At 61.5% G+C, this 57,671-nt stretch carries 46 protein-coding genes (2 of these 46 only partly in view); 17 read left to right on the top strand and 29 right to left on the bottom strand.

The features are described 5' to 3' along the window. A protein-coding gene (gene virB11 / locus AACH73_RS05910; protein ID WP_272740083.1) for a P-type DNA transfer ATPase VirB11 crosses the window boundary here: on the top strand, positions 1-882 show its 3' portion. Its footprint begins 105 nt before the window's first position; only the last 882 of its 987 coding nucleotides appear in the window; its start codon lies off the left edge, out of view; it ends in the stop codon at positions 880-882. A 138-nt stretch (positions 883-1,020) separates the two neighbouring features. On the opposite strand, the gene AACH73_RS05905 is transcribed toward virB11, so the two are convergent. Beyond that, positions 1,021-1,332: a hypothetical protein gene (locus AACH73_RS05905; protein ID WP_338734261.1), complete on the bottom strand. Its 312-nt coding sequence runs from the start codon at positions 1,330-1,332 to the stop codon at positions 1,021-1,023. 25 nt (positions 1,333-1,357) lie between these two features. Here AACH73_RS05905 and AACH73_RS05900 point away from each other — a divergent pair, with 25 nt between their 5' ends. Then, positions 1,358-1,894: an intradiol ring-cleavage dioxygenase gene (locus tag AACH73_RS05900; protein ID WP_338734260.1), complete on the top strand. Its 537-nt coding sequence runs from the start codon at positions 1,358-1,360 to the stop codon at positions 1,892-1,894. A 2-nt stretch (positions 1,895-1,896) separates the two neighbouring features. Here AACH73_RS05900 and AACH73_RS05895 read toward each other — a convergent pair whose 3' ends face one another. Both AACH73_RS05895 and AACH73_RS05890 read right to left on the bottom strand, forming a co-directional pair. Then, entirely contained in the window at positions 1,897-2,961 is a 1,065-nt protein-coding gene (locus AACH73_RS05895; protein ID WP_338734259.1) for a PLP-dependent cysteine synthase family protein, read from the bottom strand. A gap of 62 nt (positions 2,962-3,023) precedes the next feature. Further along, positions 3,024-4,343: an amidohydrolase gene (locus AACH73_RS05890; protein WP_338734258.1), complete on the bottom strand. Its 1,320-nt coding sequence runs from the start codon at positions 4,341-4,343 to the stop codon at positions 3,024-3,026. A 121-nt stretch (positions 4,344-4,464) separates the two neighbouring features. Here AACH73_RS05890 and AACH73_RS05885 point away from each other — a divergent pair, with 121 nt between their 5' ends. After that, complete coding sequence (locus AACH73_RS05885; RefSeq protein ID WP_338734257.1) at positions 4,465-5,340, top strand: aldo/keto reductase; 876 nt, start codon at positions 4,465-4,467, stop codon at positions 5,338-5,340. 107 nt (positions 5,341-5,447) lie between these two features. Here AACH73_RS05885 and AACH73_RS05880 read toward each other — a convergent pair whose 3' ends face one another. The 4 genes from AACH73_RS05880 to AACH73_RS05865 all read right to left on the bottom strand — a co-directional run bounded on the left by AACH73_RS05880 (position 5,448) and on the right by AACH73_RS05865 (position 10,049). Continuing rightward, on the bottom strand, positions 5,448-6,521 hold the full coding sequence (locus tag AACH73_RS05880) for an ABC transporter substrate-binding protein (protein ID WP_272740089.1): 1,074 nt from the start codon (positions 6,519-6,521) through the stop codon (positions 5,448-5,450). Between the two features lie 340 nt (positions 6,522-6,861). Next, entirely contained in the window at positions 6,862-7,941 is a 1,080-nt protein-coding gene (rhaT, locus tag AACH73_RS05875) for an L-rhamnose/proton symporter RhaT (protein WP_272740090.1), read from the bottom strand. A gap of 171 nt (positions 7,942-8,112) precedes the next feature. Beyond that, the gene (locus AACH73_RS05870; protein WP_272740091.1) at positions 8,113-9,090 is read right to left on the bottom strand and encodes a nucleoside hydrolase; all 978 of its coding nucleotides are present in this window, start codon (positions 9,088-9,090) and stop codon (positions 8,113-8,115) included. Positions 9,091-9,095: 5 nt separating this feature from the next. Next, positions 9,096-10,049, bottom strand: coding sequence for a DUF2608 domain-containing protein (locus AACH73_RS05865; RefSeq protein WP_338734256.1), 954 nt, complete (start codon positions 10,047-10,049; stop codon positions 9,096-9,098). A 169-nt stretch (positions 10,050-10,218) separates the two neighbouring features. Between AACH73_RS05865 and AACH73_RS05860 the strand changes: the two genes are divergently transcribed. Further along, positions 10,219-11,139 carry a ribokinase gene (locus AACH73_RS05860; protein ID WP_338734255.1) on the top strand — a complete coding sequence of 307 codons (921 nt, stop codon included), beginning with the start codon at positions 10,219-10,221 and terminating at the stop codon, positions 11,137-11,139. Positions 11,140-11,142: 3 nt separating this feature from the next. Here AACH73_RS05860 and AACH73_RS05855 read toward each other — a convergent pair whose 3' ends face one another. Then, positions 11,143-12,396: a pectate lyase gene (locus AACH73_RS05855; RefSeq protein WP_338734254.1), complete on the bottom strand. Its 1,254-nt coding sequence runs from the start codon at positions 12,394-12,396 to the stop codon at positions 11,143-11,145. 219 nt (positions 12,397-12,615) lie between these two features. Between AACH73_RS05855 and AACH73_RS05850 the strand changes: the two genes are divergently transcribed. Continuing rightward, positions 12,616-16,008: a glycosyltransferase gene (locus tag AACH73_RS05850; protein ID WP_338734253.1), complete on the top strand. Its 3,393-nt coding sequence runs from the start codon at positions 12,616-12,618 to the stop codon at positions 16,006-16,008. Between the two features lie 3 nt (positions 16,009-16,011). Here AACH73_RS05850 and AACH73_RS05845 read toward each other — a convergent pair whose 3' ends face one another. From AACH73_RS05845 to pelA, 3 genes are all read right to left on the bottom strand, one after another. Beyond that, complete coding sequence (locus tag AACH73_RS05845; protein WP_338734252.1) at positions 16,012-16,509, bottom strand: hypothetical protein; 498 nt, start codon at positions 16,507-16,509, stop codon at positions 16,012-16,014. A gap of 190 nt (positions 16,510-16,699) precedes the next feature. Further along, positions 16,700-17,152, bottom strand: a complete 453-nt coding sequence (locus AACH73_RS05840; protein ID WP_272740097.1) for a response regulator — start codon at positions 17,150-17,152, stop codon at positions 16,700-16,702. A gap of 179 nt (positions 17,153-17,331) precedes the next feature. Then, positions 17,332-18,627, bottom strand: a complete 1,296-nt coding sequence (gene pelA, locus AACH73_RS05835; RefSeq protein WP_272740098.1) for a pectate lyase — start codon at positions 18,625-18,627, stop codon at positions 17,332-17,334. A gap of 207 nt (positions 18,628-18,834) precedes the next feature. Between pelA and AACH73_RS05830 the strand changes: the two genes are divergently transcribed. The 3 genes from AACH73_RS05830 (at position 18,835) to AACH73_RS05820 (ending at position 21,962) form a co-directional block, all read left to right on the top strand. Further along, complete coding sequence (locus AACH73_RS05830) at positions 18,835-21,114, top strand: glycoside hydrolase family 127 protein (RefSeq protein WP_338734251.1); 2,280 nt, start codon at positions 18,835-18,837, stop codon at positions 21,112-21,114. Between the two features lie 80 nt (positions 21,115-21,194). Continuing rightward, a complete protein-coding gene (locus AACH73_RS05825; protein WP_338734250.1) occupies positions 21,195-21,644 on the top strand; it encodes a hypothetical protein in 450 nt (149 codons plus the stop codon). A 3-nt stretch (positions 21,645-21,647) separates the two neighbouring features. Then, positions 21,648-21,962 (top strand): BlaI/MecI/CopY family transcriptional regulator, encoded by a 315-nt coding sequence (locus tag AACH73_RS05820; RefSeq protein WP_338734249.1) that lies wholly within the window; start codon positions 21,648-21,650, stop codon positions 21,960-21,962. 99 nt (positions 21,963-22,061) lie between these two features. On the opposite strand, the gene AACH73_RS05815 is transcribed toward AACH73_RS05820, so the two are convergent. Further along, entirely contained in the window at positions 22,062-24,368 is a 2,307-nt protein-coding gene (locus AACH73_RS05815; RefSeq protein WP_338734248.1) for a glycosyltransferase 36, read from the bottom strand. Between the two features lie 47 nt (positions 24,369-24,415). Continuing rightward, on the bottom strand, positions 24,416-24,895 hold the full coding sequence (locus AACH73_RS05810) for an Lrp/AsnC ligand binding domain-containing protein (RefSeq protein WP_338734247.1): 480 nt from the start codon (positions 24,893-24,895) through the stop codon (positions 24,416-24,418). A gap of 131 nt (positions 24,896-25,026) precedes the next feature. Here AACH73_RS05810 and putA point away from each other — a divergent pair, with 131 nt between their 5' ends. From putA to AACH73_RS05795, 3 genes are all read left to right on the top strand, one after another. Continuing rightward, on the top strand, positions 25,027-28,098 hold the full coding sequence (gene putA, locus AACH73_RS05805) for a bifunctional proline dehydrogenase/L-glutamate gamma-semialdehyde dehydrogenase PutA (RefSeq protein ID WP_338734246.1): 3,072 nt from the start codon (positions 25,027-25,029) through the stop codon (positions 28,096-28,098). A gap of 195 nt (positions 28,099-28,293) precedes the next feature. After that, on the top strand, positions 28,294-28,584 hold the full coding sequence (locus AACH73_RS05800) for a hypothetical protein (RefSeq protein WP_272740103.1): 291 nt from the start codon (positions 28,294-28,296) through the stop codon (positions 28,582-28,584). A 50-nt stretch (positions 28,585-28,634) separates the two neighbouring features. Next, entirely contained in the window at positions 28,635-29,195 is a 561-nt protein-coding gene (locus AACH73_RS05795) for a demethoxyubiquinone hydroxylase family protein (protein ID WP_338734245.1), read from the top strand. Between the two features lie 2 nt (positions 29,196-29,197). On the opposite strand, the gene AACH73_RS05790 is transcribed toward AACH73_RS05795, so the two are convergent. Continuing rightward, complete coding sequence (locus AACH73_RS05790) at positions 29,198-30,202, bottom strand: alpha/beta hydrolase (RefSeq protein WP_338734244.1); 1,005 nt, start codon at positions 30,200-30,202, stop codon at positions 29,198-29,200. A gap of 86 nt (positions 30,203-30,288) precedes the next feature. Between AACH73_RS05790 and AACH73_RS05785 the strand changes: the two genes are divergently transcribed. Together AACH73_RS05785 and AACH73_RS05780 are read left to right on the top strand one after the other, a co-directional pair. Next, positions 30,289-30,561: a glycoside hydrolase family 97 C-terminal domain-containing protein gene (locus AACH73_RS05785; RefSeq protein ID WP_338734242.1), complete on the top strand. Its 273-nt coding sequence runs from the start codon at positions 30,289-30,291 to the stop codon at positions 30,559-30,561. A 223-nt stretch (positions 30,562-30,784) separates the two neighbouring features. Further along, positions 30,785-31,801 (top strand): alpha/beta hydrolase, encoded by a 1,017-nt coding sequence (locus tag AACH73_RS05780; RefSeq protein ID WP_338734241.1) that lies wholly within the window; start codon positions 30,785-30,787, stop codon positions 31,799-31,801. Between the two features lie 167 nt (positions 31,802-31,968). Here AACH73_RS05780 and AACH73_RS05775 read toward each other — a convergent pair whose 3' ends face one another. The 14 genes from AACH73_RS05775 to AACH73_RS05710 form a co-directional block, all read right to left on the bottom strand. Further along, positions 31,969-33,468: a CoA-acylating methylmalonate-semialdehyde dehydrogenase gene (locus AACH73_RS05775; protein ID WP_338734240.1), complete on the bottom strand. Its 1,500-nt coding sequence runs from the start codon at positions 33,466-33,468 to the stop codon at positions 31,969-31,971. 111 nt (positions 33,469-33,579) lie between these two features. Then, positions 33,580-34,755, bottom strand: coding sequence for an aminotransferase (locus tag AACH73_RS05770; RefSeq protein ID WP_338734239.1), 1,176 nt, complete (start codon positions 34,753-34,755; stop codon positions 33,580-33,582). A 14-nt stretch (positions 34,756-34,769) separates the two neighbouring features. Continuing rightward, on the bottom strand, positions 34,770-34,922 hold the full coding sequence (locus AACH73_RS05765) for a DUF2256 domain-containing protein (RefSeq protein ID WP_272740109.1): 153 nt from the start codon (positions 34,920-34,922) through the stop codon (positions 34,770-34,772). Beyond that, positions 34,922-36,442: a cryptochrome/photolyase family protein gene (locus AACH73_RS05760; protein ID WP_338735712.1), complete on the bottom strand. Its 1,521-nt coding sequence runs from the start codon at positions 36,440-36,442 to the stop codon at positions 34,922-34,924. The genes AACH73_RS05765 and AACH73_RS05760 overlap by 1 nt, the downstream gene beginning before the upstream one ends. A gap of 31 nt (positions 36,443-36,473) precedes the next feature. Then, positions 36,474-36,863, bottom strand: a complete 390-nt coding sequence (locus AACH73_RS05755) for a hypothetical protein (protein WP_338735711.1) — start codon at positions 36,861-36,863, stop codon at positions 36,474-36,476. A 283-nt stretch (positions 36,864-37,146) separates the two neighbouring features. Then, complete coding sequence (locus tag AACH73_RS05750; RefSeq protein ID WP_338735710.1) at positions 37,147-38,460, bottom strand: NADPH cytochrome P450 oxidoreductase family protein; 1,314 nt, start codon at positions 38,458-38,460, stop codon at positions 37,147-37,149. Then, complete coding sequence (locus AACH73_RS05745; RefSeq protein WP_338735709.1) at positions 38,457-39,458, bottom strand: FAD:protein FMN transferase; 1,002 nt, start codon at positions 39,456-39,458, stop codon at positions 38,457-38,459. Before AACH73_RS05745 ends, AACH73_RS05750 begins: the two co-directional genes overlap by 4 nt. A gap of 142 nt (positions 39,459-39,600) precedes the next feature. Continuing rightward, positions 39,601-40,107, bottom strand: coding sequence for a DUF2271 domain-containing protein (locus AACH73_RS05740; protein ID WP_272740114.1), 507 nt, complete (start codon positions 40,105-40,107; stop codon positions 39,601-39,603). A gap of 8 nt (positions 40,108-40,115) precedes the next feature. Then, complete coding sequence (locus AACH73_RS05735) at positions 40,116-40,736, bottom strand: PepSY-associated TM helix domain-containing protein (RefSeq protein ID WP_272740115.1); 621 nt, start codon at positions 40,734-40,736, stop codon at positions 40,116-40,118. A 199-nt stretch (positions 40,737-40,935) separates the two neighbouring features. Next, the gene (locus AACH73_RS05730) at positions 40,936-42,033 is read right to left on the bottom strand and encodes an alpha-hydroxy acid oxidase (protein ID WP_338735708.1); all 1,098 of its coding nucleotides are present in this window, start codon (positions 42,031-42,033) and stop codon (positions 40,936-40,938) included. Further along, entirely contained in the window at positions 42,033-42,713 is a 681-nt protein-coding gene (locus tag AACH73_RS05725) for a Fe2+-dependent dioxygenase (RefSeq protein ID WP_290795727.1), read from the bottom strand. The genes AACH73_RS05730 and AACH73_RS05725 overlap by 1 nt, the downstream gene beginning before the upstream one ends. Before the next feature lie 115 nt (positions 42,714-42,828). Continuing rightward, on the bottom strand, positions 42,829-45,066 hold the full coding sequence (locus AACH73_RS05720) for a TonB-dependent siderophore receptor (RefSeq protein WP_338735706.1): 2,238 nt from the start codon (positions 45,064-45,066) through the stop codon (positions 42,829-42,831). Between the two features lie 416 nt (positions 45,067-45,482). Beyond that, the gene (locus tag AACH73_RS05715; RefSeq protein ID WP_338735705.1) at positions 45,483-46,394 is read right to left on the bottom strand and encodes a DUF4198 domain-containing protein; all 912 of its coding nucleotides are present in this window, start codon (positions 46,392-46,394) and stop codon (positions 45,483-45,485) included. A 35-nt stretch (positions 46,395-46,429) separates the two neighbouring features. Further along, complete coding sequence (locus AACH73_RS05710; protein ID WP_338735704.1) at positions 46,430-47,134, bottom strand: energy transducer TonB; 705 nt, start codon at positions 47,132-47,134, stop codon at positions 46,430-46,432. A 262-nt stretch (positions 47,135-47,396) separates the two neighbouring features. On the opposite strand from AACH73_RS05710, the gene AACH73_RS05705 reads away from it, so the two are divergent. Both AACH73_RS05705 and typA read left to right on the top strand, forming a co-directional pair. Further along, positions 47,397-49,868 (top strand): prolyl oligopeptidase family serine peptidase, encoded by a 2,472-nt coding sequence (locus AACH73_RS05705; RefSeq protein ID WP_338735703.1) that lies wholly within the window; start codon positions 47,397-47,399, stop codon positions 49,866-49,868. A gap of 292 nt (positions 49,869-50,160) precedes the next feature. Continuing rightward, entirely contained in the window at positions 50,161-51,996 is a 1,836-nt protein-coding gene (gene typA, locus AACH73_RS05700) for a translational GTPase TypA (RefSeq protein ID WP_126420263.1), read from the top strand. An 80-nt stretch (positions 51,997-52,076) separates the two neighbouring features. On the opposite strand, the gene AACH73_RS05695 is transcribed toward typA, so the two are convergent. After that, a complete protein-coding gene (locus tag AACH73_RS05695) occupies positions 52,077-53,672 on the bottom strand; it encodes an FMN-binding glutamate synthase family protein (RefSeq protein WP_272740461.1) in 1,596 nt (531 codons plus the stop codon). A 273-nt stretch (positions 53,673-53,945) separates the two neighbouring features. Between AACH73_RS05695 and AACH73_RS05690 the strand changes: the two genes are divergently transcribed. Together AACH73_RS05690 and AACH73_RS05685 are read left to right on the top strand one after the other, a co-directional pair. Beyond that, a complete protein-coding gene (locus AACH73_RS05690) occupies positions 53,946-57,110 on the top strand; it encodes an autotransporter outer membrane beta-barrel domain-containing protein (protein WP_338735700.1) in 3,165 nt (1,054 codons plus the stop codon). Between the two features lie 234 nt (positions 57,111-57,344). After that, positions 57,345-57,671, top strand: partial view of an SMP-30/gluconolactonase/LRE family protein gene (locus tag AACH73_RS05685; protein WP_338735699.1) — the beginning only. The gene runs 621 nt beyond the window's last position; the window shows 327 of its 948 coding nt (coding positions 1-327); it begins with the start codon at positions 57,345-57,347; its stop codon lies off the right edge, out of view.

The following is a 57,671-nucleotide window of genomic DNA, read 5'->3' as shown; positions in this document are numbered from 1 at the left end:
CCCGGCGAGGTTTGGGTCGAAGTCAGCGGTCAGCCGCATATGCAGCGCTTCGACGCGCCCGACATCGACGACGGCCTGCTCAACCGGCTGGCGGCGCAGATCGCGCGCATCAGCCATCAGGGCATCAACCGCGAGAACCCTATGCTGGCCGCGACCCTGCCGTCGGGCGAGCGCGTGCAGATCGTCGGCCCGCCTGCCACACGCCGCCACTGGGCCATCGCCATTCGTCGGCACCTGATGGTGAACCGGCCGCTGGAAGCCTATGATCGTGGGCCTATCCGCGCTCCGGCCTATGGCAATCCGGCCGACGAACAGCGCGCCGCTCGCGCCAATCCGGTCGCTTTCCTCAAACAGGCGGTAACCGAGCGTAAGACCATCCTGATTTCGGGCGGCACCTCATCGGGCAAGACGACCTTCCTCAATGCGCTTTTGAGCGCTGTGCCCAATGAGGAGCGCGTTATTCTGGTTGAAGACACACCGGAAATCGCGGTCCACCAACCGAACGCGCTGGGTCTTGTGGCCGTCAAGGGTGAACTGGGCGAAGCCAAGGTGACTGTCAATGACCTGTTGCAGGCGTCGTTGCGCCTGCGCCCGGATCGCATCATCGTGGGCGAAATCCGTGGGGCCGAGGCCGTGACCTTCCTGCGCGCCATCAATACCGGCCACCCCGGCTCCTTCACTACGGTCCACGCCAACACACCGCAGGGCGCGCTGGAACAGATTGCCCTGATGGTGATGCAGACCGGCATGGCCCTATCGCGGCCCGAAACCATCGCCTATGCGTCAGGTTTGATCGACGTGGTGGTGCAGTTGTCGAAGGCAGGGGGCGAACGCGGCATTGCCGACATCATGCTGCCGCGCGCGCATCTGGCGTCCGTGTAACCGGCCGGAAATATTCAGATATCAAGATTCGCCGTAATCCACCGTCATTGATGAGATCAGTCTTCATCAATGTAAATGGAACAGCATGACACATTCCGACCGCCCCGAAGCGCCCTATCATAAGGACGAAGGCAGCCTTCAGGACCTTATCCAGTTTGTCTCCCGTCGCCGAACGCTGGGTATGTTGGGAACCCTTGCCTTTGGGTCCAGTTCTGTGGCGGCGTGCGGTGGAAGTGGCGACGGTGGCTCAACCTCCACAAGCGTAGCCACATCATCGTCTTCATCATCTTCGGCCAGTTCATCCTCCAGCAACAGTTCATCTTCGAGCAGTTCAACCTCCGCAAGCGGCACCTGCACAACCTTTTCAAATGAAACTGAGGGACCATATCCCGGCGACGGTTCCAACACCGTCTCTGGCAGCATCATCAACGCACTGGCCATCTCAGGCATCAATCGTTCAGATATACGCACTTCGGTGGGATCAGCCTCAGGTACGGCACCGGGCCTGCCCCTGACCCTGACCATATCGCTGGTCAACTCAGGCAACGGCTGTACGCCGCTTGCCGGTTATGTGGTTTACATCTGGCATTGCACGCGAGACGGGCTCTATTCGCTCTATTCCTCGACCCTAACCGCCCAGAACTATCTGCGCGGGATACAGGTCACGGACTCAAGCGGTAAGGTCACCTTCACCACCATCTTCCCCGGCTGTTATACCGGCCGCATGCCGCATATCCATGTTGAGGTCTATCCCAGCCTGGCCGCCGCGACCAGCTACGCCAACAAGATCAAGACAACGCAATTCGCGCTGGATCGGACGGTCTGTTCGACGGTTTACAGTACGGTCTCAGGATACAGTGCCTCGACCACGGCCCTGAACGGCATCACCTTTGCCACGGACAATGTCTTCAGTGACCTGTCGTCATCGCAACTGGCTGCGCAGACGATCAGTCTGAGCGGTGACACGACCAACGGTTATACCGGCCCCATCACGCTTGGGATCACGATCTGACCCTATCCCATAAGGGTTTTTAGGTCTGCATAGGGCGTGCTCCAGTCGATGGTGCGCGCCGACAGCCACGCATCGTCATAATAGGTGTCGCCGTAGCGCTCACCGCCATCGCAGAGGATGGTGACGATGGAGCCCGTCTCGCCCTTCTGCGCCATCTCCTGCATCAAACGCACACAGGCCCACAGGTTGGTGCCGGTCGAGCCGCCGACGCGCCGGCCCAGACGCTCCGATAACAGACGTACGGCGGCGATCGACTGCGCGTCCGTCACCACCTCCATGCGGTCGATCAGCGACGGGATGAAGCTCGGCTCGACGCGCGGGCGTCCTATCCCTTCGATGCAGGACCCACAACGGTCGATCGTCTGGACGCTGCGGTCGTGATAGTGGCGATGGAAGACCGAGCCTTCGGGGTCGGCCACACACAACCGCGTCGGCAAGCGGCGATAGCGGATGTATCGCCCCAGGGTCGCCGAGGTACCGCCCGTCCCGGCCCCGGTCACCAGCCAGCTTGGCACGGGGTGCGGCTCCGCCGTCATCTGGCTGAACAGGCTTTCGGCGATATTGTTATTGCCGCGCCAGTCGGTGGCGCGTTCGGCATAGGTGAACTGATCAAGGTAATGGCCGCAGGTTTCATCGGCCAGTCGTTGCGCCTCGGCATAGACGGCGTTGGGGTCATCGACGCCGTGCACCTCCCCGCCCTGAAAGCGGATGGCGTCGATCTTGGCCTGCGCCACCGACTTTGGCACCACAGCGATAAAGCGCAAGCCCAGCAGCCGCGCGAAATAGGCCTCGGAAACGGCGGTAGAACCCGACGACGATTCGATCAGGGTGGTCTGCGGCCCGATCCACTCATTGCACAGGGCATAGAGGATCAGGGAACGCGCCAGCCGGTGTTTCAGGCTGCCGGTCGGGTGCGAGGACTCGTCCTTGAAATAGAGGTGCACCCCCGGAAACGCCGCCACCTCATGATGGATCAGGTGGGTATCGGAGGAACGGTTGAAATCCGCCTCGATGCGGCGCACCGCCTCGATCAGCCAGTCGCGCGGCACCTGTGTCATCCTGCTCATCCTGTTACTCCTGAAACCGGCACAAAGCGCGTGCGGGGGCAGGAGTCAAGAGCCACCTCTCTTTACGGCTTGAGCAAGTCAAGCACCGCCGCTGTCATGGCCGAGGCCCCGGTGACGATCGTCGCTTCCGGGTCGATCTTGAACAGGGCCGAATGGTGCGAAGCGACGGCCGGGCCGCCGGCCTTTGCCGCATCGAACGCCGCCTGAGGCGTGCCGCCGACGGCGAAATAATAACCCGGCACCTTGAGGTCAGGTTGAACAAAGTAGGCGAAGTCCTCCGCCCCCATGCCCATCTGCTGGAACGGGATGACGGTGTCCGGCCCCAGAGCCGCGGCAATCGCCCCGTTCAGGCGTCGCGCCAGTTCAGCGTTATTGATGGTGGTCGGCGTGCCTTCAACGACATCAACCTCCGGCAGCTTGTCGTCGGGCAGGCCGTTGACGCGGCCCATATTGACCGCCACACGCTTAACGCCGTCCACCAGTTGCGCACGCGTCACTTCGTCATTGGCGCGCACCGTCACCTGAAGCTCGGCCGCATCGGAAATGATGTTGTGCTTGCTGCCCGCGTGGAAGGCCCCGACCGTGATAACGCCGGGGCTGAGCGGCGGGCGTTCGCGGCTGATCAGCCCTTGCAGGGCGATAACGATCTGGCTGCCGATATAGACCGGGTCCTTGCCTTGATGCGGAGACGCCCCATGCGCGCCCACCCCGTGCACATGGATGTTGATAGAGTCGGATGAGGAATACTGAATGTTTTCCGAGGCCGACACCTTGCCTGTCGGCATCTGCGAATTGACGTGGAAAGCCAGGGCGTAGTCGGGCTTGGGGAAACGGGTGTAGAGCCCGTCTTTGAGCATGGCCTTGGCACCCATCACGCGTTCTTCACCCGGCTGGATGACCACAACGACCGTACCCTTCCACTGCGACTTAAGGCGCTGAAGCTGACGCACCGTAGCCACCATGGCCGTGATGTGGGTATCGTGACCGCAGGCGTGCATGACGGGATATTCGACGCCATCCATGCCGACCTGCTTCGCGGTCGAAGCATTGGCAAGGCCCGACGCTTCCTTGACCGGCAGGCCGTCCATATCGGCGCGCAGCATGACGACCGGGCCGGGTCCATTGCGGATCACCGCCACGACACCCGTCCCTCCCACCTTTTCGGTGACTTCGGCCCCGGTGGCGCGCAGTTCCTTTGCCATGCGCGCGGCAGTCTTGGTTTCCAGCATCGACAGTTCGGGGTTACGGTGGAACCAGTCCCACAGCGCCCCGAGATCCTTCTGATAGTCGGCCCGGATAGCCGTCTGATAATCGGGCTCGGCCAGCGCGGGGGCGCAAAGCCCCAGCAGGGCGACAGTCACAACAGGCAGCAGGCAGCGCATATCCATTCCCCTCACAGCGATAGGTGAAATAGGCGATGCGCGCGCTGGCCTTGTCAATAGCCAAGCCTTGCGCCCCTGTCCCCGCCGCCCCACATGACCTGAAACGCTCAAGGAGTTGTCCATGTCCTACCCCCTACCCGACGCCCGCCTGTCCGGCACCTTTGCCATCGGAGGCGATCTCACCGTCAGTCGCCTTGGTTATGGCGCCATGCGCATCACCGGTAGCGGCGTATGGGGTGAACCCGCCGATCGCGACGAAGCCCTGCGCACCCTGAGGCGTCTCGGCGATCTGGGCGTCAATTTCATCGACACGGCCGATTCCTACGGGCCGGAAACCTCCGAAAAGCTGATCCGCGAAGCGCTCCATCCCTATGCGAACGACCTGATTATCGCTACCAAGGCCGGCCTGACCCGGTCAGGTCCCAATATCTGGACGCCGAACGGCCGTCCCGACTATCTGATCAGGCAGGCCCACCGCAGCCGCGAATTGCTGGGCGTTGAGCGCATCGACCTGTGGCAACTGCACCGCATCGACCCCGCCGTACCGCGCGACGAACAGTTCGCCGCCGTGAAACAGCTTCTGGACGAAGGCGTCATTCGCCACGCCGGTCTGTCCGAAGTATCGGTCGCCGATATCGAAGCGGCGCGAAAAATCTTCCCGGTTTCGACCGTGCAGAACCTCTATAACCTCGTTGAACGTCGCCACGAAGCCGTGCTCGACTACTGCACGGCGCACAGCATCGGCTTTATTCCGTGGTATCCTCTGGCCGCGGGGGATCTCGCCAAACCGGGCGGGGTTCTGGATCGTCTCACTGCGAAGTACGGTGCCACACCGTCGCAGATCGCTCTGGCCTGGGTACTGAAGCGCAGCCCGGTCATGCTGCCCATCCCCGGCACAGGAAAGGTCCGCCATCTCGACGAGAACGTCGCGGCGGCGCGGATTCACCTGAGTGATGAAGACTTCGCAGCCCTCGACCAAGCCGCCAGAGCACAATAAAGGGAAGAAAGGCCCGGGGCACCACTCCCGGGCCTTTTCCAGCGACGCGGCGGCGTCAGATCAACACCGCATCGCTCTGAAGCCATCGCTGATTCAAGGGGATAGGATCAGGCGACGGCGTTCAAGCGCTTTGACGTCTGGGGCGCTTCCTTGGCGATCAGCACATCGCTACGATTCCAGTCGGACAGGTCCAGCCGCTCCGTCACCGCCTGACGCTGTTTCAGCCAGTCAAGCAGGTCTTTTATGTCGGCAAGCCGCGCGTCTTCGGCCCCCAGCGCTGTGCTTTCCGGGATGAAGTCGCCATAGGCGTGCACCGCATCGTCGAGTTCGACTTTGCCCTCTTCGGCAATGTGCGAGAGGGCCTGTTTCGGAAAGCTGCGCGCCCAGTCGGCGGCCCCGGACAGGGCCTTGACTAGACGCGAGACGACCGCCTCATTGGCCTCCAGAAACGGATAGTCGATGGTCAGGGTGCGCAGTTCGACCAGCCCCTTGAGCCGGGCATCGCCGCGGATATCCGCCGCCTCAAACGCGTGGACGATCTTCAGGCCCGCCGTGCGCGCCAGCTCGATCCCCTTGGCCCCGAACAGCAGACCGGCATCGGCCTGACCGCCCAGAACCGCCTCGATTTCCCGCCGGGCGATGTCGCCAAACGGGGTGGACGGATGCCCGGCGACGATATTGTAGAAGGTGACGTCGGCAGGTTTGAGACCACTGACGTCCAGAATACTCTCCCAGGCGCGCAGCGAGCGCACCCGCGCCGGCGAAAAACTGCCCGCTTCGCGTGGAAGGGCCAGTGTGCGTCCCTTAAGGTCCTGAAGACCCGACACAGGGGACCGTGCCGGTGCCACCACCAGCACCGTATGCCAGGTATGCCCGACGGCCAGAAGCCGCGAACGCTCATTCAGGCCATAGGACCACAGGGCGGTGGCCGCATCGCCTTCGCGCACCAGATTGGCCAGAGAATGATCGAGATAGCCCTGCCGCACGGACGGCAGCGAGGTTTCGCGCACCGAGACGAAATTGACCGGATCGCGGCGAAATTCACGTTGCAGGACGCCGCGATGGGCCAAAAGGCCCATGGCCGTCAGGGTCGGGCAACGCGCATACCACACCAGTTGCGACGGCATCTGGGACGATGCCGAAGGCGAAACGGTCGGCGAGGCAGACGGCCTGACGGACATGGAAAGTCACCTTCGTTGAGAGGTACAGGGAAACTGCACCGCGGGAGGCAGGATACGCCAGAAGCGTCCGTTATTCCTACTCAAACAATTTTATTTTGTCCAAGCCGTTTTCGCGTTTTAAGTGTGATAATTTCTGAACCGAGAAATCAGAAAAGGTGATGAAGAGTGAAATCCATCCTCATAATCAACTCGATTGATTTCAATTCTGATCATCACGTTTAAACCACAGATTTCACAGACAGGCGTTACGCGCCTGTCCTGGCTACGCAGACACGGACAATCTGTGTCATCTGTGGTTTCTGGAGCGGAACGACTCCACTCAGAATCATTCCGCTCTGATTCAGTGTCCGGCCGCCTGCCCGGCCAGCATATTGCCGATGCCGATGATCACGGTCGAGCCGACCAGCAGCGCGATGCCGCCCCAGACCAGCGCCCGGGTTTTGGCAGAGGTCCCGGCCCATTCCTTGAGCGCGAAGCCCCACAGGGTCGAAAAGAGGATGATCGAGGCCATGTGCAGCGTCCACGACGAGAAGCCGTATTCGCCCATCTGGCTTTCACCCATGGTGTAGAAGAAGAACTGGAAATACCACAGTGTGCCGCCCAGCGCCGCCAGCAGATAGTTGACCAGCAGCGGAATCTTGCCCTTGTCTTCGGCAGCGGCGCGCGGCTTGCCCACCCATTCGGAGGCTGATTTATTCTTGAAGATCAGATAGCCGGACCAGACCAGATTGGTGGTCAAACCGCCCAGCAAAACCATGCAGAGGACAGGCAGGCCGACCCACAGGGGGCCCGTTCCGGCGGCGGCTGAGGCTTCGCGCACCGGCGCACCGGCGGCCAGACCAAAGGCAAAGCACGACGACATGATGCCGCAAAAAACGGCCACCAGCAGGCCCTTGGTGAGATTAAACTCTTTCAGGCTTTCAGAGACTTCGGTGACTTCCTTCTCCTTGGCGTGACCGGCGCGCGCCACCAGCACGATACCGCCCAGCACCACCAGCACCCCGAACAGAGTCACCTGCCCGCTAAGCGTCTGTATCAGTTGAATGATCTTGCCACTAAAGATGGGCTCCCCCAGCGTGCCTATGACGGTGGTCAGACCCAGCGCCACCGCCATGCCGAGGCTCAGGCCCAGATAGCGCATGGTCAGGCCGAAGGTCAGGCCGCCAAAGCCCCACAACAGCCCCCAGAAGACGCACCAGAACCACGTGGTCGGGGACGCCCCGCCCAGCACACCAAACAGGTCCGAGGTCTGAAAATAGGCGAATATCCACGGCGCGATCAGCCATGAAAAAATACCGCCGGTCAGCCAGAAGATCTCCCACGACCACAGTCGGATCTTCTTGTAGGGCACATAGAAGGAGGCCGAGGCGAGACCGCCCAGCCAGTGAAAAAAGACGCCGATGAGCGGGTTGGGAGTCATAAGAGGACGCTTCCTTATGATTGATTTTGTCCGCTTATGCTAACTTCATGTCCCGATATGCGCAATGCCGTTCTAAAATTTTCGCAACACGTGCGAATATCAACGGGCGAAGAGGCTGTCCGCCTCCATTTTAAAAGGCATATCCAGCGTCATTTTCAATGACCCCTGGTATCAGACAGCGGCTTTCAGGCCCCCGTAGTGAGCGCTCAATATCGTGTGATAATGCGCCAGTACGCCCTCGGCATCGACGTCACGACAGACGGCCTGCACGGGCAGGTTATCCCACGGCCCCGGCGGGAAGCTGCGGCCGTCCTCTTTCAGTATGGTCTGGCCGATGGCGATACCCTCGGTGACGGCGCGTAAGGTGCCGCGCGCATACCCGAAAAGCTGAGGTTCGAAGACGGCGATGGCGGCCGCCACATCGTGCATGGCGCAACCGGCAAAGCCGTCGCGTTCGGTATAGAGCTTCTCGTAGCCGCGCGAGATGTCGAACAGGAACTGCCCCGTTTCACCCGCTGTGCGGCCCAGCTCACGCGCCGCGGCTGTGGACAGGATACATTGGGTGGTGACATCGAGGCCAACGGCCCGGACAGGCCAGTTGGCCGTCAGGACCTTGTCCGCCGCGTGCGGGTCATTGATGATATTGGCTTCGGCCACGGGCGAGACATTGCCGCGACGCGGGCCCCAGCCGAAGGCCCCGCCCATGATCACCACCTCTTTAACGAGCCCGGTGATTTCCGGATCAAGGTCAAGCGCCAGAGCCAGATTGGTCAGCGGCCCCACCGCCAGAAGTGTCACTTCGCCCGGATATTCGCGGATCAGTTCGACGATGCGCTGAGGCGCAAAGGTCGCCTGCGGCGCGCCTTCAAACCCGTCCAGCGCGCCGATATCGCCCAGACCGTCATAGCCGTGCACATGCGGCGCAGGCGTTGGGGCGGGCAGAACCAGCGGCGTATGCGCGCCGCGATAGACCGGCACATGGATGCCGAAGCGCTGCGTCAGATAGAGGGCATTGCGTGTCGTGATATCTACGCCGCCATTGCCAAACACGGTCGTCAACGCCAGCAATTCGGCCTGCGGCTGCGCCCCCAGATAGGCCAGCGCCATGGCGTCGTCGATACCCGGATCGGTGTCAAAAATAATCTTCATCTTACTCATTTCGAAGGGTATGCGGTCGTATGGGTGTAGGTGCACAGGTCGGATTGTACCTGAAGGCACATGACGGTGCGGGTCGCATCTGACACCGCATCGGCAGCGCTGAGGCGCGCCTTGTCCTTATGCAGCGCCTCGACCTTAGGCAGGACGCCGGTATAACGATAAATATAGACAGGGGTTTTCGTGATTTTCGCCGCGCGCACCATGCTGTCGATATTGCGCTGACTGTCGTCGAGGAAATAGACGGCATCGTACTTGCCGAGGCTGCCCATCAGCAGCAGGAGCATGGTGCCCTTGTCCTGACCCGCGACCATCATGACGCCGTCCTGAACAGTCACATCCTTATAGGCGGCATTGCTCAGCGTAACCTTCAGCGCCGCGCCCGCCGCGCGGATTTCGCTGTCGCGCAGACGGCCGCGACGGGTACACAGGGGTTTGGCGCAATCGGGCGCTTTCGACAGGTCATAACCGGCCCTAGACAGGGCCCGTTCGGTCTGCCCGCGCAGGTTCGGGTCACGCGCCGTCAGGGCATAGACGGGAATCCCGGCCTCCTGAAGCCCGGCCAGCACCGCCGGACCGTCCGCCTGAGTGGGCACCATATTCGTCACCTGATACCACAGGGCCTGTTCGTAAAAGATCGGTTCGTAATCCGGGGTCTGACCCTCCGGGGTTCTGGCCTTGATGTCCGCCATGCGCTCCGAAAGCCAGGCTTCCGACCCCAGATCCTGCGGCATGGTCAGGATGGTGTCGTCGATATCGACCACGAACAGCACGCGCTTTTTGGCGGCCTGATCGGCCAGCGCCAGATCGGCAGCGCTACGCAGGTCAGAGGTCGTATAGAAGCCTTCTGCTGGAACGGGCGGATGCTCAGCCGCGGCAAGAGCCACCCCGGAACAGGACGTTGTGCTCAGGGCCATAGCGGTCAGCAGGACGGCAATGTGTGGGAAACGCATAGGATTTCCTGAAATTGAGTAGGCCAGATCGCCGCGCTTCGGCTTGGCAAAACGGGCGGATCAGGCTTAGATCAGAGCCCTGCCTGCTGCAAGGCAAAGTCAGTTATAAAACACAGTTGTGAAACGTTTCATCGTCTGCTTTTGGCGATGACGCATCGAAGGGATTTCCGTGCGCGCCTCTATTCTTGTCCTCGGTTCGATCAATGTGGACTTCTTCATCCGGGTCGATGCCCTGCCCAAACCCAATGAGACGATCATGGGCCACGACACGGCGGTTGCCATGGGCGGCAAGGGTCTCAATCAGGCGGTAGCGGCGGCGCAGGCCGGCGTCGAAACGCGAATGGTCGGGGCTGTGGGGGATGATAATTTCGGTGTCATGGCGCGCGATTTCCTCAAAAAACGCGGCGTGGATGAGACCTCGGTGGTGGCACTGGACGGCGTCGGCACTGGCATGGCCAATATCCTTGTCGCGCCCGATGGCCAGAACATGATCGTCGTCTCGTCGGCGGCCAATGCGCGCCTGACGCCCGCCCATGCCGAGGCCGCTAAGGCACTAATCGCCGCTTCCGGTGCGCTGGTCGTGCAGTTGGAAACGCCGCTCGATACCTTAAAAGCCGCGCTGGAAATCGCCACGGCGAACGGCGTCAAGACCGTCCTCAACCCCGCCCCCGTCGATCCCGGCGTATTCGACCTACTCCCCCTGTGCGAGGTGGTGACGCCGAATGAAACCGAACTGGCCAAACTCACCGGTATAGACGGTCAGGACGACGACTCGCTGATCCGCGCCATGCAGACCCTGCGCGCGCATGGGGCGGAAACCGTCATTACAACGCTGGGAGCCAATGGCTGCGCCGGTCTGATCGACGGTGAGCTGGTCCGCCTGCCCGCCTTCAGGGTTGAGGCCGTGGATGCGGTCGGCGCAGGCGACGTGTTCAATGGTGCACTGGCCGCGCGGCTGGTTCTGGGTGACGACTACGTTTCGGCCATGCGCTACGCCTCGGCGGCGTCGGCCATTTCGGTGACCCGCCGCTCGGCCGATGCCGCGCCGACGGCGTCCGAGGTAGAGGCGTTTCTGCGCGAGCGGGCCTGAGCCCTACTTTAAAAGATACGACTCATGAAACGCCCGACGGGTCGCGGCCCGTTGCGGATAGCCACCGACGTCGTTTTCACTGTCGATAATGCGCCCCCGACCCGCCTGCGCTTCAGCAATGATACGTGCGTCGATCGGATCGCGCGCCCACGGCCGTGCGCCGACGTGGCGACAGACATGGGCTTCGACCGCGTCCGCCGGTAGCAACCTCAAACCCTGCGGCCACAGGCTTTCCTTCGGCAAGGCGCGGATATAGGCCTTTGGTCGATAGGGGCCCTGATCTTCGTAACCATCCGCCCGCGCCTGATACCAGGTGACCATAGGGGCTGCGCTGCCGTCGGCATAGGTGGCGATATTGTCGGCGGCGTGCAGGTCCAGATCCCCTGCCCCGCCAAACTTCAGCAGGCCGAGATTGGGGCGCGTATTCACCCCGCCGCGCATGACATTGCCGCGCAACAGGAGCTTACCGGCTATGGGCTCCCGCCCCTTCCACTGGTCTTCGACCAGCGTATATTGCGCGCAGGCCGAGCCCGGATTGACAAAGACATTGTTGACGACGACCGCCTGCGCCCCGCCCTTGATCAGCGGATGACGCTCATTATTTTGGGCATAGAGATTACCCATCAACAGCGCCCCCGTCACATTGTCGTGAAACAAAGAGCCCATCGAATGTGGGCCTTTGGCGTGGCTGGCGTGATGAAGACTTTCGCCGATCAGATTGTTTCTGAACACAATAGTGTGCGAGGTGTTGCGCCGCCATGCGTCAGGCGTTGCCCCGTCGAACCGTGGTCCGGACGCGGACAGGGCCTCATCGACCGCCCAGGTAAAGCTGCACTGTTCGATCAGCACGTCATGCGCCGCCGTACAGGAAAGCCCGTCCGGCTCAAACCCTGAGCGCGGCGCCATACCCGCCGATCCCGGCCTTACGGCGATATGCCGGATAACCACATGGTGGGTCTGAACGCTGATCCCGCCTCTGATCAGGGTGATACCCGGTGAGGGTGCGGTTTCACCGGCCACAGTTAAAAAGGGCTCACGAAGGGTCAGGGTGGCTTTTTGCAGGTCGATCACGCCACCGACGTCAAACACCACAATGCGGGGGCCGGGCGTGTCGAGCGCCGCCTTCAATGATCCCGGGCCTTCCGGATCGAGCGTCGTCACGCGGATCAGAGCCGGTGACGGCGCGGCGAGGGCAGGAAAGGCGACGGCCCAGGCAAGGCCCGTAAGCATAGTGCGGCGGTGAAGGCGGTTGCGCATTGATTCTCCCCGGTTCGGTATTGGGTTAAGCGTCCCAGGCCGCTATTTGGTCCCTTTTACGAACAGGGTAACCGGTTTCCGTTGCCGATTATGTCCTGAATCTGTGCAGAGTTGCGGCAAGCGACCGCTTCTTCTAAAAAACGATTGCAGTTATCTCAATTTTGACACGATGCGCGGGCATTTCGCGCCGGTATCCCTTTCGGGCAGAGCGTTCCTAAGATGAAAACACCGGTCTTTTTCGATCCCTCGGGCAAGCGCAACAAGGCCACGCTGATGGGCGTGATTGCGCTGGCGGCGGCGGCGACCCTTCTGTTTCTGGGTCTGATTCTTTCCATCCTGTTCGTACCGGTGCCGCGCGATCTCGACCTGCATATGGAAGCGTCTCACGCCTCGCGGTGGAACTTCCGCACCCACGACGTCAATCACCCGCACCGTCTGCGCACATTGGGCCGGCACGCCGACAAGCCTCAAAAAATTATCGGTTTTTACGTCCCATGGGACGACGGCAGCCGCGCCGCCTTCGAGGCGCACGCCAGTGAAATGGACGTCGTCATCGGGGCCTTCGCGAGTGTTTCCGGCCCTCAGCACACCTATGTCTATCAGCCGGATGTGCGCTTCGAAAAGGCACGGGCCGCCGCCAAAAAGCCGCCCGTCCTTCTGACCATGGTGCAGAATATCGCACCCAAGGGCTTTGAGCGCGAAAACACCCGCCGCCTCCTGACGGATATTGCCGCCCGCAACCGCTTTCTGGGGCAGGTTGAAGACACCCTGCGTCAGGAAAAATCGGCGGGTGTCGTCTTCGACTTTGAAAATCTGGAACCCGCCGCGCTTAAGCCCTATCTCGCCTTCCTGAAAGAGGCCCGCACGCGTCTCGGTGTCAAGGGCTATTCGGTGACTGCCACCGTGCCGGTCGATGATCCGGAATGGAACCTGTCGGCCTTTGCCGCGGTGACGGACAAACTGTTCCTGATGATCTACGACCAGCACTCGATGGTCGATAAGGCCGGGCCCATCGCGGCGCAGGACTGGTTCGAAGGACGTCTGGCCATGGCCATGAAGGTCGTCCCGGCGGAAAAGGCCATCGTCTGTATCGGCAACTACGCCTACGACTGGTCCAAATTCGGCACGACCGTGCTGACCGTGGGTGATGCGTGGCTGATCGCGCACGATTCTGACGCGCCGGTGTCCTATGATCGGGCGACCGGCAATAGCGGCTTCGCCTATCAGGAAAACGGTGTCAATCACGAGGTGTGGCTGCTGGACGCGGTGAGCGCGTGGAATCAGCTTCTGGCCGTGCACGCTTCCGATGCCTATGGCGTGGCGCTCTGGCGTCTCGGCTCGGAAGACCCCGGCATCTGGCAGGACTTTGCGCATTTTCAGGGCCGGACCACGCCCGACCTGACGACGCTGAAACCGGCCGGCAATGTCGATGTCGAAGGGGCTGGCGAAGTGCTGCGCATCAGCGCCACCCCCACCTTCGGTCACCGCAAGGTCGAATTTGACGCCCAGCGCGTCGCCCAGAACCAGACCTATCAGACCCTGCCCACCCCCTATGTGGTGCGCCGCACCGGGTTCAAGCCCGGCTATATCGCCCTGACCTTCGATGATGGCCCCGACCCCAAATGGACGCCCAAGGTACTGGAGATTCTGAAGGCCGAACACGTCCCGGCCACCTTCTTTGTGATCGGTGAAAAGGCGCTGGGGCATCCGTTTCTGCTGAAGACCATGCTGGCGCAGGGGCATGAACTGGGCAATCACACCTACACCCACCCCAATATGGCGAATATACCCGCCGAATGGGCACGGGTAGAGCTGAACTCGACCCAGCGCGTGGTCGAAGCCTATACGGGACGCTCCCTGCGCTGGCTGCGGGCCCCCTATTTCGGGGACGCCGAACCGACGACCGAAAACGAACTGGCGCCGGTGCTGCTAGGGCAGCGGATGGGCTATACCAGCGTCGGCCTGCACGTCGATTCCGAAGACTGGCAAAAGCCGGGCGTTCAGGCGATCATAAACAATGTGCTCAAAGGCGTCGCCGACGGGGCCGCCAGCGCCGCGTCTGAGGCCTGTAAGGAAGACTTCAATAACTGCCGCTCGGGTCAGATCGTGTTGTTGCACGATTCCGGCGGTGACCGTCAGCAGACCATTGACGCCCTGCCGCAAATCATTCGCGCCCTCAAGGCGCAAGGCTATCAGTTTACGACCGTCAGCGGTCTGACCGACCTGCCCGCGGCTCAGGCCATGCCGACTCTTTCCGGCAATGATCTGGCGGCGGTGCGCTTCGATGTCGGCGTCTTTATGTTGCTGGCCTGGGGAGCTGTGGGCCTGCAATGGCTGTTTATTGCCGCCATCGTACTGGGCGTGACGCGAGCCATTACCCTGAGCGTCATGGCGATCTGGGCCGACTATAGTGGGCACATGGACCCGCCCGCCGAAACCGAAGACGGTACGATAGAAGCCTTCGTTCGGTCGCGCCGCGTCAGCGTCATTATCCCGGCCTATAACGAGGCCCGCGTCATCGAAGCCTCGGTGCGCCGCGTCCTGACCAGTGTCGATGTCGATCTTGAGGTCGTGGTGGTCGATGACGGATCGAAGGACGAGACCAGCGCCATCGTCGCCCGCGCTTTTGCCGATGATGCACGCGTCACCCTGATCACACAGGCCAATGCCGGTAAGGCCACTGCCGTTAATACCGGTATTGCCAGAGCCAGGGGCGAAATCATCATCGCGCTCGATGCCGATACGCAGTTCGAACCGGAAACCATTGCGCGCCTTGTGCGCTGGTTCATCAAGCCGGAAATCGGCGCGGTGGCGGGCAATGCCAAGGTGGGCAACCGCTTCAACTTCGTCACCCGCTGGCAGGGGGTGGAATATGTTACGGCGCAGAATCTGGAGCGGTCGGCTCTGGCCACCTTTGGCGCCATGATGGTGGTGCCCGGTGCCGTCGGCGCGTGGCGACGCGCGGCACTGGAAGAGGTCGGCGGCTATCCGCACGACACCCTGGCCGAGGATCAGGATCTAACCATCGCCATTCAGCGCCGGGGTTGGGCCGTGGCTTATGATCAGGACGCCGTGGCGTGGACCGAAGCGCCCGAAAGTTTTGCCGCCCTGATCAAGCAGCGCTATCGCTGGGCTTTTGGCACCCTTCAATGCCTGTGGAAGCACCGCCGCATCCTGCGTGAAGGCAAGCCGAAAGGACTGGCGCATATCGGCCTGCCGCAGGCGTGGATTTTCCAGATCGGATTCTCGGTGATTTCGCCCCTGATTGATCTGGCCCTGCTGATCAACGTGGTCGCCACAGTATGGACGATCAGCCAGCATGGACTGGATCAGACGGACGGCACGCTGGAACGGATGCTGCTCTACTGGGCCGTCTTTGTCGCCATCGACGCCCTGTGCGGCTGGATCGCCTACATGCTGGAGCCGAGAGAAAAACGCTATCCCGTTTTCTGGCTCCTGTCGCAACGCTTCGTCTATCGCCAGATCATGTACTATGTTGTGCTGAAGGCGCTGGCCTCTGCCGGACGTGGCCGTTCGGTGGGCTGGGGCAAGCTGGAACGCAGCGGACGGGTTGCCCCGGCGTCATCGACAGGCCAAAACCAACAACCGTAAAGCCTAAACCGCTTTCAGTTGCGGCCGGTTGCCGACGCAGGGCAAGGCGGTCGGCGGCTCACGCCCCATAGAGACGGACACCGGCAGCCCATGACCTCGGCGGTCCATCAGACTCATCAGGGCGCTGGCCGCCGAATAGAGCCCGGCGTCGGGCTCGCCGCCCATGATGAAGCGCCCCAGAGCGGTGAAGTGCGCCGCCTCACTCATCTGCGCCGCGGTCAGCAGGCTCAGCAGCAACGCCTCGTCACGGGTCAGTTCGATCAGGCCCGGACGTCCGATTTCCAGTCGCCGCCGACCTTTGGCCAGCGCCAGAAGCCAGCCGTGGAACGCTGTCAGTCCCTCCGCTGGGTCCGGCCCGAAGGCATGGACAAATTCGCGTTGCAGCAGACGGCAGCGCGGCGAACAGGCGACCGAGGTGCGCAACGCCCAGATCAGAAAGTGCTCGGCGTAGCGCAAATGCCGAAGGTCCCGCCCCCGACGGGCAATAGATGTGTCTGACATGAAAACCGACCTCCTGCGCCGATTAAACAATTGCGAATAATTCTCATTAGCATTATTGAGAACGAGTCGCAAAGTGAAAAATCCAGGGAGGATGAGCGGATGTCTTCTGACCTCGAAGACCTGTTGTCAGAGCCGATTGTGCAACGGCTGATGGCGCGCGATGGCGTGTCTGCGGACGCCGTGCGCCGTCTTATGCGGCGGGTCGCGGCACGCCGGTCAGGCGTGTCAGGCACGCCCGCAACTCCTCCGGCTTGAAAGGTTTAGAGAGGTAATCATCCATACCGGCCGCCAGACAGGCCTCACGGTCCCCGCTGAGCGCGTGCGCCGTCAGCGCCACTATGGGGACAGCATCGCGCCCCGTATCCCGCTCCATAGCCCGGATGCGGCGCGTGGCCTCGTATCCGTCCATCTCCGGCATCTGAAGGTCCATCAGCACAAGGCCGTAGTGACCCGCTGCGAACGATTCCAGCGCCTCGCGGCCATTTTCAGCGCGATCATGCTCATAGCCCATCTGTTCCAGAAACAGGCCAGCGACCAGCGCATTGGCGGGATTATCCTCCACCAGCAAAATGCGCACGGCACTGGCCGCTGAGGGCGACAGGGACGAAAGAGGCGAATGAGAGGCCGGGTGGGGTTTGGCCATGCAGATGACTTCGAGACGTTTTTTTCTGTTTGCACCCACAGCGATGCGCAGAAACGGCGTGAGCGGTTTTCTGCGAAAACATCGCTCCGGATATAGACTTAGAGCGGAACGACCGTCCTGTGGGAGGTCACTCCGCCCTAAGTGATCACGCCGATGATAAGTTTTCCATTGGGATCGGCTTAGCCGAATTTCGCCTTCCAGGCGACATAGGCCTTGAGCGCGCTTTGCGGACCGTTGCCGAACCACGAATAGCCGCGACGACGCTCCGGTTCGACATCGTCAATCGTGTCGTGAAGCGTTTTTGTGCGGTTACCAAAGATGGGTTTCAGCGTTTTCAGATCGTAATAGCGTGACCAGATGGGGCCCGCACCTGGCCTGTCCACCAGACGACGATCCTGACCATCAGGGGTACGTTCAAAGCCCTTGCCCATGATTTTCAGCGCTTCAAGGGTTTCGACACCCGCCACGATCGCCGCCTTCATCTCGACTGAAGGGTTGGGCTGCTGCATCAGATAGACCAGCAGAGAACCGCTTTCGGCCGAGCTGAGCGACGGCATCTCGTAATTGCGGGCCGAACAGGGGGTCAGGGTCAGGGCATCATACTGCTGCGCCCACAGGGTCAGTTTTCCGTCGATGACCACCTGCGCCTTCAGAAATATAGCCAGAGCGCGTTGTTCCGCCGCCAGACAACGCGCGCGCACCTCGGCGGGGACGAAGGCGAAAGCGGACTCTGCCCGCCCGACATCGCCCATCAGGCGCGACACCGAAATCATCGCATTGTCGTTGAGCGTCAGGGCGTCATGATAGCCCCCCATCAGCGGCCAGACCTGTGGCCAGCCGCCGTTAGGGAACTGCGCATTAAGCAGGTAGGTCAGGCCCCGTATCGCGCCATCGCGGTAACGCGCGTCCTGTGTGGCATTGAAGGCCAGCGCCAGAAACCGCGTTTCGGTCAGGGTGGCGTCATTGTCGATGGTCCCGACATAGCTCCAGTCCGGTAGGGTCGGTGCATCAAAATCGCCGGCGGGCTTGGTTTGCAGGCTGTTGCCCGCCACATAGTGCTGTCCCCGGACGCGCGGTTCGGTGTCGTGCGGCTGGTTCTTGCCCCAGCCCCCCGCCGGCGTCTGGAAGCTGACGATATTATCGGCGACCTTGCGGCCCTCTGCCGAGGCGTACCACGCTGCCGGTTTATCGAGCGGCATGGTCTTTTCGCCGTTGCCGCTCTTCGGTTCGGCCGGAATGACGCTCAGCCCCTTGCGTTCGGCCAGAAGTGCGGCCTGATCGGCAGCCAGTTGCGCCTGCGACCGCTTCAGATAATCGAGCCATGCCGCCTGCTCCGGTGCCGGGATCAGCGCGCGGATACGTTCCGGGCTCAAGGGCGGAAACGGCGTATTCACGCCGATCTGAGCGGCGCGGGCGGCTATGGGCGCTGTAAGTGGCAAGGCGGCAAGGCAGGTGAGTAAGGTGCGGCGGTGCATGGCATTTCCCCGGAAGACAGTGAGTGGCGTCTGTTATGGTTGGGTATATATGATACCGGTGTCAAACGTGTGGCAAGGCGAAATCCGTCGCTCTGTGCAAGTTTGATTTTACTCAGACAAATGAAAGGATATAGTACGAAAAACAAAGATTGGAGAAACGTTATGCAGGGCTGGACGCGACGGGGTGTGACGGCTGCGGGATTGGGAATGGCTGTGGGCGCGAGCGCCGCCGGGGCCGTGACGCCTGACCCTATATCCGCTAAGCCGTTTCCTCTGTCGCAGGTGCGGCTCAAGCCGTCGATCTTTCTGACCTCAATCGAGGCCAACCAGCGCTATCTCCTGTCGCTGTCGCCCGACCGCTTTCTGCACAATTTCCGCAAGGGTGCCGGGCTGGACCCCAAGGGCGAGGTCTATGGCGGCTGGGAAGCGCGCGGCATTGCGGGCCATAGTTTGGGCCACTACCTTTCCGCTCTGTCACTGATGTACGCGCAGACGGGCAAACCCGAATTTCGTGACCGCGCCGCCTATGTGCTGAGCGAATTGAAGACCGTTCAGGCCAAACAGGGCGACGGCTATGCGGGCGGCACGACCGTCGGCCGCAACGGGCAGGAGGTGGATGGCAAGGTCGTCTATGAGGAGTTGCGCAGAGGCGACATCCGCACGGCGGGCTTTGACCTGAACGGTGGCTGGGTGCCGCTTTATACCTATCACAAGGTGATGGCCGGGACGCTCGACGCGCATCAGCACGCCGGGCTTGACGACGGTCTGACCGTCGCCACAGGGCTGGGGGACTATCTGGGGACCATTCTCGAAGGTCTCAGCGATGCGCAAATTCAGGAAATTCTGCGCGCCGAACATGGCGGCCTGACCGAGTCCTATGCCGAACTCTATGCGCGAACGAAGAACCCGCGCTGGCTGACCCTGTCGCAGCGTCTGCGTCACCGCGCCATTGTCGATCCCCTGGCCGCCGGGCGGGACGAACTGGCCGGAAAGCACGCCAATACGCAGATCCCCAAGATCGTCGGCAACGCCCGCCTTTACGAGCTGACGCAAAATGCCGACGACGCCCGCATCGCGCGCTTTTTCTGGCAGACCGTGACGCGCGACCACTCCTACGTTATCGGCGGCAATTCCGACCACGAACATTTCGGGGCGCCGCGGCACTTGGCTAACCGGCTCGATCAGCAGACCTGCGAGGCCTGCAACAGCTACAATATGCTGCGTCTTACACGGCATATCTATGGCTGGAGCGGCGATGCGGCCCTGTTCGATTTCTACGAGCGGGCCCATCTCAACCACATTATGAGCCAGCAAGACCCGCAAACGGGCATGTTCACCTATTTCTCCGGACTGGCCTCCGGTCTGGGGCGCGTGCATTCGGACCCAACCAATGACTTCTGGTGCTGCGTCGGGTCGGGCATGGAAAGCCATTCCAAGCATGGCGAAAGCATCTGGTGGCGGCGCGGCGATGGTGTGGCGGTGAACCTCTATTACGCCTCGACCCTGACCGCGCCCGAAGCGCAGCTCGATATGGATACCGCCTTCCCCCTGTCCGATCAGGTGGTGATCACGGTGCGCAAGGCCCCCAAGGCACTGCTTTTGCGCGTGCCCGGTTGGTGCAGCGCGCCGATGGTCAGGCTGAACGGCAAGGCGGCGGGGGTGCGTCAGAACGGCTATTTGCGGCTCACGGGACTTAAAAGCGGCGACCGTCTTGAGTTACGCCTGCCCATGCCGTTGCGCGTCGAAGCCATGCCGGATGATGCCAAACTGATCGCCTTCCTCAGCGGGCCGCTGGTGCTGGCCGGTGACCTTGGCCCGTCGGATCAACCGTGGGAAGGCGTCGATCCGGCGCTGGTGTCCGATGAGGCTGCACCCCAACTGGTCGCCGCCGGAGGCCTACATCAGTATCGACTGGGGACGCAGGGCAAGCCGGGCGACCTCAGCCTGAAGCCTTTTTTCCTGCAACATCGCAACCGCACCGCGGTCTATTTCCGCCGTTTCGGCAGGGCAGAATGGGTTGGCGAAGAGGCCGTATGGCGTCAGGCGGCGAAGGACCGCGCCGATATGGCCGCCCGAACAGTGGATTTCATTCGGCTGGGTGAACAGCAGCCGGAAACCGACCACGCCTTTGAAGGCACGCCCAATACGGCGACCATCACCCATATCGCTGAACGGGGACGGTTGATTCAAAAAGGCTATCTGGCCTTTGACCTCAAAACCGCTGAAGGGCCGCTGATGCTACAGGTCGCCTATGCCGGGCGCGACCGCAACAAATCCTTCCGTCTGCTGGTCGAAGGTCAGGTGCTGGCGACCGAGACTCTGGCCGGCGACGCGACGGTGGCGCGCAATGTCATTACCTACCCCCTGCCCGCTGCCCTGACAGCGGGCAAGAGCAAGGTGCGGGTGCGCTTCGAGGCCGACCGCGATCAATGGGCCAATGTCTATGAGGCGCGGATTTTGAAAAGAGCCCCCGCGCAGACCACCTGAGACACGCGTGCAAAAGAGACGGTTGACTCCGATTTACAAATGTAGAATATTAAATCTACAAACGTAAATTGGAGGAAATTATGCGCCTTTTGTTACTGTGTCTTGTCTCGGCATCCCTGCTCGCACCCGGCATGGCTCTGGCCGCACCGTTCACCCCCCTGACCATCTTTCAGCACGCCGCCATGCCGGTGCAGGTGCTGATCCTTGGCCTGCTGGCGGCCACGGCTGCGGCTATCGTGGTCTGTATTCGCAAACTGCTGCAGGGACCGCGTCTGGCCGGTAGTTCGGCCTTTCTCAAGGGGTTGAGACTAGGCGGGCCGCTGGCCGGACTCGTCGGGGCGGCTTTTGGAACACTGAACATGACCATCGGGCTGGCCAATGCGAAGACCGTGCCGCCCGTAGCGGTGCTGGCGCCCGGCTGGGCCGAGATCGCCTCGTTGATCCTGCTGGGTCTAATCACCGGCTCGGTCGCGGTCATCGCCCACTGGGCGGTCGAAGCACGGATCGACCGCGCGGTGCTGGGGGAATAGGGCGTGAGCGTGCCCCCCATTACCGATGCGGAATCGGCAGTTCTGGACGCTCTGTGGCGGCTGGGGCCCCTGCCCCCGGGGCGCCTGATCGCCGAGGTCAAGACGGGCCGGGATTGGGGCGATGCGACCATCAAGACTCTGATCGCGCGCTTGATACACAAACAGGCCCTGCGCTCGCAACGCGAAGACGGCACCCTGCGCTACCATCCGCTGATCACCCGCGACGCCTATGTGGCGCACGAGATCGACAACCTGATCAATCGAACCTTCGCCAGTGACCGTGAGGCCTTCCGCCGCTTCATCGATGAGACCTTCTGAACCGTCAGTTTCTGCGTAACGCTCCCCGTTCCACGGACCTGACCAAACTGCGCCCTATCCCATTTTGGCGCCGCCGGACCCTTGTGTCCGGCGTCCTTGTTACAGGGTCACAACAACTTCGAACGTACCGGGCGTTTGCGGCAGTGGCAGTACATCCCCCGCTATCGGCTGACCGTCCAGCATCAGACCCGGCGGGTCCCCCCGGCGATAGGTGACGTGGTACGTCGACCCCCGGAACAGGCGTGTCGCCTTGGCCTCGGTCCAGTACGCCGGCAGGCAGGGCCGCACGCTCAGGCCCTCGCGCGTGCCTTTCAGGCCGAACAGCCCCTCGATCAGGCTGCGATAGACCCAGGCCACGGTGCCGGTGTTGAACAACTGTGAAGACCGGCCCGCAGTGCGCGGATGGGCATGGAAATCGCCGCGGTAATAGTTGGGGATGAAGACCGGAAACTGACCGCGCTGCACATAGTCGGCCTCATCGACACCGGCGAGCATTTTACGCATCAGTTCAAAGGCTTTTTCCCCCTTCTTCACCTGCGTCAGGCTATAGATATAAAAGGCTGCCGCGTGGTTATAGACCGAGCCGTTTTCCGCCACGCCGGGCGATTTTTGCGTCAGACGCCCGACATCTTCGCGCATCTTTGTGTAGGGTGGGCCCAGCATTTCGACGCCATAGGGCGTCTCCAGTTCCGCCGCCACGGCCTGCACCATGCGCTCGGCCTGCGCTTCCGAGGCCGCGCCCGACAGAAGGGCAAAGCTCTGCGGATTGATGTACAACCGCCCCTCCGGATCGCGCTTGATGCCAAAGGCCACATCGTCGTCGGTAATCCCCCGCCCGAACCAGTCGCCGTCCCACAGATGTGTGTTCATGGCGGCGTTCATCGCCTCGGCTTCGGCCGCCCAGGGCTCGGTCTCTCCCGACAGGCGCACCCATAGACGCAGCGCATAGGCCACAGCCAAGGTCAGCCAGCCGGAGACCCCCTTGCCCTTCCAACCCACCATATTCATCGGGTCGTTCCAGTCGCCCTGATCAATATAGCTCAGCCGGCGATGGTCACGGGTTTTGAGTAGCCAGCGCAGCGCCGCCTCCAGCCGCGCCCGCACGCTTTGACCATCAACCTCGGCATCCAGCACCGCGTAGTCGTCGGTCTCATCAAGATAGGCTTCGAGCAGGATAAACAGCCACACACAATGGTCCGTATGCGGCACCTGGTTGATGTAGCTGAACTGTGCCCCATCATAGAGTTTGATGCCGTCGGGCATGGAGCCGTCGGCGTTTTGCTTTGAGAGGGCATAGAGCAGCGACTCTCTGGCGCTTTGCGGGCGCACAAACACCATGCCCAGCGCGTCCTGAAGATAGTTGCGCGTCTGTGGATCGGTGGTCAGGCGGTTGGTGTCGCCGTGATAATAGACCTGCCGCGCCAGCCAGCGGTTCATGAAGGCGTCGAAATGCGTATCCGGCGTTTCGATGGACAACACGCCGCGCCCCTGTTCGACATAGGCGCGCGCCTCACTACAGACCCGCTCAAAGGCCTCAGGCCCCAGATAGGCGGCTTTCAGGCGCGCCACCTCGGCCTCGTCAAAGGCCGGACCGAAAACAAAATGCCAGACCTGAGCCTCATTGGCCTCTAGCGTCTGGTCGAATTGCAGCACCGCCGCCGGCGTTTCATAGAGCGCCTCGCCGCCCTTGAGCCCGGTACGCAGCATGTCCGGATCGTTCAGCCCACCCTCGCCTTCAAAGTCTTCGCGCCGCGTCTCAAAGGCGTCCGGTAGGCGATCACACGTGAGGAAGGTTTTGTCTTTAAGGTGCTGGTTTTTAAAGTAATCGTCTATCTTTTGATAGGCGGTCACCGAGCTGGCGATAACCGCATTCAGGTCGGCATCAAAGCATGCGCCCTGATTCATCCAGCTCATATAGCCGACCGGGAAATAGGGCACGATGCGCAGGGCGCGCTCTATATCCACCCGGTTACGGATTTCCAGTCGCCACAGTTCGACCGCCTCATCGACGGGCAGGACCAGACTCCAGCGGATATCGAGATCGTCCTGTTCGACCGACCATTCCAGCCGTTCCGGGTGCTGCGTAAAAGCAAATGTCTTTGGCGCACGCCGCACCGGCTCATGCGGCACCGAAAAATGCTTCTGACTGACCAGATCGCGCACATAGACAAACCGGCCCGGATGATGGGCGTAGTGCGCCGTTTCCGGCAGCATGAAGGTTTTACCCTCCACGACCGGCGCGTGGCTGTATTTGGCCGGTTCCGGCTGCATATGCTGAGCCGTGACGAAGCCGCGACAGGTCGCGTGCAGCATCATCTTGCGGTTCCACAGAAAGCCGGAGGCACGCGGCATGGCCGTAGCGGAGGTCAGGGTACAGGAGTCGGGGGTCAGGGTGATCAGGCGCATACCGCTTCAAAACACGACAACGTTGTCGGGTCAAGCGGGACTGAGGGTTAAACCGGCAGGGTGATGGCGTTTTTGACCTCTTCCAGCACCGCATAGGTGCGGGTTTCACGCACACCGGGCAGCGACACCAGCGCGTCACCCAGAAACTGCCGGTAGGCCGCCATGTCCTTCACCCGCGCCTTGATCAGATAGTCGAAACCACCCGCAACCATATGACATTCCAGGATTTCCGGCTGGCGCGTCACGGCGTGGCGAAAGGCATCGAACACGTCCTCGGTCGTGCGATCGAGCAGCACCTCGACGAAGATCAGCAGGGCACGATCCAGCTTGACCGGATCCAGAATGGCCATGGTGCCCAAAATATAGCCATTGGCCTTCAGGCGCTTGACGCGCTCAAAGCAGGCCGCCGGTGAGACGTGCACCGCCTCGGCCAGCGCCTGATTGGTCATGCGCCCGTCCGCTTGCAGCAGGCGCAGAATCCTGCGGTCGATCTCATCCAGCATGGCGTTTTCCCTATCCGGTTTCATGCAGAAGATTCGCATGAAATTGGCAATATTGAATAAATATCCTTCGGCCAATCCCGGTAAAATTCCAAGGACATTTTCCATAAACCGGGCATACTCTAAAAAGTTTCATATACGACCATTCCGGAGCCTCCATGACGCCTGCCGACGCCCGCGCCCGCATGATCGCCCTTCATCGCGCCCCCGAGCCGGAGGTGCTGGCGGCCCTATTGCCCGCCGCCACGCTCGATACCGCCACGCGTCAGCGCGTGATGGCGCAGGCGCGCCTGATCCTTCAGGACCTCAAGGCGGCGCAATCGACCGGCTGGGTCAATCGCTTCCTTCAGGAATACCGGCTGAACACGGCCGAAGGCGTGGCGCTGTTGTCGTTGGCCGAGGCCTATCTGCGCGTCCCCGATCCGGAAACGGCGAACCTTCTGATCCGCGATAAGATCGGCGATGCCGACTGGCGGGCGCATAAGGCGAAATCCGGCTCGGCTCTGGTCAATACAGCGACCTTCGGCCTGATCCTCACCCGTGCCCTGGTCGAAGACCCGCAACAGGCCGGGACGCTGAAAAAGCTGATCACCCGTATGGGCGAACCCGTCATCCGTCAGGGGGTGGCCGTAGCCATGAAGATGATGGGCGAAGTCTTCGTCATGGGCCGCACCATCGACGAAGCGCTCGACGTCGCTGCCAAACCTGAAAACAAGGGCTTCACCGCCTCTTTCGATATGCTGGGCGAGTCGGCGCGCACCTTCGCCGACGCCGAAAAATACTTCGCGGCCTATGAGCAGGCGCTGGACACGGTCGGGCGATCGCCAAAAGGCAATGGCCATTCCATTTCGATCAAGCTGTCGGCCCTGCATCCGCGCTACGAAGTCGCCAATCAGGAAACTTGCGTTCCGCAACTGATTGAGATGATCCGTCATCTGGCCGCCAAGGCCGCGGGCTACAATATGGACCTGACCATAGACGCCGAAGAGACCGAGCGTCTGATGATCTCGCTCGACATCATCGAAGGCGTGCTGCGCGATCCCGCTCTGTCCGGCTGGGACGGCCTCGGCATGGCGGCGCAGGCTTATGGCAAGCGCGCCCGCCCTCTGATCGGCTGGGCGCAGGCCATCGGTCAGGCGACCAGCCACCGCCTTAAGGTGCGTCTGGTCAAGGGGGCCTACTGGGATTCCGAAATCAAGCGCGCGCAGGTCGAAGGCCTCAGCGACTATCCGCTGTTTACACGCAAACCGGCCACCGATGTCTCCTACCTCGCCTGTGCGAAGGATATGCTGGACGCCTCACACATCTGGCCGGCCTTTGCGGGCCACAATGCCCTGACCGTGGCGACGATCATGGAGTGGGCGGGCGAACGTCGCGACTTTGAGTTCCAGCGCCTGCACGGCATGGGCGAAGGTCTGCATGAGCGTCTGGTGCGCGAATTGGGCTATAGCTGCCGCACCTATGCGCCGGTGGGTGGTCATAAGGAACTACTCGCCTATCTGGTACGCCGCCTGCTCGAAAACGGCGCCAACTCGTCGTTCGTGCATCAACTGGCCGACCCAACTGTCAATGAGGAAACGCTTTTGTCCGATCCTGCCGCCCACATCGCCGCCGTCAAAGGCCGCCCGCACCCGGCCATCCCCCTGCCCGCTGGCCTCTTCCCCGGCCGCACCAATTCGCAGGGTCTGGACCTCAGCGATAAGGCCACGCTCGACGCAACGCTCAGCGCCCTTGCCACCGTTGGCGCAAACTCTCACGCCGCCACGGCACTGGTGTCGGGTCAGGCCGTCAGCGGCACGCCTAAGATGGTGCTGCGCCCCGCCGACCCGTCGCACCCCATCGGCACCGTGATCGAAGCCTCCGCCGAGGACGTGTCGCGCGCCCTGAAGGCCGCCGATGCCGCCGCCGATCGCTGGGCCGCGACACCGGTCGAAGACCGTGCCGCCTGTCTGGAGCGTCTCGCCGATCTCATGGAAACGCACCGCCTCGAACTGATGGGGCTATGCGTGCACGAGGCGGGCAAGACCATTGGCGACGCCGTGGCCGAAATCCGCGAAGCCGTCGATTTCTGCCGCTACTACGCCGTCAATGCCCGCGAGCAGTTCCGCCCCGTGACGCTGCCGGGGCCGACGGGCGAGTTGAACGAACTGCGCCTTACCGGCCGCGGCACCTTTGCTTGCATTTCGCCATGGAATTTTCCGCTGGCCATTTTCATCGGGCAAGTGACCGCCGCTCTGGTCGCCGGAAACCCTGTGGTGGCCAAGCCCGCGCCGCAAACGCCGCTGATCGCCTTCCGCGCCGTACAACTGGCACATGAGGCCGGAATCCCGGTCGATGTGCTGCACTTCCTGCCCGGCGGCCCCGACGTCGGTGCCGCCCTGACCGCTTCAGCCGCCGTGCACGGCGTCGCCTTCACGGGCTCGACCGGTACGGCGCGCGCCATCGCCCGCAGCCTGCTCAGCGACGACAGCCGCCCCCTTGTGCCGCTGATCGCTGAAACCGGCGGCCTAAACGCCATGATCGTCGATTCCACCGCCCTGCCGGAACAGGTGGTGGGCGATGTGGTGACCTCGGCCTTCCGCTCCGCCGGTCAGCGTTGCTCGGCCCTGCGCCTGCTGATCGTGCAGGAAGACGTGGCCGACACGATTATCCATATGCTCAAGGGGGCGATGGACGCGCTGGTGCTGGGTGACCCGGCGGATATCCGCACCGACGTCGGTCCGGTCATCGACGCCGCCGCACGCGATAAGTTACTTGCGTATCGCCAGTCGATTCAAGCGCAATGGATTCATACGCTTGAAGCCCCGCAAACGGGCCTCTTCGTGCCGCCGACCCTGATCCGCCTCGACGCCATCGAAGACCTGTCGCAGGAATGGTTTGGCCCCATCCTGCACGTCGCGACCTGGAAGGCCGGTGAACTGGAGAACGTGGTTGCCCGCGTCAATGCCCGCGGTTACGGCCTGACCATGGGGCTGCATTCGCGCGTTGCCGAAACCGCCGAGCGGGTCAAGTCTTTGGCCAAGGTCGGCAATCTTTATGTCAACCGCTCGATGATCGGGGCCGTGGTCGGATCACAACCGTTTGGCGGCGAAGGCCTGTCCGGCACCGGGCCCAAGGCGGGTGGCCCGCACTATCTGTTGCGCTTTGCCAGCGAACGTACCGTCTCTGTCGATACCACCTCGGCGGGCGGCAATGCCACCCTGTTGTCGCTGGCCGAAACAGACATCTGACGCCCTTTATTTCGGACGCCCCTTCTCCTGATTGTCCGTTTACGGCTTCGGAGGCAGCCTCATCTTATCGGATGAGGTTGTCCTTGAGCAATCGTCGGCTCATTGGAGTTGCCTCATAGCTCATACTTTTGCATCGCTTCATGTTGTCCCGAAAAGCGGAGCCCCTTTTCGGCATGAGGCTTTAAGAGGCCTGCTATGATGATCGACCTGAAGGTTCTGGAACACGCGCTTGACCGGCTCCTCTACGTCTATGCCACCGACGATGAGGCCGAAGGCGCCGTGGTTCGGGCGCTGGCCATACTGATCAGCGACCCCCTGCCCGACCTGACGGGCGAAGACATTACGCGCATCCACGCCTATATTTATCATGCGCTTCAGGGCTTCTACGCACCGACCATTGACTACCCCGCCATCCGCCGCGAGTTCGTCACCGCCGTGCTTGCGGCGCGCAAAGGCAACTCGGTCCTGCGGCGAATGATTGCTTAATAGTTGACGCCAATTCATTGGTCTGAACAATGCGGCTATTGGGGGTGGCCGTGACATTGACAACGCAGAAAACCATTGCTCATATTTTGAAGGTCAACCATGCGGGTGAATATGGCGCCATTCGCATCTATCATGCCCAACTTTGGGTCAGCACGTGGTTGCATCCTGATTTGCGGACCTTCCTGACAGAGACACTTTCTCACGAAATTGATCATTGTCGGCGTTTCCGTGACAGCATGAACGCTTACAAAACCCGCTCCTGCCGCGCCATGTGGCTGTGGAGCACTGGAGGGTGGGTTTTAGGGTTTGTCACGGCATTAATGGGCCGCAATGCCGTCATGGCCTGCACGGCCGCTGTCGAGAGCAAGGTACACAGGCATCTGGACGAACAGATCGCCTTTCTGATGCGGGTGAATGACCCACTGGCGGACCTGATTGCCGATATACGGGTGCAGGAAATAGAGCACTTGGAATTTGCCCGTGCCCGTTTAAAGGAAACGAACGTTTCACGATTGATCGAAGCCTTTGTCGGCATAGCCACGGAAAGCGTTATCTGGCTATCGACGCAAGGGGCCGTAACCCGCATGGAACGCGGATTGCGCCTCCAATAACCCTACCCCCACAGGCCGTGGCGTTTGGCAAAGGCCTCGAACAGCGGCATATAGGGCTGATCCTGACCATTGACGCGCAGGCCGTGGCCGCCGTTTTCGAAAATATGCAGCTCCGTCGGCGTCTTCTGGGTGCGCAGGGCCTGATAGAGAATCAGGCTGTTTTCCGCCGGAACAGTGCGGTCATCCCCCGCGTGGGCGAGGAACGTCGGCGGCATATCGACCGGCAGATTAAACTCCAGCGACACCTTGCGCTTCTGCTCATCGGTACCGCCGTTCGGGAACATCGCCTTGACCGAGCCGCCATGCGCATAAGGGGCCATCATGGTCATCACCGGGTAGAACATGCCGGTCACCAGCGGCTTCGTCGGCTGCGTGTCGGCGGCATCGACCGGCGCATAGGTTTCACGCCCGAAACTTTCCGACAACCATCCGGCCAGATGGCCGCCTGCCGAAAAGCCGATGACACCGATACGGTTGGGGTCAATGCCAAACTCTTTGGCGCGGTGGCGGATCAGACGGATGGCGCGCTGAGCGTCCTGCAATGGCGCTTCCGGTCCCGCGCCCCAGCCGTCGGCCGGCAGACGGTAGGTCATGACAAAGACCGTCGTGCCGCGATCCGCAAAGTCCTTGTCCGTGCCGCCGCCCGCGCGACTGACGGCCACGCGCACATAGCCGCCGCCGGGGATCATCAGTATCGCCGAGCCGTTCGGGTTTTTCGCCCGGCGCACCATAAGGATCGGCTCGGTGACGTGTGTCGCGGCTGTGTCATTGGGATTGCCGTCCTTCGGATTGCGCAGAATCCACTCTTCCTTCACCGTCACGCCCTTCGAGCCCGGCACCTTGCCCTTGGGCCACAGCGGGAAACTCTCCAGCGGCGGCAAGAGCGGCACGTTCATGCCTTCGGCCACCAGCGGAGCCCCGGAATCCTGCGCAAAGGCCGTCAGCGGCATCAGGGCCGAAGCGGCGGCGCTGGCCAGTATCTGACGGCGGTCAAAAGAGATGGGCATGGCGAGGCTCCCTGCGCGATATTGATTATTTCTGCGCATTTTAGAGCTTAAACGCGATTTGACAAGCGACAGCACCGGCAAAGACGGTGGCTTACCGTTATTTAGCGGTTGCCGGGTCCGGCTATTATCCTGACTGGAAGACTTGGTATATCGGCCTGATTGATGACAATCACGCCCACGCGGTCAAACTGCCGCTGAGCCTCCTGCCTCAAGGCACCTTTACCACCCGCCTGCGGAAAGACGGTGCCCAGCGGTCCGATATTGTCACGTCAACGCAAAAAGCGTCGAACACCAGCGTACTCACCCTCAACGCCAAACCCTCTGGCGGGGGTTCATTGGTAATTAAGATGAGAGAGTGAGGCGAGCGCGGACCGAGTTGAGATATAAGCCCGTGTCATAGGTCCGATTTGAGCCCTAAGTGGGCTCAAGTCCGCAACGACATCTAAAGCAACTAGGCAACCTAGGCCTGCCCTTAAGAAAGTGGGGCCTTGCTGCTTTAAAATATCAGTAGTAAATTACTAAACAAATAAAAGTCTGTTCTTAGGGATAACTCACGTTTGAGTTGGGGGGGGGATGCACAAAGTGAAAACGTCGGTTTTTGTTGCGCTGACAATGAGCTTCGCGGGGGTGGGCCCGCTCGCTGCTCAAACTGCAATCCCATCCGAAAATTATGCGCATCCGCAGCGTCTGGTCGCCATTGACGGCCATCGCCGCATTAACTTGTTTTGCCAAGGTCAGGGCGCGCCAACGGTTCTTTTCGATTCGGGCCTCGGTGACACGACGGTGTCGTGGCGCTATGTTCAGGGCGAGGTCGCGAAGACAACGCGGGCCTGCAGTTATGATCGCGCCGGATATGGCTTTTCCGATCCTCCGCCGGGCGCATCGGACGTAAATTCGAGTGTCAGAGACATCCACCTGTTGCTCAAGGCTATAGGAACGGACGGCCCGATTGTATATGTCGGCCACTCTATAGCGGGGCTTTACGGTGTAGGTTTGCAGGGAAAGTATCCTGAAGACGTAGCGGCTGAAGTTCTGGTCGATCCGTCTTATGCCGACATGGGCAGACCGACGCCACCGCCGGATGCGACCGACGACTTCCCGCCGCCATGGGCACCGTTAGAGGCGTGCCTTGCTCTGGCGAAGTCTGGCGAGTTGCAGGAACCGAAGACGGATGCCGCCAAGGCATGTGTTTACGAAAACCGTTCGCTTGACGATGTCCTGCGCCGCGTAGACAGACAGCACCAGACGAACCCCGCGACCATCAGCACTAAAATTTCGGAAATTCAAAGCTTTACGGCATTCGCGCCAAGCTGGGTGTCCACGGATACGGCCCAAATTGACGCCCTAAACCCGCAATTCGGCGATAAGCCGCTGATTATCCTCACGCATAGCAGTATGCCCGTAATGCCGGGGGGCACGCCGGAACAGCATAAACTGATGGAAGACAGGTGGATGGCCGCGCATGGCAGACTCGCCGCCCTGTCAACGCGTGGCAGTCATATCGTGGTTCCTGACAGTCGTCACTATATCCAGTTTAATCAGCCTAAGGCGGTTATCGACGCCATTAATAAAGCTGTCGCCGACGTGCGTGCAAAGTAGGGGCCGTTATTAGCCGCTCGGCGTAACATCCACAAACGACCTTCCGCATTTATGTCATAACTCGTCAGACGCCTACATATGGGATTAAACAGGTTGTAAGCTCGTATGCATGTGTGCGAAAAGTTGCAAACCGCTACTTTCGCGCCTCTATTTTCTGCGAAGCCCCCTTACCCCATCGTCGGAATGACAAAGCTCTGATCACGCACGACCCCGCCTTGCGGCCATCGTTGGGTGACGGTTTTGGTGCGGGTGTAGAAGCGCACGCCGTCCATGCCGTACTGGTTGAGGTCGCCGAAGCCGGAGCGCTTCCAGCCGCCGAAGGAGTGATAGGCCACGGGCACCGGGATGGGGACATTGATGCCGACCATGCCGACCTCGACCTGAGAGGCGAACTCACGCGCCGCATCGCCATTGCGCGTGAAGATGGCCACGCCATTGCCGTAGGGGTGTTGCGACGGCAGGCGGATGGCCTCTTCCAGCGTTCCGGCCCGCACGATCTGCAACACCGGGCCGAAGATTTCGTCCTGATAGGTCTGCATGGCGGGTGTGACGTGGTCGAACAGGCTGGGGGCCAGGAAGAAGCCGTCCTCATGGCCCTGAAGTTTGAAGCCGCGCCCGTCGAGCACCAGTTCGGCCCCCTCATCGACGCCCATCTGGATATAGTGTTCGATGCGCGCCTTGTGCGCCGCCGACACGACGGGCCCATAGTGGGCCTCGGCATCGGTCGAGACACCGACGCGCAAGGCTTCGGCGGCGGCCAGCAGTTTGGGCCTAAGACGCCCGGCCGTCTCTTCGCCCACCGGCACCACCACGGGCAGGGCCATGCAGCGTTCGCCGGCGGACCCATAGGCCGCCCCCATAATATCGGCCACCGCCTGATCGAGATCGGCATCAGGCAGGACGATGCCGTGGTTCTTGGCGCCACCCATGCATTGCATCCGCTTGCCATTCTGCGACCCGCGTCCATAGACGTATTGTGCGATGTCAGACGAGCCGACGAAGCTCACGGCGCGGATGTCGGGGTGATCGAGTATGGCATCGACCACCACCTTGTCGCCGTGCACGACATTGAGCACGCCTTCGGGCAGCCCGGCCTCCAGCAAAAGCGCCGCCAGCCGCACGGGCACGGAGGGGTCACGCTCGGACGGCTTGAGGATAAAGGCATTGCCGGTGGCCAGCGCCGGGGCGAACATCCACATGGGGATCATGGCCGGGAAGTTGAACGGCGTGATGCCGGCCACCACCCCCAGCGGCTGCCGCAGCGAAAAGACGTCGATGCCGGGCCCCGCCCCTTCGGTATATTCGCCTTTCAGCAGGTGCGGGATGCCGCAGACGAACTCCACCACCTCCAGCCCGCGCTGAATGTCGCCTCTGGCATCGGAAATGACCTTGCCGTGCTCAGACGCCAGAAGATGCGCCAGGGCGTCCATATCGCGCTCCAGCAAGCGCTTGAACTCGAACATCACCCGCGCGCGGCGCTGAGGATTGAGCGCGGCCCAGCCCGGCTGCGCGGCCTTGGCCACCGCTACGGCCTGCGCCAGCTCATCGGGCGTACCCAGATCGACCTGCGCCTGCACCCGGCCGGTATTGGGATCGAAGACCTCACCCACCCGGCCCGACACCCCCGCTACCGCCTGACCGCCGATAAAGTGTGAGATGTGTCGCATCGGGAGCCTCCACAAGCGCATCCCGGAAAGTGGTCGCGGTTTTCGGACCAGATGCGCGCTAAAAATGTGATCACAGATTAGCGCATTCCTCACACGGGAAAAGAGGCAATCTCAGCTCAGCAATTGCCGCGCGGCGCTGAGGCGTTCAATGCCACGATCCAGCGTCGCATCGCTCTTGGCAAAGCACAGGCGGACGACCGGCAGGCCCTCGCCACCGGGCGCGCAGAAGGCATCGAGCGGGATGGTGGCCACACCGGCTTCTTTTACGCCGCGCAGGGCAAAAGCCTGCCCGTCCAGAGCCACACCCGACCCCGGCAGGTCGATATTGAGGAAATAGGTGCCTTCGGACGGCAGGGTGCGGAAGCCTGCGGCCTCAAGCCCGGCGCGCAGGCGGTCGCGCGACCGCTGAAGGGCGGCCACCTCTTCGGCAAAGCGACCGCCGGGCAGGCCCAGACCAAAGGCGACGGCCGATTGCAGCATGGGCGGCGTGGCGAAGGTCAAAAACTGATGCGCCTTGGCCATCTGGTTGATCAGGCGCTCATGGGCGCAGACAAAGCCGACCTTCCAGCCGGTCAGGGCAAACAGCTTGCCCGCCGAGCCGATCTTGACCCCCAAAGTCTCCAGTCCGGGGACGTTCAGCACGCCGTGATGCGTCGTGCCATCGAACACCACCTGTTCCCACACCTCGTCCGACACCACACAGGCCCGATGCGCGACGCAGAACCGCGCCAGCAGCGCCCAGTCTTCGGGCGGTATCAGGCGAGTCGTCGGATTATTGGGCGTGGTGACCATCACCATGCGCGTGCGCGGCGAAAAGGCTTTGGTTAGTTGCGCCTCGGTAAAGCGCCAATCCGGCGGGTTGAGGCGCACGCGCACCACCACGCCCCCGGCGCGTTCGATCAGCGGCGCATAGGCGTCGTAATGGGGCTCAAAAACGATCACCTCATCGCCCGGCGAGATCAGCGAAAACACCGCTGCGGCCAGCGCTTCGGTCGCGCCGGAGGTGATCAGCACATTTTTTGCCGGATCAAGGCTGAGGCCCTGCGTGCGGCCGTAAAAGCCCGCAACGGCCTCCAGCAACGCGCCCTGCCCTTTCATCGGCGCGTACTGGTTTGAAGTGTCGGTCAGCGCGCGCGCAGCGGCCTCACGCACCTCCGGGAAGCCGTCCGTTTCGGGAAAACCCTGCCCCAGATTGATGGCACCGGTCTCTGCCGCCAAGGCTGACATGGTGGTGAAGATGGTCGTGCCAAGCCCGGCATAGACCGGATTGAGCGGCGGCAGGGTCATGAGAGCGGTTCCAGCTATCGGGATGGCTTTTTAGCCCGGCGGCAGCGGTCCGAGCAATAGCGCACCTCGGCCCACACCTTTTCCCACTTCTTGCGCCAGGTGAAGGGAAGGCCGCACCCCTGACAGGTCTTTTGCGGCAGGTCGGATTTCTTCACACCGCGTGGCATCACAGACGCCCTTCGCGCATGGCCTGAAGGTGTGCCTGTGCCTGTGTGCGCAGGGCCATTTGCTTGTCTTCCCCCATGCGCGCCCAGTTGGCATAGACGTAGGACAGGCGCGGATTTTTGCGGAACCGCTCTTCGTGACGTGCCATAAAATCCCAGTACAGAGCATTGAACGGACAAGCTTTTTCACCGACCGGCACATCGACCTTGTAATGACAATCCTTACAATAGTCGCTCATGCGGGCGATATAGGCCCCCGACGCGGCATAGGGCTTTGAGGCCATAATCCCGCCATCGGCGTGCAACGCCATGCCGAGCGTATTAGGCAGCTCTACCCACTCATAGGCATCGGCATAGACGGCCAGATACCATTCATGCACCTGCCGTGGCTCTATACCCGCCAGCAGGGCGAAATTGCCGGTGATCATCAGCCGCTGGATATGGTGCGAATAGGCGTGCTCCAGCGTATGCGCCACCGCCGTTCGCACGCAGTTCATCTGCGTGTCGCCGGACCAGTAGAACCACGGTAAATCCTCGTGGGCTTCCAGCGCGTTCATCGCCCCATAGTCCGGCATAAAGTGCCAGTAGAGGCCGCGCACATATTCGCGCCAGCCCAGCACCTGCCGGATAAAGCCTTCCACGGCGTTGAGCGGCGCGCCGTCTTCGCGATAGGCGCGCTCAGCCGCCTGACAGACTTCGAGCGGATAGAGCAGGCCGGCATTGATATAGGCCGACAGTAACGAATGATACATATAGGGCTCACGCCCCAGCATGGCGTCTTGCCAGGTACCGAACTGCGGCAGGATGTGCGCCACAAAGTGTTCGAGTTCCTTTAGCGCCTGCGCACGCGTGACCGCAAAGTGAAAGGGCTCAAGCTGACCGGGATTGTCCGGAAAGGCTCTGGCGACCAGATCAAGCACCTCGCGCGTGATGGCATCCTTGCGAAAGCTGAGGCGGCGCGGAATGACCAGACCGTCGCGCGGCGGCGCGCGGTTTTCGGCGTCGTAATTCCATTCGCCACCGCAGGGCTTGCCATCGTCGATCAGTATGCCGTGGGCGCGGCGCATTTCGCGGTAGAAGTATTCCATGCGCAGTTGTTTGCGCCCTTCGGCCCAGCGTGAAAACCACTGCGGCGAACAGAGGAAGCGATTGTCTTCGAGCAGTGTGACATCGTCCATGGCAGCAAAGACCTGCTTCAGCCGCCATTCGCCGGGTTCGGTCACCTGCACCTTGGACAGGTTCAGTTCCGTGCGGGCGCGTTCGATTTCGCCCTTCAGGCTGTGGGTATTGTCCGGATCATCAAACCGCACATAGCGAACGCGATAGCCTGCCTGTTGCAAGGCCTCGGCATAGTGGCGCATGGCTGAAAACAGGAAGGCGATCTTCTTGACGTGGTGGCGGACATAGCTGGCCTCTTCGGCCACCTCCGCCATCAGAAAGACGTCGGTTTCCTTATCGGCGCGGGTTCGGATGTCGAGCCGCGCCGACAATTGATCCGCAAGAACAAGCCTGAGTGTACCCATATGGCCAATACGACCCGCACACGGTCACGGTTCAGCAGGCGGGCGCGTGTTCTTTGGGGCCGTAGGTGACAATCAGGCGGTAAAGCTCATCCTTGCCGGCAAAACTACGCGGTAGCATGACCTCCTGACGCTGGATCAGAGCGGGGTCGTAGCCCTGAAGCGTGATCTTTGACTGCACATATTTAAGACCGGCGGCCTGAAGATCGACGATTTCCGGGTGAATACGCGAAGAGGCGAAGGTCAGCTCAATGCGGCCGGTGTCCGGATCGACCTTATCGAGCAAGGGTTTAAGCATCGGATCATAGGGTTTGGTCTTGTAGTCTATGGTGCGAATATCGAGCGTAATCGTGCGCTCGCACGGTTGCGCCGTCACCTGTCCGGCGCCAAAAGCCACACTAATAACGCCAATCAGAGCGATCATTCGCTTCATCCGTTTTGTACCCTCCTGGCGCTTTGGTTCACCTGACAAGTGTAACCGAATTCGCCTTCTCGGCTATTCGCATTTCCGTGAACGGAAACCTCTGGCTCTATAAATATGCGAATAATTCTCATTGACAAATCCGTCCGATTTCGTCACTATCAACTCAAGCGTTCGGGACCGGACAGCCTCCCCTTCCGGCGCTTTCTGGGTAACGTCTTGTTGCTCAATTATCCTCGGTGCACTCAAAACCCGCCTCTGCGTGAGGCGGGTTCTTTTTTAGCCCTCAGTACAGATCGCGGCGATAACGTCCTTCGCTAAGCGCCGCTTTCAGCCAGTCCGGGCCAAGCGCCTTTTTCAGAGCCGCATCGACACCGCGCCCCATATCCAGCCCGCCGCAGACCAGCACGCTGCCGCCCTGCCCCAGCCAGTCGCGGATGGCCGGGGCCTGATGGGCTATCACGTCCTGCACATAGATTTTCACGCCGTCGTCAGGGCGCGAAAAAGCCAGATCCAGCCTGCGGAGGCGCCCGCCGTGTTGCCAGCCGCGCATCTCATCGGACAGACGCCCATCGTGGACCGGATGGCGCTCGCCATAGATCAGCCAGCACGGACGGCCCCGCCCGGCCAATTCCAGCAGATGCGGTCGCACACCCGCCAGACCCGACCCTGCAGCAATCAGCAACACCGGGCCGTCGCCCGCCGGGGCATGGAATCCTTTATGCGTTTTCAGCCGCAGCGGCACGCTTTCGCCCAGGGGAAGCGTCGTCAGCAGGCCGGAGCCTTCGCCGCGTGAACCATCGGCTTTGATGACTTCGCGCACGAACAGGCGCACCCGTCCCTCTTCGGGCAGGGAGGCGATGGAATAGTCGCGACGATGCCCGGACGGCGTCAGGATTTCGGCCAGATCACCGGCCACCCACGTAGCGCCTTCGGCTATTGCAAAATCAATGGCGTAAAGCCCCGCTGATGGACTTTCGGGATTGAGCCGTTCGCGGGCAATAAGGGTTGTCGCGGCGAAATTGGCGTCCGCTTGCATCGCCGCGCCACCCCACTCTTTGAGGTAGGATTCCCACTGTTTCAGGGCCTGTGCGTCGAGATCATCGACCTCGGTGATCGGCTTTTTGGCCGTCGCGCCGCAGGCGGCAAACCAGTCGTGCAGCCGATGGCCAAAGGCGCAGAAGTCTTCGTAACTGCGATCACCCAGCGCCAGGACGGCAAAGCTCTGCGCCGACAGGTCGGGACGCGAAGACATAAGTGCGCGCTCAAAGGCCGCGCCGTCGTCCGGGGCATCCCCGACACCGGTGGTCGAGGCCACCACCAGCACCAACTTCGCCTGTTGCAGGTCAGCGACGGTTGCTTGGCCCAGCGACATCAGACGCGTCGTCAGACCGCCCGTGCTCAGCGCTTTGTGCGTATGGCGCGCCAGTTCTTCCGCCTGCCCGGTCTGCGAGGCCGAGAGGATCAAGGCATCGACGGCCACGGCTGACGCACGGGCGAGACCGCGCGTCAGCATGACGCCACTCATCAGCATCCACAACACGCCGGCCCCGGCAGCCAGTCCCACGCGCAGCGGATCGGTGGTAACGAAGTCGATCATAGCCAGTCCTCAAGTGCGGGGCTCAGCACCTCACGCCCGTCGCTCAGCCCCATCAGACAAGGGATAGCATGGGTTTGTGCAAAAGACATGGCAGGATGTTCGCCCATCACCATCAGGGCGGTGGCCAATGCATCGGCGCGCCAGCACTGCGCATCAAAGACGCTGACCTGACGGATACCGCTCTGCACCGGGGCGGCGGTGGCGGCGTCGATCGTGTGCGACAGGCGCACACCGTCATGGATGAAATAGCGTTGGCTGTCACCCGTGGTGGCCACGGCCAGATCGCAGAGCGCCACAAGGGTTTCAGTGTTGAACGTTTTATCGGCGCGTTCAATCTCCACCCACCACGGCTGCCCCTCGGCACGGATGCCAAACGCTTTCAATTCACCACCAATCTCAATCAGCGCCGAACGCACCCCCGGCGTTGCCTTGAGACTGTCGGTTACGGCATCGACCGCATAGCCCTTGGCAATGCCGCACAGGTCGAGTTTGAGACCTTCGGGTTTGGTCAACCCGTCCGGCCGCCAGTCAAGCGCGCGCCAGTCCTGACGCTTTCTCAGCGCGGCGCGCGCTTGGGGTGTCGGCGGGCCTTCAGGCACGATCTTCGCGCCGAAACCCCAGATTTCGACCGCTTCCAGCAGGGCCGGATCGAAGCCCCCCCGGGTTAAACGCGCCATATCCAGCGCGTGGGCGATGACCTGCATCAGCATAGGCGGCAGGGGCACAAACGCCCCTGCCCTGGCCTCATTGAAGCGCGTCAGGTCAGAATCAGCGCGATAAGGCGACATTTCGGCGTCAATGCGGTCGAGAATAGCCTGAATCCGCTGGCAAAGGCCCGTTCGATCCACCGGCCCGTCACTGAACAGCCGCACCTGCCACGTCGTGGCAAAGGCCTCCCCTGACACGTCACACGGCAGGCACGCTGACACGTCTTCCGGCGGCGTGATCAGCGCCGGGACCAGAACACGCCGGTTTGGTAAAGTGTCAGTTTGCGTCATTACACTTAGCTTAAGCCCCTTCCCTAATTTTAGGGGAGGTGGCATTCGAGCCCCAGGCGAGAAGGACGGTGGGGTTAATGGCCGAGCTTCATCCCCACCGCCTTTGTCACTATTTCTAGTAAAATCAGGAGAGGGATTTTTCTTACGGTTTGATGGTGAACGCCACAGCGCCCAGCTCGGTCGCCCCCTTGGTCGAGACTGCAACCGCCTTTTTGCCGTCCCACTTGAACGGCGCCTTGACCACTTCGCGGCCGCCGCCTTCACGCGCCGCTTCGACATTCAGCACGTAGTCACCGGGCGTCATGCCCTTCAAAGCCGAGGTGTCGATCTTCGCCGTCTGACGGCCGGGAGCCTTGGTGGCCGACGACAGACCGCTGACTTCGGAGGCGCTGAGGTCGCGGCCCGATTTGCGCCACCAGGTGCGCAGGTCTTTCAGCCACTTGTCGCCCTTCCCCACCTGATACCAGACAAACAGGTTGGATTTGTGCGCGCCCGCACCGTCCTCGACCCACGCCGCCACATAGGGCTTATGGTATTCAGCGACGTTGAGACGCGGCACTTCGACATCGACGGCTACTGTCCCGGCCTGAGCGGCACCCACCGCACCGGCGCTGAGAACCGTCGTCCAGATGGCGGCTTTAGCGAACATGATAAACCTCACGCATGAATAAACAGAAGGAAGAGGATGAAGGGCACGATGGTGCCCAGACCGACCAGAGGCCAGGTGATGCGACGTCCCCGCGCATAGATCCACAACAGACCCAGACCGGTGACGCAGAAGATGACCGAGGCAATGGCGATGATGTCGATAAACAGGCTCCAGGCCGGTCCGGCATTGCGCCCCTTGTGCAGATCATTGAGCATCGCAATAAAGCCGCGATGGCTCTTTTCATAGGTGACATGGCCCGTATCGCGCTCGACGCTCATCCATTCGTCAAAGCCCGGACCCGGCATGGCGAAATAGAGTTCGCTATCAGAGACTTCCGGCAGAACTTTTGAGACATCAATCCCCGTATCGGCCTTCAGTGCCCTGGCCACATCGTCCGGCAGTCGCGCCTTGTCCTGCGCCTTGGGCAGCAGGGCCAGAGTCTGCGCGCTGAGGTCCTTTTCCCAGTTGGTGACCTGCGGCTTCGCCTCGATAAGGCTGGCGTGGTTGAGCGTAAAGCCGCTGACCGAAAACAGGATCATGCCGACCAGACAGAGGGCCGAGGATATCCAGTGCCACTGGCGTAACTGATTGCGCCAGAAGGAGGGAGTCGGTTTGAACGAAGTCGTCATCAGGCTTGGGGCTCTACTTAATAATCATTCTCATTATCAAGGCGTTCTGGCTTTTGCAAGGCAGCAAACCGTCTTATACCAAGGGTGATTGAAAATGACTCTTGGTATTCCATTCGAGAATTTCTCACGTCGCTGATACATATGAGACATTCTCGTTTCTTCAACGGCCGGATGCGGTCAGCATCTTAGGCCGTTGGTATTAAATCGACAGATGTTCAGCTCTTATACGGTCCAGGGTCGGCGTTCCCGACAGGGCCATGACCACTTCCAACTCTTCGCGCAGCGTGCGTATCGCATGGGCCACACCCAGGGGCCCCGCCGCGGCCAGCGCCTGAATATAGGGTCGCCCGATCAGCACGGCCGATGCCCCAAAAGCCAGCGCCTTGAACACATCGCTGCCGCGTCGGATACCGCCGTCCAGCAGGATCGGGACGCGACCACCGACGGCAGCGGCTATGGCTGGCAGGGCTTCGATGGCCGCCGGCAGGGTATCGAGCACCCGGCCCCCGTGATTGGAGACGATCAGCCCGTGCACCCCCATGCGGCAGGCATGATCGGCGTCTTCCGGGGCCATAATGCCCTTGAGGATGACCGGCAAACGGGCCTCGGACAGTACCCACTCGATATCGTCCCATCCGGGGGCTGCCTTCATCAGGCCTTCAAATACGCGGCTTTGTCCGGATGCGGTCGGGGTGGCGGCTGACACCGGCGGTAGATTGACCGCCGAGAGGTGCGGCGGCAGGCGGAACCCCGCGCGTTGTTCCCGGTTGCGCACCCCGGCCATGGCCGCATCGACCGTTATGACCAGCGCGCGATAGCCTTCGCGCTCGGCCCGGTGAATCAGGTCGAGCGATACGCCGTGATCGGCTTGTAGGTAGAGCTGAAACCACAGGGGCGGCGCGGTTTCGGCCTGCGCCACCTCTTCGAGCGTGACGGTTGATAGGGTCGAGAGCACCATCAGGGTCTGGGTCACCGCAGCCCCCAGCGCCGTGGCGCGTTCGCCGTCCGGATGAAACAGTTTCTGATAGGCGACAGGCGCTAAAAAGATCGGATGTTCATAGAGATGTCCGAACAGGTTCAGGCGCGTGTGACCGCCGGCGACCGAGCCCAGAACCCGCCCCTTAAGCAGGATTTCAGAAAAGGCCTCGACATTGCGACGCACCGTGTGCTCGTCACCGGCCCCGGCCTGAAGATAGGCCCACGTCATATCGCTCAGCCGTTCGCGCGCATAGGCCTCGTAGTCTGAGACCGCGACTATATCGGGAGGAATGACCGTCAGTAGTGCCTTGGGTGACATCACATCTGCGCCCATTGCCGCAGAAGGTTGTGATAGTGGGCGGTGAGACTCACCACTTCCTCGCTGTCGCCCAACTGGCTGCGCAAGCGCAGAATGGTCATATCAAGTTCAAACAGCATCCGCCGTTGCTCGCTGTCCTTCACCAGACTTTGCGTCCACAGGAAGGCGGCCAGCCGCACGCCACGGGTGACCGGCTCGACGCGGTGCAGGGAGGTGGACGGATAGAGGATGGCATCCCCGGCGTTCAGCTTGACCTCATGCGCGCCGTAGGTGTCTTCGACGATCAGTTCACCACCCTCATACGCTTCCGGATCATTGAGGAAGACCGTTGTTGAAACGTCGGTGCGCGCTGTGAGGCCCTTAAACGGATCGTGGTGAAGGGCGCTGTCCACGTGGTTGCCGTAATGCCCGCCGCCCTCATAGGCATTAAAGCGCGGCGTCAGGACAATATGCGGCAGGGCGGCGGACTGAAACAACGGATGACGGCGCAGCGCCGCCTCTATGCGCTCGCCCAGTATCCGCGCCTCCGGCACATCGGCGGGGAGTTGTTTGTTTTGTTTGACCTTCTGCGCCTGCGGCCCGGCCGATGCCGCGCCATCGGCCCAGCGTGCCTCAGCGAGTGCGGCGCGTATCTCGGCCACCTCTTCGCGGCTCAGGACTTCGGGCAGATGCAGCAGCATGGCGAACTCATATAAACATGGCCCCGAGCGGAAGGTCGGAGCCAAAGATCATGAAGCGATTGATAAACGGTGGAAAGGGCCGCGCCCGCGAAACAGTGCCGCAGCCCTCGTTTTTTTAGAATTGGTAGTTCAGGGTAACAGTTGCCGAACGCGGCGCACCGGGGATCAGACGCGAGCCACCATTGTTCAGCGTGGCTATATAGTCCTCATCCAGCAGGTTATAGACGTTTAGTTGCACCGACACCTTGTCCGTCAGCTTATAAGAACCATAGGCATCGACCACCCAGTATTCCGGGATGAACGGCACGTTCTGGGTCGCCAGATCGACGCCCGGCGTATTGGCGCGGACCTGCTCACCGGTATAGCGGGCTCCGCCACCTAAGGTCAGCTTCGGCGAGACTTCATAGGTGGTCCAGACCGTGGCCGCCAGTTCCGGCGACCAGCGAGTGACCGCCCCCGTGGCGTTGGCACCGGTCGTGCCTCTTTCGACCTCGGTATCCATGGTCTGGATACCGGCGGTCAGGTTCCACTTGTCAGTGATCTTGCCGACCACGCCCAGATCGAAGCCCTTGACCGTGCGCTTGCCGAAGTTTTCGCCAAAGCCGGTATTGAAGGGATCTTCGACAAACTCGTTCAGATGTTCGGTCGAATAGTAGGCAGCGGTCAGAGACACACGACCTGACAGCACGTCCCACTTGACGCCGGCTTCGAGATTACGCGTCTCGGTGGGATCGACATTGGGGTTGTTGATATTGGTCGAGGTTTCGCTGCCGCCGACCGTGGTTGTCGAAGCCCCCAGATTGACTGTGCCCGGCGGGGTCTTTGAATTGGCATAGGCCACATACAGGCTGGCCGTTTCGACCGGCTTATAGACCAGACCAGCCTTATAGCTGGTCAGGGTGCCGTCGCCTTCGAGGCGGGCATTGGTCGCGGTTGTGGTGGTAATGTCGTAGCTATCGACACGTATCCCGGCATTGAACAGCCATTTTTCGCCAAAATGGATGGTGTCAAACAGATAGGCCGAGCCGACATTCAGCTTGACGAAGGCACGTGTGCCGTTCAGCCCATTGACCGGCAGATCGACATTGGGGTTCGGAGTGTACAGATTAGCTTGCTGAGCCGTGGTCAGGGTCACGGCGTTAACGCCATAAACCGCCACCTTTTCTGTCGAAAACTCGAGCCCGTAGGCCAGATCGTGCGTAAAGGCCCCCGTGGTCGCCGAAGCCGTGAAGTTGGTCGCATTGATCAGGGCGTCATTGTCCTTGACCACGTGCTGACGCGAACGGTTGACGGTCCAGGTCGAGCGATCATTGAGATTGGTCGCCGTAATACCGGCATTGCCCGTGCTTACCCCGGTCAGGACACGATCCAGCGACGTGCGGCTGAGGCGCGTCGTATTGGTCATATAGATGCCGGACGCGAAGTCGTGCTCGAACTTCACCGTAAACTGCGACGAGTCCGTGTCTTCATAATCATGGACGGAGCCGTAGAAGTTTTCGGAACCAACACGCGGAGCCGACTTGATGGCGGGCGTCGCATTGTAAAAGCCTGGATAGCCGACGGAGGGGATACCACCGTCCGGCACATTGTCGCCCTTTGACACTTGCGCAAAGCCATAGAGGCGCGTCGGCGTACCGATGCCGATGCCATAGGCGGCAGCGAGTGCGTAGCCCGACTTCTTCACCTCGTCGCGGCCTACGGCATTGATGTCTTCGGCCATCAGGTTGAGGCGCAGACCGCTGGTCTTACCCACGGCGCGGTTGACATCGACCGTGGCGCGCGCCCCGCCCTGACTGTAGGCCGCCAGCGTACCGGAAGCCGCCGCCTCAAGCGTCGGGTGCTTCGAGACCAGATTGATATAGCCCGAAGAGGCGCCACGCCCGATATCGGCACCACCGGCCCCCCGGATCACTTCGACCTGCTCCAGATTGAAGGTATCGCGCGAGGCCGAACTCATATCGCGCACCCCGTCGACCAGCACCGAAGTCGAGGCATCGAAACCGCGCATCTGGAAGGTGTCACCGGCTGAGGTGTTGCCGTTTTCGCCCATCTGAACCGTAATGCCCGGCACATTGCGCAGGGCTTCCATCAGGGACGCGGCCTGTTGCTGCTGAAGGACTTCCTTCTTGATGACGCTGACGGTCTGTGGCGTGTCGATCAGGGCTTGGGTCTGCTTGGGCGACGACACCACGTCGGCCTTATAGCTGTTGTCGTCTGCGGTAACGGTGACGCCTTCCAGCTTCTTGTCCTGCGCCAGAGCCGTTGCGGAAAGCGCCGGAACCGCCGCTGCGGCCATCAGGGCGGCGGTCAGGTAACGGTTGGAAGCGTGCTTGCGATTGCGAATGTGAGACATGTGCATCAACATCTTTAAAAAAAGGCGTCGCGGTTTCCGTCTGACGCCGAGGGAGGGTGACCGGCAGACCGGCCTGCGAGCATTCTCGGTGGAATTGCGAATAATTGTCAGGTGCAAATACCGCACTTCGGCTTTATTGCAACCGCAAAATGACCCTTTTCCACCGTATGACGTCGTTTTTTGCAAGTGTGTCGCAAATTCAACAAACGGCGACACCGAAAATGACCGGGGGCCGACGCCGTGGTCCCACACCCGCAACGCCGGCCCCCGTTCCCGCCGGAGCGGGTAAGGCATATTGTACCCTCTGAAAAGCCCTAGAGCATTCGTCGGCTAAGTTGAGCCGCCGAATGGCTCTAAATTTTTGTTTTGTCGCGATGTTTTTGCGGAAAACCGCTCACACTTTTCCGCACATCGCTTTAGAAGGGCAGGACTTCCAGCGTCACGGCGTAGGACGACCGCACCGGTGGCATATCACGCGGCATGGGTTGTCCCTGCGGGCGCGCGGCCTGAGCGCCGGGCTGAGCACCGGCCTGCTGACCCGCTTGCGGACCATGGTCGTCATCGGCTTCGGGACGCGGCGGGTAAGAGGTATTCAGATAATACTGGCCACCGAACTTCCAGTTGACGGCGATTGTACCTTCGGCATCAGCGGTCACGGTCTGCTCGTCCAGTTCGCCGCGGAAGCGCACGCCGCCCGGCACCACCTTGACCTTGAGGCCCGGCATCGGCTTGCCATCCATCAGTACACGGAACTTTGCCGTTTCACCCACCACCAGATCGGTCGTCGGTTGCAACGGGAACAGTTCAAGTCCCTGCCCCACAGGCTTGATTTCAGACGGTTTTCCCGACGTCACGAAGGTTTCGACACGGCCAAAATTGCGGCTGACCTTAAGCTCCGGCGCATTGGCGGGCACCTGTTTGGCGAAGTCGTCTTCGGAACCACGGAAGCTCTTGGTTTCTTCGCCCGCCTTCCAGGTGGCCATCACCATGCGATTGACCGAAGCGATGCGATAGGTGCCTTCGGTCGCCAGCTTGACGTCAAAGGTCGAGCGCAGCTTGCCCGTCGAGGCGTTTTCGGCTTCGAGCGGCGAACCGTCCGGCGCGCTGATCTGAAGATTGGTCAGGCGCATGGCGTTATGGTCAGCGTAGAACAGGCCGTTGGACGAGGCGGCATCCACCGTCACATAGGTCGGGCGCTGTGGATTGGTCGAGGCTTCGACCTGCGTCGCCGAGGGCAGCAGCCACTGGCTGTGGGCCAGAGCCGCCGGGGCCGCCGCCAGAAGGCCCAGCGCGGCGGTGCCGGTCAGAAGGCGCTGAATCAGGGTCATCAAAAGTCTCCGGAAGTCTGTTCTGAAAAAATACGTCAGGCGCGTCTGAGGCCAAAGGTAATGGGGACGGTGGCCCAGGATTCGATCGCCTGACCGCCGCGCGTCGCCGGCCGGAACTTCCAGCGTTTGACGGAGTCTATGGCGGCGCGATCCAGTCGAATGGAGCCGCTGGACGCCTGCACCTGCACCTCACCAACGCTGCCGTCGGGGCGCACCTGAAGGCGCAACTGCACCGTCCCCTCCTCGCGCCGCGCCTTGGCTTGCGGGGGATAGGCGGGCGGCGGATTGCTGTTGAGTGCCGACTCGACATCGACACCCACAAAGTCATTGCGCGGTTGCGCCGCCGCCGGAGCGGCCTTAGCCACAACTTGGGCCACAACCGGAGCCGCTACCGGTGCCTGAACCGGCGGGGCCTTGACCGGAGCCATATCCAGCGGCGCGACCTGAGCGACCAGGGGCGCCGGGGTTTCGCGCGGCTGAAGCATCGGCTTGGGCTCAACCACAGGCGTTTCGGGTTTGGGCGTATCAGGCGTGATCACGGGCTTGGGCGGCGCGCGGCGCGATTCAATCGGCACCATCTCAACGACCACGGGCGCGGTTTCCTCAATCTCCGGGGTCGTCAGAGTAAACTGTGTACTAACGATATAGGCGGCCAGAGCGGCATGGACCGCCAAGGACACGCCGATAGCCACCGATGCCCCGCCGCCTGTGCCCTTGCGACGCCTTACAGGGGCAGACACGCTACATTCGCTGCGCGTTGTGCCGTTTGCGTCGGTGAGAATACTCTGAGCGGTCATGCGTCAAAAGCCAGTGACAACGAACCGGACCCCAACGATCCGGACGATAGGGCTGACTAGCACTCCTGCAATTCATTCGCAAGCGCATTGAAAACAATTCTCATTATGATAAATCGTCGCACCCTTGCGGTCCTATGTGTGTTCGCCCCTTGATTACATTTGTGACAAACGTAAGACTGTCGCCCTAATCAAAAGGGGCCATGCCATGAGACTCAGCCACCTGCGCGCCACTGCGGCCGCCGTCACCGCCTTTATTGCCGCCGCCACCCTGACTCCGGTCTGGGCCGCACCGGCCACAGGCTATCAGTTACCTCCGGCACCGATTGCGCAGATCCTCGACGCCCCGCCGACCCCCGGCGTCATGGTCAGCCCCGAACGCCGCACCATGGCGCAGATCGGCCGTGAGAACCTGCCCTCCATCGCCGCCGTGTCGGAACCGATCCTGCGTCTGGGCGGCTATCGCATCAATCCGCGCAATAATGGCCCCATCGAAGCGCGCGCCGCCTGGCTGAACAGTCTGGCCTTTGAAGACGTGGCCACGGGGGCCGTGCGTCCGGTTGCCTTGCCCGCCGGGACGCGCTTCCTGTCGCCGCGCTGGTCACCGGACGGCACAAGGCTGGGCTTTCTGGTCGATGCCAGCGGTGGTCTTGAGCTGTGGGTCGCCGACGTTAAGACAGCAACGGCCAAGAAGCTGACGGCGGGAATCGTCAATAGCGCTTTTTCCCCAGATTTCGACTGGCTGTCGGATGGTTCCGGGCTCATCTTCCCGGCTGTTCCTGCCGAACGCGGCGCTGCCCCGGTGAAGGACACCACGCCCTCCGGCCCCATTATTCAGGAATCAAAGGGACGCACCGCCGCCATCCGCACCTATCAGGACCTGCTGGGCAATGCCTATGACGAGGCCCTGTTCGACTATTATTTCACGTCCCAGATCACGCGCGTTTCGCTAAGCGACGGGGCGATCACGCCGATCGGCACGCCGGGTCTCTACACCTCGATGTCCGTTTCACCGGACGGCAAGTACCTGCTGACCAGCCGCCTCAAGCGTCCCTACAGCTATCTTGTCCCTGCCGGGCGTTTCCCGACCGAGATCGCGGTGAGCACACTGGATGGCAAGCCGGTCAAGCTTCTGGCTGATCGTCCGTTAACGGATAATCTCCCCGCCGCCTTCGACGCCGTGCCCACCGGGCCGCGCTCCGTCTCATGGCGGGCCGATGCCCCGGCCACGCTGGTGTGGGCCGAAGCGCAGGACGGCGGCGATCCGAAAGCCAAGGCGGCCATCCGCGATACCCTGTTTACGCTCAATGCGCCGTTCGACAGCACGCCGCAAAAGCTGATCGACCTCGATCAGCGCTATGCCGGGCTCGACTGGGGCCGCGCCGACTTCGCGCTGGTCACCAGCCGCTGGTTCGATACGCGCAAGGAAAAGCGTATCGCACTCGATCCCTCCAGGCCCGGCAGCGGCCGCGTGCTGCTGGAACGCAACTATCAGGACCGCTACAATGATCCGGGCAGCGCCGTGTCGCGCCTCACCGCCGAGGGCGAAGAGGTGCTGCACTTCACCCCGGACGGCAAGTCGGTCTTTGTGATGGGGGCCGGCGCCTCGGCCAAGGGCGAATTCCCCTTTGTGGGCAAGATGTCGCTGAGCGACGGCAAGGTCACCCGCCTGTGGCAGGCCGAAGCCCCCTATTACGAAGCGCCGGTGGCGCTGGCTGATCTGGCGGGCAAGTCGGTCATCACCCGCCGCGAAAGCAAGGACGACGCCCCCAACTACTTCATCCGTCCGGTGGCCACAGGCTCGAAGTCCCGTGCCCTGACGCAGTTCCCGGACCGCGCGCCGCAATTTGCCGGGGTTACCAAGCAGACCCTGACCTATACGCGGGCCGATGGCGTCAAGCTGTCGGGCACCCTCTACCTGCCCGCCGGTTATGATAAGGCCAAGGATGGTCCCCTGCCCCTCTTCATGTGGGCCTATCCGGAAGAGTTTACCGACGCCTCGGTCGCCAGCCAGACGGTGGATAGCGGCAATCGTTTCGTCCGTCCGGGCGGGGCCAGCCACCTGTTCCTGCTGACGCAGGGCTATGCGGTGCTGGACGGGCCTTCCATGCCGATCATCGGTAAGGACGGGGCCGAACCGAACGACACCTATGTCGAGCAACTGACCGCCAGCGCCAAGGCCGCGGTCGATGCCGTCGTGGCTCTGGGCGTCGCGGATCGTAACCGCATTGCTGTGGGCGGCCACAGCTATGGGGCCTTCATGACCGCCAACCTGCTGGCGCACACCGACCTGTTCCGGGCCGGGATCGCGCGCTCAGGGGCCTATAACCGCACCTTGACGCCGTTTGGTTTCCAGTCGGAACAGCGCACCTACTGGGAGGCGACCGACACCTATACGAAGATGAGCCCCTTCACCTATGTGCGTAACATCAAGGACCCGATCCTGCTGATCCACGGCGAAGCGGACGACAATTCCGGCACCTTCCCCATCCAGAGCGAGCGCTTCTACGCCGCCCTGAAAGGTGCCGGGGCCAATGTCCGCTATGTGGTGCTACCCAATGAGGCGCATGGCTATCGCGCGCGCGAGTCCAACCTGCATACGCTGTGGGAAATGACGCGCTGGCTGGACACCTATGTCAAGAACGCCCCGCCGCGCGCGGATAAACCCGCCGCGAAGTAAGCGAAGGGACGGAGCGCCTCCGGTAAGACGCGCTCCGTCCCTTCGCATCCGCAAAAATAATCCACGGTTCGGGGTGGCGCTTTGACGCAGATTCGGTTATAGACCGCGCCAAATCACGCGCGCCGAACCGGTTTGGCCTCTCACATATGTCTGCGAGAGGCTTTTTTATGGGTTGGCAAGCGCCTCCGGCACCTGACGGAGGCGTGCGGAAAAGCCCCCCACCCGGCCCCCGGTTTATATATCGGCGCGCCATCCTCTCCCGATATGGGCCGAGGAAAGATCAGAGTCTTTTATGAATCTTCGCAATATCGCCATTATCGCCCACGTTGACCACGGCAAGACGACGCTCGTGGACGCCCTTCTGGCTCAGTCGGGCGTGTTCCGCGCCAACGAAGCCACGGTTGAGCGCGCCATGGACTCCAACGATCAGGAGCGCGAGCGCGGCATCACCATCCTCGCCAAGTGTACCTCGGTCCTGTGGAACGGTAAGGCCGGCGAAACCCGCATCAATATTATCGACACACCGGGCCACGCCGATTTCGGCGGCGAGGTTGAGCGCATTCTGGGCATGGTGGACGGCTGCGTCATCCTCGTGGACGCCGAAGAAGGCGTCATGCCGCAGACCAAGTTCGTGCTGGGCAAGGCGCTGAAGCTGGGCCTGCGTCCGATCCTGTGCATCAACAAGGTTGATCGCGCCCACGCCGATCCCGACCGCGTGCACAACGAAGCCTTCGACCTGTTCGCTGCCATGGGCGCGACGGATGAGCAACTCGACTTCCCGCACATCTATGCGTCGGGCCGTTCAGGCTGGGCGACGCTGGACCTCAATGTGCCGTCCGACAACCTCGCGCCGCTGTTCGACCTGATCGTCGATCACGTGCCGCCGCCCGCCGTGCAGGCAAAGGTCAATGAGCCGTTCCAGATGCTGGCCGTGCTGATCGAATCCGATCCGTTCCTGGGCCGCATCCTGACGGGCCGGATCGCTCAGGGTAAGGCTACCCCCGGTCTGGCCATCAAGGCGCTGAATCGCGACGGTCAGGAAATCGAGCGCGGCCGCATCACCAAGGTGCTGGCCTTCCGCGGCCTGAAGCGTCAGCCGCTGGACGAAGGTTCGGAAGCCGGTGACATCGTCGCCATCGCCGGTCTGTCGAAGGCCACGGTTGCCGATACGCTTTGCGATATGTCGCTCGACACCGCCCTGCCGGCGCAGCCGATCGACCCGCCGACCATCTCGATGACCGTATCGGTCAACGACTCGCCGCTGGCCGGTCGTGAAGGCTCCAAGGTGCAGTCGCGCGTTATCCGTGACCGGCTGCTGAAGGAAGCCGAATCGAATGTCGCGATCCGCGTCACCGAATCGGGTGAAAAGGACGCCTTCGAAGTCGCCGGTCGCGGCGAACTGCAACTGGGCGTGCTGATCGAAAACATGCGCCGCGAAGGCTTCGAAGTCGCCATTTCTCGTCCACGTGTGGTCTATCAGACCGATCCGGAAACTGGTGAGCGCATGGAGCCCATCGAAGACGTCATGATCGACGTGGACGAAGAGTTTACCGGCGTCGTCATCGAAAAGCTGTCGGCGCGCAAGGCCGAGCTGAAGGACATGGCGCCGTCGGGCGCGGGCAAGACGCGTATTCAGCTCAAGTCACCGTCGCGCTCGCTGATCGGTTATCAGGGCGAGTTCCTGACCGATACGCGCGGTTCGGGCGTCCTCAACCGAGTCTTCTCGCACTACGAAGCCTATAAGGGCCCGATTGAGCAGCAGCGCAAGGGCGTGCTGGTGTCAAACTCGGACGGTGAAACGGCGGCCTACGCCCTGTGGAACCTCGAAGAGCGCGGCGTGATGTTCGTCGGTGCCGGTGAAAAGACCTATATGGGCATGATCATCGGTGAAAATTCGCGCGCCGACGACCTCGACGTCAACCCGATGAAGGCCAAGCAGCTGACCAACGTGCGCGCGTCGGGCAAGGATGAAGCCATCCGCCTCACCCCGCCGCGTCGCCCGACACTGGAACAGGCCATCGCCTATATTGAAGATGATGAACTGGTCGAAGTGACCCCGCTCAATATCCGCCTGCGCAAGAAGGAACTGAACCCGTCGTTCCGCAAGAAGCGCGCCAAGGAAGACTAAAGCGAACGGCCCCGGAAACGGGGCCGTTTTTCTTTGACATCGGTATTGGGAGCAAGGGGACCTTGCCCCCTTGTCTTGCCCTAGCCCTTCAACATCTGCTCGACGATGGCCTCGTCCAGCGGCTCGAAAGTGTCGATCTGGGCGCGGTGCCACTGCTTCATCAGACCTTCGCGCGCTGTGCCATTGAGGATGGCGCCCGGTTCGACGTGAGGATAGGCAACATCGCCGCGCACAACCTCGCCATTGGCGGCGCGCACGTGCAGATGCCACGGCTTGAGGTCACGCGGGTGGTTAAGGCCCGCCGCCGCCAGCATTTCTGACAAGGCTTTCAACGTATTGCGATGGTAGTGCTCCACGCGCGGCGCCTTGTCCCTGACCACAAGCGCGCGTCTGCGCCACCACGCCTGAGTTGTCACCCCGGTCGGACAGTGATTGGTATGGCAGGCGCGGGCCTGAATACAGCCGGCAGCGAACATGAAGGCGCGCGCCGCCATTACAAAATCGGCCCCCAGCGCGTGCACGCGGCAAAAATCGAAGGCCGAGACAACCTTGCCCGACGCGCCGATGCGGACATGACCGCGCAGCCCGGCCCCCACCAGCGCATTGTGCACAAAGCTCAATCCTTCGAACAAAGGCAGGCCGACGTGGTTGGACAATTCGACCGGTGCCGCGCCGGTGCCGCCTTCGCCCCCATCGACAACGATATAGTCCGGCGTGATGCCGGTGGCCAGCATGGCCTTGACCAGCGCCAGAAACTCGGCCCGGTGGCCGATCGCCAGTTTCAAACCTACCGGTTTGCCGCCCGACAGGCGACGCAGTGCGGCGATAAAACTCATCATTTCGCGCGGCGTCGAAAAGGCCGGGTGGGCGGCAGGCGACACGCAATCACGTGTGCGATCAATCAGGCGGGTGCGTGCGATTTCGCTGGTGATTTTGGCGCGCGGCAGAACACCGCCGTGTCCCGGCTTGGCCCCCTGACTGAGTTTCAGTTCGATCATCTTCACCTGATCGAGCGCAGCCGTGCGCGCAAAGGCCTCCGGATCAAACTGCCCTTCCGGCGTGCGACAGCCAAAATAGCCCGAGGCGATCTGCCAGATCAGGTCCCCGCCATATTTGCGGTGATATTTGGAAATGGCCCCTTCACCGGTATTGTGGGCAAAGCCGCCGAGCTTCGCCCCTTTATTGAAGGCCATGATGGCATTGGCCGACACGGCACCGAAGCTGGTGCCCGAAATATTGAGCACCGAGGCGAAATAGGGCTTCTGACAATCGCGCCCGCCGATGCTGAGGCGAAAGTCGCTGGAGGCGATTTTGGACGGGCGCATCGAATGAGATATCCATCCGTAACCCACGGCATTGACGTCGCGGATAGTGCCAAAGGGCAGCTTGTCCGACACATTCTTGGCGCGGCGATAGACGAGCGCGCGCTGCTCGCGGGTGAAAGGCACCGGGTCGCGGTCGTCCTCGATCAGGTACTGGCGGATTTCCGGCCGCACCGCCTCAAGGATAAAGCGAAAATGCCCGATAATCGGATAGTTGCGCAGGATGGCGTGTGAGGTCTGGGTCAGGTCGCGCAAACCGATCAGGCTCAACGGCGCAAGGAGGAGCAAACCCCACCACAGACGCTGATCAACAAAATAGCCCGCCACCGCGCAGGCAAGCGTCAGCAACCACACACCCTGAAGGATAAAAAATCTCGATATCACCGCCGCCCCGCCCGATTAGTCATATAGCTGACATTATCAAGCGCTTGCGACGGTTTTCTGAACGGTGCTGTTAAACCGCATCAGGGCTTTTTGGGTACGGAACTGAAACCACCCCATTGCCGGCAAAGTGCATCCGCATTGCAGCCCTGACACTCTGCGACCTTCGCGTAATCTTAAGGCCCTTCTGCCGCCTCAGCGGCCCTTTACCCCCTTGGCGACTGTCATTCCCCGCCAAGGTCAATCATGCGCCATCCCCGTCGTTCGCTGCTTCTTTCTGCCACCGCTCTGGCTCTCGTTTTTAACAGCCCGGCGGCTTTAGCGACCACCACGGTTTCGACGGCCACCACGGCGCCCTTACAAACGGCCACAGCCAACAGCGGCAGTGCAGACGATATCGACGTCACCGATGCCGCCACGATCACTTTGACAAGCGGCACCGCCCTCACCGTCAATTCGAACAACGCACTGGTGCTCAATGGGGTGGTCGAAATGTCCTCCTCAGACAGCGGCGCCACCGCCGTCCTGATTGACGGCGCCCGGACAACCAGCCTCGACCTGTCGGGGACAATTACGGTTACGGATAGCTACACCGCAGAGGACAAGAACAGCGACAATATCGTCGATGGCGTCTTCGCAGAGGGGACCAACCGCTATGGGGTTCGTGCTACTGGACTGCTGACGGGTGATGCCGATATCGACTCGACGATCAGCGTCCATGGTAATCAGTCCGCCGCCATCCTGTTTGAAAAGGGTCAGGTCGGTGATTTTCTGTTTGATGGCGCGATCAGCGTCCTCGGCGACGACGCCCGCGGTATCGCCCTGCGTGGCCCGCAAACCGGTCAGGTCTATCTGAGTGGCTCTATCTACACGCAGGGCAAGGACGCGCAGGCGGTTGAACTTTCCGGCGCGATCAACGGTGTTTTGGTGATCGACGCCTCAGTCACCAATACCGGCTATCGCTACACAAGCATCTCCGACGATTATCTGGATCTTCTGGACGCCGACGACCTCTATCAGGCCAAGGCCGCGATACAGGTCTCAAATACTGTCAGCGGTGGTGTGCTGATCAACGCCGCCGTCACCAGCGAGGACGACACCAATACCGATGAAAACGGCAATGATATAGAAGATACCGAAGAGGGCACGGCCTCTATCGTCCAGTACGGCACGGCTCCGGCCCTGCTGATCGGTTCCGATACGCAGGGCATTACGCTTGGGGCCATAGCCTATCATGACACGGCCACCGATGATTACAGTGGCCGTACCTACGGGCTCGACATACGCGGTTCCGTGGCCGCTCATGGGCTCTATGAAGGCGTCAGCGCGACCGCTGTACAGATCGCCGGTCTGGGTTACGACGTTAACGTCACCAATGGCATTGGCCTGTCCGGCTCGGTCAGCGCCTCCGCCAATGAAGCGACCGCCACGGGCCTGACGCTGAAAAGCGGTGCGCGGGTGGGTACACTGAATCTGTCAGGGACCGTTTCAGCGAACACCACCACGACCCATTCCGACACGGCCTATGGTCTGGATATCGGCAGCGGTGCGACTCTAAGCACGCTGAAGATTGAAACAGGGGGTGCCCTCACCGCCTACGGCTATGGCACGACCGCCAATGCCACGGCCTTGCGCGACACCTCCAATACCCTGACCTCGCTCCTGATCAATGGCAGCCTCTCCGCCGGCATCACCCCCGGCGATGAGGACGAAGACGATGTGACCGACACCGCCGTAAACCGCGCGGTGGCCATAAATCTCAGTGCCAACAGCGTGGGCACGACGATTGAGGTGGTCAATGCCCATCTCGATGATGACGACTACGCCCTGCCCTATATCACCGGCGATGTGAAACTGGGGTCTGGCAATGATACGCTGCGTGTCTCCAACGGCCATATTTACGGCAATATCGACTTCGGCGCGGGCAGCAACAGCCTGACCATTGAAGAGGAAGGCGTTGTTCTGGGCAAGCTGACCGGAGCCGGAACGGTGGCCGTCGATGTCGCCAACGGACGTCTGGGGCTGAGCGCGGGCTCGCAGCTTATCCTGTCGAGCCTGCATGTGGGGAGTGAGAGCGAGCTTTATCTGGGGCTGACCACCGCAGCCCCCACCCGGCCCCTTCTGATCAATACCGGCACGACGGTGTTCGACGATGGCGCGGCGCTTTATCTGACGCTGGACAAGATCATCCAGACGCCGACGCGCTTCACCCTGATGACCGGCAAAAATATCGACTTCGGGACGCTCGATTTCGCAGACATGGATGAGCAGGTTCCCTGGCTTTACAAATCCACCCTGACGACGGGCAGCGCCAATGACGGACTCTATGCCGATTTTCGTCTGCGCACGCAGTCCGAATCCGGTCTGAGCGTCACCGAGTACAGCGCCTTGGGGGCAGTGCTGACGGCGGCCGCGACCGACGATGACACGAAGAGTACGCTTCTGGCCGCCACGACTGAAAGCGGTTTTGTCAGGACCTTTGCGGCCTTTCTGCCCGACTTTTCGGGCGAAACCCTGCTGTCTCTGTCGCGCGGGCGCGAGGCCCTGACGCGCTCGATTGAAAAGCAATCCATCCTGCCCGGCATGGGTGAAACCCATTACTGGATTCAGGAAGAGGGCTATCAGCTCAACCGCGAACGCGGCCAGACCCTGGGGTTCAAGACCACCGGGTTCAGCTTTGCCGGCGGCATCGAACGCGGTCTGGGCTATGGGCAGGCGGTGGGGCTCTTCACCAGCTACACGGCGGCGACACCGAAGGACACCTACGCCACCGCCTATGAAACCTCTTCGGCGGCCGATTTCACCGTGGGCGGTTACTGGCGACTGGATCGTGGCGGTGTGAAGGCCTGGTTAAGCGCCGGCGCTGGCGGCACCTTCTTTGAGACGGAGCGTCAGATGGTGGGGTCAGCCAATACCCTCACGGCGCGCGCCAAATGGAACGGCTACAGTCTCTCAGGCAGTACGGGGGCCTCCTACCGGGCGACGCTGGGGCCAATCAGCGTAAAGCCGCTTGTCTCCCTCGACTATTACGCGCTCAAAGAAGAGGCGCGGGAAGAGAGCGGCGGCGGCACCGCCTTCGACCTCAGCGTGGGGGAACGCCAGAGCCATATCGCTACGGCCTCTGCGCTCCTGAGCTTCGGACGTGGCGACCGCACGGCGCTACTGCAACCGGAGTTCTGGGTGGGTTATCGCAATAATGTCTCGGTGAAGGTGGACGATACCGTCGCGCGCTTTATGGATGGTGAGGCCTTTAGTCTCTCGGCGGGAAACGTTAAGGGCGGCGCGCCGGTCATCGGTTTGCGTATGATGGCAGGCAACGAATATGGTTATCTATCACTTGAAGCCGAGGGCGAAAAATACAGTGAATACAGTAATTACAAACTTAGTCTTCGCACCGGTTTCAAATTCTGATCCCGTACCTAAAGCGTCAGTTTGCAAAAAGATAAATTATTATTTATAAACAACGTTTATTATACATTTTCTCATATATCAATTGAGCCTTATCGTCCATTGCAGGGAGTGAGCCACCTGTGGCAGCAGTAGGTTCAGAAGCGCTTTTCTCTGTTCGCACCGTTCGAGAGGTGATAACGTTGTCACCCTATAATGCAGGGCGAATCCGCGCCCTCCGGACAGAGGAAACCCACCATGATCACCCGTCGCCATAGCCTTGCCCTTGGACTGGCCGCTCTTACCTTACCGATGCAAGCCGTGGCTGCCGACACGGGTATCCGGGGCCTTGGTGGAGCGGGCGACGCCTTGGGCGAAGGCCCCTACTGGTCGGCGCCCCACAAGCGAATTTTCTGGGTCAATATTTCGGGTCAGACCATTTACGCGCTCGATCCGAAAAGCGGCGATCTGAAAACCTGGAAGACACCCAGGCCCGTCTGTTTCCTCGCCGACCGCAAATCGGGCGGCCTGATTGCGGGCCTTAGCGACGGAGTCTATGGCTTCGATCCCAAAAGCGGTGCCTTC

The organism is Asticcacaulis sp. DW145 (genome assembly GCF_037101385.1).
Lineage (GTDB): Bacteria > Pseudomonadota > Alphaproteobacteria > Caulobacterales > Caulobacteraceae > Asticcacaulis > Asticcacaulis currens.
This window is presented reverse-complemented; position numbering and strand designations above follow the sequence as displayed.

Coding starts and splice junctions, on each gene's coding strand:
- rhaT (WP_272740090.1), bottom strand. CDS start 7,941: ATGACTCCCAACCCGCTCATCGGCGTCTTTTTTCACTGGCTGGGCGGT.
- AACH73_RS05740 (WP_272740114.1), bottom strand. CDS start 40,107: ATGTTCGCTAAAGCCGCCATCTGGACGACGGTTCTCAGCGCCGGTGCG.
- AACH73_RS05745 (WP_338735709.1), bottom strand. CDS start 39,458: ATGACGCAAACTGACACTTTACCAAACCGGCGTGTTCTGGTCCCGGCG.
- AACH73_RS05690 (WP_338735700.1), top strand. CDS start 53,946: ATGCGCCATCCCCGTCGTTCGCTGCTTCTTTCTGCCACCGCTCTGGCT.
- AACH73_RS05715 (WP_338735705.1), bottom strand. CDS start 46,394: ATGACCCTGATTCAGCGCCTTCTGACCGGCACCGCCGCGCTGGGCCTT.
- AACH73_RS05825 (WP_338734250.1), top strand. CDS start 21,195: ATGCGCCTTTTGTTACTGTGTCTTGTCTCGGCATCCCTGCTCGCACCC.
- AACH73_RS05735 (WP_272740115.1), bottom strand. CDS start 40,736: ATGACGACTTCGTTCAAACCGACTCCCTCCTTCTGGCGCAATCAGTTA.
- AACH73_RS05770 (WP_338734239.1), bottom strand. CDS start 34,755: ATGACCCTGCCGCCGCTCAATCCGGTCTATGCCGGGCTTGGCACGACC.
- AACH73_RS05885 (WP_338734257.1), top strand. CDS start 4,465: ATGTCCTACCCCCTACCCGACGCCCGCCTGTCCGGCACCTTTGCCATC.
- AACH73_RS05830 (WP_338734251.1), top strand. CDS start 18,835: ATGGCTGTGGGCGCGAGCGCCGCCGGGGCCGTGACGCCTGACCCTATA.
- AACH73_RS05760 (WP_338735712.1), bottom strand. CDS start 36,442: ATGGGTACACTCAGGCTTGTTCTTGCGGATCAATTGTCGGCGCGGCTC.
- AACH73_RS05850 (WP_338734253.1), top strand. CDS start 12,616: ATGAAAACACCGGTCTTTTTCGATCCCTCGGGCAAGCGCAACAAGGCC.
- AACH73_RS05815 (WP_338734248.1), bottom strand. CDS start 24,368: ATGCGCCTGATCACCCTGACCCCCGACTCCTGTACCCTGACCTCCGCT.
- AACH73_RS05905 (WP_338734261.1), bottom strand. CDS start 1,332: ATGCCTGAGATGGCCAGTGCGTTGATGATGCTGCCAGAGACGGTGTTG.
- AACH73_RS05765 (WP_272740109.1), bottom strand. CDS start 34,922: ATGCCACGCGGTGTGAAGAAATCCGACCTGCCGCAAAAGACCTGTCAG.
- AACH73_RS05775 (WP_338734240.1), bottom strand. CDS start 33,468: ATGCGACACATCTCACACTTTATCGGCGGTCAGGCGGTAGCGGGGGTG.
- AACH73_RS05705 (WP_338735703.1), top strand. CDS start 47,397: ATGAGACTCAGCCACCTGCGCGCCACTGCGGCCGCCGTCACCGCCTTT.
- putA (WP_338734246.1), top strand. CDS start 25,027: ATGACGCCTGCCGACGCCCGCGCCCGCATGATCGCCCTTCATCGCGCC.
- AACH73_RS05720 (WP_338735706.1), bottom strand. CDS start 45,066: ATGTCTCACATTCGCAATCGCAAGCACGCTTCCAACCGTTACCTGACC.
- AACH73_RS05800 (WP_272740103.1), top strand. CDS start 28,294: ATGATGATCGACCTGAAGGTTCTGGAACACGCGCTTGACCGGCTCCTC.
- AACH73_RS05755 (WP_338735711.1), bottom strand. CDS start 36,863: ATGATCGCTCTGATTGGCGTTATTAGTGTGGCTTTTGGCGCCGGACAG.
- AACH73_RS05865 (WP_338734256.1), bottom strand. CDS start 10,049: ATGCGTTTCCCACACATTGCCGTCCTGCTGACCGCTATGGCCCTGAGC.
- AACH73_RS05810 (WP_338734247.1), bottom strand. CDS start 24,895: ATGAAACCGGATAGGGAAAACGCCATGCTGGATGAGATCGACCGCAGG.
- pelA (WP_272740098.1), bottom strand. CDS start 18,627: ATGCACCGCCGCACCTTACTCACCTGCCTTGCCGCCTTGCCACTTACA.
- AACH73_RS05750 (WP_338735710.1), bottom strand. CDS start 38,460: ATGATCGACTTCGTTACCACCGATCCGCTGCGCGTGGGACTGGCTGCC.
- AACH73_RS05730 (WP_338735708.1), bottom strand. CDS start 42,033: ATGTCACCCAAGGCACTACTGACGGTCATTCCTCCCGATATAGTCGCG.
- AACH73_RS05895 (WP_338734259.1), bottom strand. CDS start 2,961: ATGAGCAGGATGACACAGGTGCCGCGCGACTGGCTGATCGAGGCGGTG.
- AACH73_RS05725 (WP_290795727.1), bottom strand. CDS start 42,713: ATGCTGCTGCATCTGCCCGAAGTCCTGAGCCGCGAAGAGGTGGCCGAG.
- AACH73_RS05855 (WP_338734254.1), bottom strand. CDS start 12,396: ATGCGCAACCGCCTTCACCGCCGCACTATGCTTACGGGCCTTGCCTGG.
- AACH73_RS05880 (WP_272740089.1), bottom strand. CDS start 6,521: ATGTCCGTCAGGCCGTCTGCCTCGCCGACCGTTTCGCCTTCGGCATCG.
- AACH73_RS05790 (WP_338734244.1), bottom strand. CDS start 30,202: ATGCCCATCTCTTTTGACCGCCGTCAGATACTGGCCAGCGCCGCCGCT.
- AACH73_RS05845 (WP_338734252.1), bottom strand. CDS start 16,509: ATGTCAGACACATCTATTGCCCGTCGGGGGCGGGACCTTCGGCATTTG.
- AACH73_RS05870 (WP_272740091.1), bottom strand. CDS start 9,090: ATGAAGATTATTTTTGACACCGATCCGGGTATCGACGACGCCATGGCG.
- AACH73_RS05890 (WP_338734258.1), bottom strand. CDS start 4,343: ATGCGCTGCCTGCTGCCTGTTGTGACTGTCGCCCTGCTGGGGCTTTGC.
- typA (WP_126420263.1), top strand. CDS start 50,161: ATGAATCTTCGCAATATCGCCATTATCGCCCACGTTGACCACGGCAAG.
- AACH73_RS05840 (WP_272740097.1), bottom strand. CDS start 17,152: ATGGCCAAACCCCACCCGGCCTCTCATTCGCCTCTTTCGTCCCTGTCG.